The sequence below is a fragment of the Actinoplanes cyaneus genome, assembly GCF_016862095.1.
Classification (GTDB): domain Bacteria; phylum Actinomycetota; class Actinomycetes; order Mycobacteriales; family Micromonosporaceae; genus Actinoplanes; species Actinoplanes cyaneus.
The window spans coordinates 338,603-392,977 of record NZ_BOMH01000028.1 but is presented as its reverse complement, the minus strand read 5'-3'; the positions used below and the strand labels follow the sequence as shown (position 1 = coordinate 392,977).

Below are 54,375 nucleotides of genomic sequence, written 5' to 3'. Positions count from 1 at the left end.
GGAGACCCGGACCGGCCCGCGGGGTCAGGCGGGGCGTTCGGCGAGGATGTCCACCCGGGACAGGAGGGCCTGGACGAACTCGATCGGCGTCAGCACCCGGCCCAGGTCGCGCTCGACGTCGGTGATCGGGATGACGTTGAGGACCCGGACCGGTCCTTCGCCGGTCTGCAGGTAGTCGCGGGCGTTCTCGGTCAGCGGCCCGGAGAGGAAGACCGCGTGGCAGCCCGGGAACGTCGGGAAGTCCTGCCCCAGGCCGATCAGGTGACCCCAGTCCAGCGCGGCGCCGGCCAGGAACGGGTGGACCGCCAGGTTCGCCAGTTGGCGGGCGATCTCGTTCTCGGCGCGCTCGGTCAGCACACCACGCCGGGAGAACTGGAGCTCCGCCAGGCCGCCGCCGCCTGGCAACGGACGGGCGGCCATGCCGATCGTGGTGAACGTGGTCAGCCCGGTCCGGCCGGACGGACGGTAGACCAGCACGTCGATCCGGGGGAGCGGGCCGGCCGGGTCCTCGAAGAGGTAACCGCCGTCCTCCTCACCCCAGTGCTGCTGGTGTGCGAGAAAAACGTCCTTGAGAACCGCCGGTGCCGCCACAGCCGTCGACTCTATGCGATCTTGCCGTGCGCCACCGGGCGCGCGAGCCGGGGCGAGGCAAGCGCGCGGCGCGGCGGGCCGGGGGCGAGCCGGGGCCGGGCAGGAGCGCGGCCCCGGGCGTACGCGCGAATCGGTTCGTGTCTCAGACCGGGAGTTCCAGGCGGGCCGTGCCGGTGAGGGTGAGGACGACCCGGGCCGGGGTGCGCACCAGGCTGAGGACGACGTCGCCGCAGCTCGGGCAGCGGGCGACGACGCCGGGGGCCCGGGTCCAGACGCGGAGGGTGGCGACCGCGTCCGCGTGCCGGCAGCCGGCGCAGGTGAACCGGGCCGTGGTCATCTCGACCGCGAAGACCTCGGCCAGGTCACCGGCGAGCGCGTTGCCGTCGAGCTCCATCACTTGCCGCCGAAGCGCTCGGTGCGGATCTTCTTCGGGTCGTGGCCGAGGGCGACCAGGATGTCGGCGACCGTCTCGACGAACGACGTCGGGCCGCAGACGAAGACGTCCGGCGCGAAGTCGGGCGGCCAGCCGTGGCTGTTGATCGTGGCCACGTCGATCCGTTTCGGCGGTGCGGGCCAGCCGTCGGGCGCCGAGCGGGTGTAGACGAAGTGCACGTCCAGGCCGGCGTCGTCGCGGACGCGGCGTTTCAGCTCGTCGGCGAAGCACGCGTCCTCCGGCGTGCGCACCGAGTAGATGACCCGGAACGGCTGACGGGCGCGCAGCCGGCCGCGCTCGCGGATCATCGACATGAGCGGGACCACGCCGGAGCCGCCGGCCACCAGCAGCACCGGGGCCGGCTGGGCCGGGCGCCACACGAACCAGCCGCCGATCGGGCCGCGCAGCTCGATCTTGTCACCGGTCTCGACGACGTCGGTCAGGTACGGCGAGACCTCCCCGTCCTCCAGCCGCTGGATCGTGATCTCGACCGGGCCGTCACCGGGCCAGTCGGACGCGATCGAGTAGCTGCGCTGCGCGGAGTACCCGTCCTCCGCGGTCAGGCGCAGGTCGAGGTGCTGGCCGGGCAGGTGGCCGGGCCAGCCGGGAACGTCGAGGACGAGCGTGCGGGCCGACGGGGTCTCCTGGCGAACCGCGGTGACCGTCGCGGCCTGCCAGGTCAGTCGCCCTGGTAGCGCTGTTCGTGCCACGGGTCTCCGTACATGTGGTAGCCGGCCGCTTCCCAGAAGCCGGGCTCGTCCTCGTGCATCATCTCCAGGCCGTTGACCCACTTGGCCGACTTCCAGAAGTACAGATGCGGGATCAGCAGCCGCGCCGGGCCGCCGTGCTCGGGGTCGAGGGGCTCGCCGTCGAACTCGTACGCGATCCAGGCCTGCCCGTCGAGCAGGTCCTCGAGCGGCACGTTCGTCGTGTAGCCACCCTTGCTGTGGGCCATCACGTAGTCCGCCGCGGTCTCCACGTCGGCGAAGAGCGTGTCGAGCGAGACACCCTTCCACGTGGTGCCGAGCTTGGACCACTTGGTCACGCAGTGGATGTCCCTGGTGATCTCCTCGGACGGCAGGGCGGTGAACCGCGCCCAGTCCCAGGTGTGTTTCTGGCCTGCCTCGGTCGTGATGGTGAAGCTCCACCGGTCCAGCGGAATCCGCGGGGTCGGACCGGCGGAGAGCACCGGGAAGTCGTGTGTCAGGTATTGGCCGGGCGGCAGATCCGGCGCGGAGTCACGCCGCCGCCCGCCGAAGCCCCGGGAGATGATGCCCATGGGGTATGAGTAAACCGCATGTTCGCTCAGGCTTTCACCGTCTTGCTGGTGACGCCGAGCACCTTCGCGTTCGAGGAGAGCACCACCCGGTAGGCGCCGCCGCGGACCAGACCGGTGATCTTGCGGCTGCTCGTGGCGCTGTAGGTCTTCACCGTGCTCCAGCGCCTGTTCACGTACCGCTGCACGACCAGCTTCTGGCCGGTGGCGCCGGTCACCTTCACGGTCAGCGTCCGGCTCCTGGTGCGGCTGACCGAGACAACCGCCTTCACCGTGTACGTCGTGGTGGCCGACGCCGCACTGTTCGTCGCCGTGGCGGCCACCGAGAGACGGGCGCGGAACGACGCGGAGGCCACCCGGGTCAGCGTGTACGTGCCGGTCGAGCTGGTCCGCACGATGCTGCACGACCACGATCCACCGGCCACCGAGACGCACAGTGACGCGGGTTTCCCGGCCCACGGGGTCGCCTTGAACGTGGTGCTGGTCCGCGTCCCGTAGGCGACCGACCGGCCGGTCACACTCGTGCTGACGGCGACCTCGGCGACGACCACCGGGGGAGTGGTGACGGTGGGCGACGGGGTGACCGGCGGTGCTCCGGTGATCGCGGCGAGCGCGGCGGCCGCGTCGATCCGGCCGTACCCGTAATCGGTGTCCTTCCCGGCCGTGCCCAGGTCCTTCGCGGTGCTCTCCAGCGCCGACTCCACCGCGTCCGGCGTGAGGTCCGGGCGGGTGCCGAGCAGCAGCGCCGCGGCCGCTGCCACGTGCGGCGACGCCATCGAGGTGCCGTTCATCGTGGCGTACCCACTGGCGGCCAGCGCGGTCGGATAGGTGCTGAGGATGCCGCTGCCGGGCGCCGCCACGTCGACATAGCCTCCGGCGTTCGAGTACGGCGCCACCACGTCCCCGGAGTCGGTGGCGGCCACCGCGATCACGCCCGGGTCCGCCCCCGGGTAGCTGACCGGGCTGCCCTGCGCCCGCTCGTTGCCGGCCGCCGCGACGACGACGACACCCTTGCCCCTGGCGTACGCGACGGCGTTCGTCACCGCGGTCGACCGGGCGGTCCCGCCCAGCGACATGTTGATCACGTCGGCGCCGTGGTCGGCGGCCCAGACGATCGCCTCGGCGGTGTCCGAGTCGTATCCGACGCCCTTCGCGTCGAGCACCCTGACCGGCAGCACCGTGACGTCCGGCGCGATCCCGGAGACGCCGATCCCGTTGCCGGTCAGCGCCGCGATCGTGCCGGCCACGTGCGTCCCGTGCCCGTGCGGGTCGGTGTCGCCGCCGCCCGTGTCCGCGACGGCGTCGTACCCGGTGAGCACCTGACCGGCCAGGTCCGGGTGGCTCGCGTCCACGCCGGTGTCGATCACCGCGACGGTCACACCCTGACCGGTGGACCGCTGCCACGCCGCGGGCACGTTCATCGTGGTGAGATCCCACTGCCTGCCGCGGTACGGATCGGAGCCGCCCGGCGCCTCCAGGGCGTGCACCTCGCCGTCGACCTCCACCCCGAGCGCGTTCGTGGCCTGCTGCGCCTGCCGGACCAGGTGCGTCGCCGTCGCGCGGTCGGTCGCCTCCCGCACGGTGATCACCGGACGGCCGTCCGCGTCCAGGGCGGTGCCGACGACCCGGGCCGGGCGGGCCGGGGACACCTCGGCCGGCAGGATCGTCACGGGGTCGGCCGCGAGCGTGTGCCCGGCCACGGCAAACGCGGCCCGGGTCGTGGCGCCGCCGGCCCGACTCGCGGTGGCGCCGGCCGGACTAGTGGTGGCGCCGGCCCAGGTCGTGGTGACACCAGCCGGGTGGGCGGTCGCCGCGTGCGAGACCGGCTGCCAGTCCGTCGAGCCGTGCGGCAGCGCCAGCGCGCCCAGCCCGGCGATCACCGCCGCCGTCAGCGCACCCGCGACCATCCGTCCCCGCGTCGACACCCTCATCCCGTCCCCCTCGTCGCCCGGCCGCCCCGCGACCGTCCTGACTCAAAAGGTCTGTCCGATCCGGTGCGATCCGGTCGGCCGCCGGGTGCGGTTGAGGTGCCGGTGATCCGCCGTAGACTCGGGCCTATGCCGCTGACCGGTGACTATGAGCCCAGCCCCGTGGGGTGGGCACGCACCCAGGCCGAGAAGTTCGAGGCGTCCGACGGCGCCGAGGGCAACGACATGCAGGGGAGGCCGATCATCGTCCTGACCTCGCTCGGGGCGAAGAGCGGGAAGTTGCGCAAGACCCCGCTCATGCGGGTCGAGCACGAGGGCGAATACCTGGCGGTCGGCTCCCTCGGCGGTGCCCCGAAGAACCCGGTGTGGGTCTACAACCTGCGCAACAATCCGCACGTCGAGGTGCAGGACCGCGCGGAGCGGCACGACTACACGGCCCGGGAGCTCTCCGGCGCCGAGCGGGAGGTCTGGTGGGCGAGGGCGGTCGAGGCGTTTCCGAACTACGCGGAGTACCAGACCAAGACCGAACGGGTGATCCCGCTCTTCCTGCTGACGAGACTCTGACAACCGTTACCGTCCACGAGACGCCGGGGACGTACGGGGAGAAAGCAGGCGGCCGCACGCCGGACCGCCTGCCCGGACCCCGGCCGGAACTGGCCGGAGCGGGGGACGCAACCCACCCGGTGGGCGCGGATGGCGCGGAAAAAGGGGATGCCACCAGGCCATCCGGCCGCGATCATGGGATGATGCGGACCCCCCACCAGCCCCTCGACCGCGCCAACGGTACGGCGGTCCCGGCCGCCCGCACGCCCGCCGGCGCGCCCGCTCCCATGGCCGTCTCCGGTTCGGTCGACGACGGCGACCGCCTGGTGGACCTCGTCGATCTGCTCGCGCTCGACCCGTTCGTCAGCGGCCGGGAGCCGTTCGGCCGCACCACCTGGCTGGAGAACCTGCGCGCCGAGGCGCCGCTGACCGTCCCCGGCGCCCGCGTCGTGCGGGACGCGGTGGAGGACGACGGGCACGGCCGGCTCAGCGTCGGCGACGGCTGGACCCTGCACGTCATGCGCTGGAAGCAGAGCCGCCGCGCCCGGGTCACCGTCACCGCGACCAGCGGCGAGCTGGCCGAGACGATCCTCACCGCGGTGACCGCCGACGCGGTGGAGGAGCCGGAGCCGGCCGACGACAGCGTGCCGGTCGGTTTCTGGCACTTCGGGCCGCACGGCCCGCGCCGCACCCAGCGCGAGATCGGCGCCGCGCCGTGGGAGACGATCAAGCGCAACTACGCCCGCCCGGTGGGTGAGACCCTCGAACGGCTGATGGCCATCGACGGGTCCAGTGTCACCGGCCGCCTGCTGCTCCTGCACGGCGAGCCCGGCACCGGCAAGACCACCGCGCTGCGCGCCCTCGCCCAGCAGTGGCGCTCGTGGTGCCAGGTCGACTGCGTGCTCGACCCGGAACGGCTCTTCGGCGACCCGGCGTACCTGATGAGCGTCGCCCTGGGCAGCGGCGAGGAGGACGAGCCGAAGTGGCGGCTGCTCATGCTGGAGGACTGCGACGAGCTGATCAGCGGTGACGCCAAGGCGAGCGCCGGGCAGTCGCTGTCGCGCCTGCTCAACCTGACCGACGGACTGCTCGGCCAGGGCCGCAACGCGCTGATCGCCATCACCACCAACGAGGACCTGTCCTCGTTGCACCCGGCCGTGGTCCGGCCCGGGCGGTGCCTGGCCAGCATCGAGGTGGGCCGCCTGCCGTACCGGGAGGCGGCCGACTGGCTCGGCACGTCGAAGGGCATCGGGCCGGACGGCGCGACGCTCGCCGAGCTCTACGCCCTGAAGACCGGCGCCGAGCCGGTCACCGTGCCGCGCCCGCCCGCGCCCACCGGCATGTACCTCTGAGAGGTCACTCCGGGGTGTTGCCGTTGGGGCCGCCGACCTGGAAGGAGCTGCGGACCCCGGCGTAGGCCAGGTGCACGGCCAGCCCCTCCGGAACGTGCTCCAGGTTGTGGCAGTGGTCGGCCCAGATGCCCGGGTTGCCGGCCACGAACGCGATCTCGTACGTCTCCTCGTCGTTCACGTCCAGCGAGTCCGTCCACCACGGGCTGCCGGTCGCGGCGACGCCGTTGCGGCTCAGCACCACGACGTGGTGGCCGTGCAGGTGCATGGGGTGGACCTCGCCGCTGCCGTTGTGCAGGGTCATCCGGACCACGTCGCCGGTGCGCACCATGAACATCGGGACGTCGGGGAAGAGGTGGCCGTTCACCGTCCACCACATCCCCGGCCGGCCGTCGAGGAATCCGAAGCGCCTGCCGATGTCGTACCGGAAATCGCGGTTGGCTCTCGAAGGGTCGAAACCCAGAGGAGCGCTTTTGCCGTACGAGAGGAAGTCCACCGTCTCCGCGGGCAGCGGGACCGCGCCGGCGCCGGTGGTCGCGACCGCCACGCCACCGCCCGCGTCGACCCGGCCGGGGCCGTCGAGGTGCAGGTCGACGCGCGCGCCCGCGGTGACCAGGACAGCCCGATCCGCCACCGGGGGCGGCTCGCCCACGTCGTGCCCGTCGATCGCCGTGACGCGGAAGGTGGTGCCGCTGACCCAGACCCGGATCGGCCCGGCGTCCGTGTTGATCAGCCGGAGCCGGTTCGCGGTGAGCGCGGTGACGCCGGGCGTGCCGTTGATCGTGCGTCTTCCCTGGTAGGTGTGGATCATCGCGACCTGGTCCGGGGTCCTCGGCCCTCGCGGCGTGATGACCAGCGCGCCGAACAGGCCGTTCTTGACCTGCTCGTGCGAGACCTGGTGCGAGTGGTACCAGTAGGTGCCCGCGTCCCGCGCCACGAACCGGTAGACGAAGCTCTGCCCCCGCCGGACCGCGTCCTGGGTGATCCCGGCGACGCCGTCCTCGCCGTTCGGCACGTCCACCCCGTGCCAGTGCAGGGTCACCCCGTCCGGCACCGACTCGTTCACCAGCGTCACCTGGATCAGTTGTCCCTGCTCGGCGCGGATCTCCGGGCCGGGCGTCGTGCCGTTCAGCGTGTACTTCGCGCCCTCCTTGCGGGCGGTCACCGTCACCGTCACGTCCGGCGTCCCGCTCGGCCCCCGCAGATCGGCGACCGACATCCCCGCGGAGTGGTCGTGCTCGACCGGCGTGCCGCCCCCGTGGTCGGCGTACCCCATGGCGGCCATGTCGTAGGTGCCCGGGACCAGGCTGTCGTACCAGAACCAGCCGACCGGCCCGAGCACGGCGAGGGCCGCCACCACGGCGATGGCGGCCCGTCTCGACGTGCGCATCAGGCGACGGCGACGGGTACGGCCGCGGCCTTGGTGGCCTGCCGCCCGGCCATCTGCGCGAGGCCGGCGACGGCGAGCGCGTTGAGGCCGTGCAGCGCGCCCAGCCCGGGCACGCCGTAGCTGGCGAACGCGAGGACGATCTGCAGGACGACCGCGCCGAACGTCAGCGCGGCCCACTTGACCCCGCCCGGGACCCGGGCGAAGAACGAGACCACCAGCAGGGCGATGGCCAGCAGCGGGATCACCGTCATGCCGACGACGCTGTGCACGTCGTGACCCCAGTTGCGGGTGTTGTTGTCGAAGACGCCGCCGTTGTCGACGTCGTCGAGGATCAGGAACCAGGCGGCGGCGACCACCGCCAACTGGATGACGACGCCGAGTGTGATCAGACCGGACAGGCCGCGGTAAACGGAACGCATCGGGCTTTCCCCCTTCAAAACCGATGCTCTCAGCGTTCTCCGAGCGGTCAGACCAGGCAATACGCCGGGAGTCGTATCCGTGATGGCGGATGTACTCCCGCGGAGACGAAACGCTTGTCGGTGCTGCGCGGGCCGTACGACTCCAGGGTTACCGGGGCACCGAGCAGGCCGCCGATCTCGGCCGCCCAGTCGGCGGGACGGTGCAGCGCGCCGGGCCGGGCCCGGCTCAGCCAGCCGGTCAGCCGCTCCTGATATGCCAGGTCGCGGGCCGGGCCGGGGACGATCCGGTCGACCACCTCGCCGTCCACCCGGTACGAGGTGCAGATCTTCAGCTCGCCGTGCAGGGCCGGCACGTCGAGATGGGTCACGGCGAGCTCGTCGACGCCGCCGGCCACCTGCACGGCGTACCGGTGCGCGACCGCGTCGAAGTGCCCGGTCCGGAACGCGCCCTGCCACTCGCCGTGCCCGTTGTGCCGTTCCGGCAGGTCCAGCAGCGGGTTCTCGGTGACGAACGGGCCCGCGCCGTGCCGCGTCGTGTACGTGCGCACCACGCCGAGCCGCCGGAACGACGGGCAGAGCTCGGCCACGTTGTCGAACGTCGTGGTCGACCAGGTGGTGTGCGGATGCCAGCCACGCCACTCGTCGAGCAGCACCCCCTGCGCGCCCTCGAAGACGCACGGGCCCTCCGCCAGCAGCCGCATCGTCCAGCTCTCGTGGACGATCCGGACCGCGCGGCCGAACGCCGTGAACGCGTCCACCACGTCGTCGACCGGGGTGCCGCCGAAGCCGTACGCCTCCTGCACCTTCTCCAGCCGGCGCCGCAGCCGCGCCGGGTTCAGCACGTCGGCGACCCGGGGAGCGTCGGGGTTGCCCAGCGCGTACGCCATGGTCTCGCCGATGCCCATGCCGCACGAGCCGTGCCGGTCGGCGCGTTCCCGGCGCCGGTTCGCGGCCCGGTGCCACGGCGTGCTGAGCAGCGCGTCGCCGTCCACCGTGAGCAGCTCGTACGGATTCCCGAGCGCGGCCGCCTCGGCGGAGAGCGCCAGCGGGTCCACGATCATGAACCGGGTCAGGTGCGTCGGCACGCCACGCAGCGTGCCCGAGCCGAACTGGCTGAACGTGTGATGCCGGCCGTCCGCGGTGACCACGTTGTGCGCGGCCTGCGCTCCCCCGTTGAAGCGCAGCACCGCCCGGGTCGTGCGGCGCCCGCACAGCGCGTCGACGACGGTTCCCTTGCCGGCGTCCCCGTAGCCCAGATCGACGACCGCGACGTGTTCGGTCATCACAGCCGCCTGATCTGCGGCGTTCTGCTCGTGAACGGGGCCAGCGCGCCGGCGACCGAGCCGGTGGCCGACGACCCGTACGAGGCGAGATCGTCCAGACCCTCGTCGAGGTCGACGGTGTCCTCACCCAGCCCCACCGTGAGCGCGATCGTCTCGCAGACCGCGTCCAGGTCGTCGAGCTCCAGCACGTTCTGCCCGAGCAGCGCGCGCCACGTCTGGAGCACCTCGCGGTCCCCGCCGTAGCTCGCCGCGCCCGGCAGGATGAAGAACACCTCGAACTTGCGCTGCAGCTCGGCCACGATCGACTCGACCGGGATCGCCTCGGCCAGGTCGTCGCCGATCACCCGCTTGACCTCGGCCGGCTTGACCTTGCGGTACGGCAGCTCGTCCCCGATCAGGAACAGGTAGCCCTTCTTGCGCCGCTGGATCATCGAGTCCAGCACCACGTGCCGGGCCAGGAAGTACATCGCGAGCTCGTACGACTCGCGCTTCTGCCCGCCACCGCCGCCCTCGAGCACGATGCGCGACAGGTCCTCGTCCATCCGGTTGTCCGACTCGAACTGACCCACCTGCAGCGGCACCCGGTCGCAGGTGGCGTCACCGATCGCGCCGAACATGATCTGCGGGTCGGTCGCGTACCCCCTGCGGGTCAGCATGCCCAGCAGCTGCGGCAGCTTCGTCTGCAGCACCCGCGGAACGGCGCCCATCGAGCCGGTGACGTCGAACATCACCACGATCGGCGTGCTCATCGGGTGCTCGTCGCTGTCCCGGCACTCCCGCATGAAGACGCCGTCGGGGTCCAGCGACGGGTGTGCCTTGCGGGCGCCGCTGTCGCTGTAGGCGAAGGCGCTCTGCCCGCTCGCCGCACGGAAGTTCTCCGCCGCGGTGTAGACGTCGGTGGACCAGCGTCCGCTTCCCATGTCGTGCCTCCTATTTGCGGTACTGCCGGGGGATCAGTTGGTCGAATTCGGCCAGGAGCTGCCACGCGTTCTGCGGGCGCATCCGTGGCGCGTCGTACAGACAGCCGTCGGCGAACCGCCGCAACGGGTCCGGCATGGCCGGCCCGAAGAGGCGTTTCATCAGGCCGGACGCCAGATGGATGTCGGTCGCGGCGGTGACGGGCCGCGCCGTGGGGATCTCCGGCGGGTAATGCGACTCCCGCCGGGCGATGAGCGCTTTCGGTCGCCGGCCGATCGCTGTGGAGTAGCACCAGTCGACCAGGACCAGCCCGCGGACCCGCGGGTCGATCAGGACGTGCTCCTCGAACACCGCCGCGTGCACGACGCCGGCCCGGTGCGCCCAGCCCAGGCCGGCCAGCAGCCGCCGCCAGATCCAGACCAGATCGGCGGGCTCCGGCACCGGCATCTCCGCCAGGTTGCGGAAGCCCCGCTGCCGGGCGACGACATTGACGGTACGGCCGTGGTAGCCGAACGTGTCCTTGAGCTCGGGCGCGTAGGCGCGGTAGGCGGGGCGCCCGTGCGTGCGCAGGCGGCGCAGGGCGGCGGCCTCGGCGGCCATCAGATCGTTGTTGGCCGGGTCCCGGACGACCTTGACCAGCAGGTCACCGTCGTCGAAGAGGTCCGCCAGGTCGCCCTTCACCTCCGGCTCGCGAGGCTCCTTGCGGTCCCGCGGGTCGTAGCGGGCGCTCGCGTTGTAGAGCGCGTTGAGCTTGGCGAACGCCTCGTTGGCCGGCCCGCGCCGCGCCGCGTCCGCCACGTCCGGGTGGACGATCTTGGCAAGGGTCCGGTAGGCCTGGCGGTCGATGCCGACCCCCGCCTCGTCCGTCAGCTCGGCGAACGTGCTGGCCGCCGCGATCCGGGCGGCCGTCTCGTCGAACCTCTTCGCGTAACCCGGGTTCATCGGACTCTGTCCTCCCTGGTCGGCCGCAACAGAGCCGGGTGCAGCAACCGCGCGTCGCCGGCCCGGTAGAGCTTCGCCTTGGGCCCGCCGCGCTCACCGCCGCGCGCCACCGTCCCGCCCGTGCTCTCCACGAACCCCGGCACGGACAGCACCTTGCGGTGGAAGTTGCCCGCGTGCAGCTCCTCGCCCCAGACCGCGGCGTAGACCGCCCGCAGCTCGGAGACGGTGAACTCGGTGCCGACGAACGCGGTGGCGAGCGGCGTGTACTCCAGCTTGTCGCGGGCCCGCTCCAGCCCGTCGGCCAGGATCTGGTCGTGGTCGAAGGCGAGGTCCTTCGCCTCCTCGACCGGCACCCAGTAGGCCCGGGCGGCGTCACTGCCGGCGGTCGCCTCCGGAAGGTGCGGGGCGAACGCCAGGTAGGCGACCGAGACGACGCGCATCCGGGGGTCACGACCGGGATTCCCGTACGTCCCGAGCTGCTCCAGGTGCACCCGGTCCTCGACGAGCCGGACGTCGGTCTCCTCGGCCAGCTCGCGCCGGGCGGCCTCGTCGAGCGTCTCGTCGCGGACGAAACCGCCCGGGAGCGCGCGGTGGCCGGCGAAGGGCTGCTCGCCGCGCTCGATGAGCAGGACGCAGAGCTTGCCGTCCCGGATCGTCAGCGCCACGACGTCGACGGTCACGGCGACGGGCGGGTACTCCCGGGGGTCGTACTCAGCCAGGAAGCTCTCCGCGTCCGTCATGATCAGGTCCTTCTCGTTATGAGTACTTCTCGGTGTGAGTCTTACTCGATGTGAGACGAACCTAGCGTGGTCGATCCCCGCTGTCAACGCCGGACATGGAAAGAGCCCGCCACCTGGGCGGGCCCTTGCTTCGATCAGATCAATTACTTCTCGTACGTCAGGCAGTCCGCCCGGTCCGTCGAAGCGCCCACGGTAATCGCCGGGGCCTGACATTCCAGGTTGCTGTTGTACTTGCAGTCGGCCCGCTTGCAGGCGCCCACCTGAGCGGTCGCCACGCCCATGCCGCCACTGAGTCCGGACCCGATGAACGTGTCACACTCCGCGTTCAGGTCCCCGATCGTGATCGCGAACGCGGTGCATCCGTCGTGGTTGTAGCCACAGTCCGTAACCGTACAGGTCTGAACCCTCGGCATGTTCATCATCTGAGTCATCGCGCGTCCCTCCCTCGACTTTCCTCGAATGTAACCATTCTCGGAGGGGGTATACACGATTTCCTAAACGAATTCCTGGAAATCGAAATTGTTAGGCAAGCCTCTATTAGGTAAGGCGGCCCTAATGATTAAACGTCAGATCTCGTGCGGTGCTCCGGGCCGGTGGTGACACCCGCCGGCTCGCGATTCATCGGCGAACAACGAAGTTTACTGTCTTTGGTCTGACATATCGGGATCTTTCTTACTCTACGCTACTGAACTCCCACGAATAGTTACGCTTCCGGCGAGACGGCCCGCGACGGTTCATCCGGACGCCGGGGCCCAGCAATCCAGCGACGTGGTCCATGGGGACCCGTAGGAGGACCTCGCATGCGTAAGTCCAAGTCACGCTCGAAAGCCCGGCTGGCGGCGGCCGCCGGGTTGACCACGGGAGCGGTGGGTGCCGCTTTGCTCGCGGCTCCGACGGCGGCCTTTGCCGCGGTCACGGTGAGCCCTCCGGTGGTGGCCGTCGGCGGCCGGGTCACCGTCACCGACACCGACGGCGTCACGTTCGTCACGGGCTCGACCACCACGGCGAACCGGGTCATGATCCTCACCGCGCCGGGGTCCACGACCCCGGTATGTGCCGCCACGCTCCCGACGGCGTCGACCACGGTTCTGGTCGCGACCGTGGCCTCGTCGGACAACACGGCCAAGACGGTGACGTTCGATATGCCGGCCGGCGCCACCGCGGGCACCAACGGGCAGGTCAAGCGGTATGTGGCCTGCGTTTACGACACCGTCGGCGGCTCCACTGCCCGGCAGGGCGCGCAGAACGGTTACCCGGTCTATGTGGGCACGGCGCCGACGCTGAACCCGCCTCTCGGCGTGACCGGTGGTGGCAACACCGTCGGAGTCACCACGTCGACCAACGTCTTCTCCGGTGTCACCACGATCGGCGCGCAGTTCGCGACCGGTGTGGAGTGCCCGTTGACCTATGGCACCCCGGCCGCCAGCATGTCCACCACGGTCTCCAAGACCGGTGACGCCGCCGTGAACCTGACTGTGCCGGCCGGAGTGACTTCCACCGCCACCACGCCGACCGTGTACAACATGTGCTTCTACAACGGCACCGCTACCTCCGGCGCGCTGATCTCCAGCGCCCAGTACTCAGCCAGCCAGTTGTCGCTGAGCCAGGCCATGGGTCCGTGGCAGGGTGGCAACAACATCAACGTCACCTCGCCCAACCAGTTCCTGGCCGGCATCGACGATCCGGGCGTCCTCTTCACCAGCGCGGCGTGCCCGGCCGCCTACGACGACGACGCGGGGACGATCAAAGCGGTCGGTCCCGACAACATCCGCAAGCTGAGCAACACTCGCCTGGCGACCAGCGTGCCGGCGAACCTCTATGCCGACCAGACCACGATGAACGGGGCTCTGGCGGTCGGGGCCACGAGCGTCCCGTGGAACGTGTGCGTCTACAGCGGCGCGGTGGACACCGACACCCCGGCTACATCGTCCAGCCTGGTCGCGAGCAACCCGTACCGGGTCACCACGATCCAGACGGTGTCGGGCATCTCCCCGAAGGCTGGGCCGGCGCTGGGCGGCAGCCTGGTCACCGTGACCGGTACCGCCTTCCCGACCGACGGCACCCTGACCGCCACGCTGGGTGGCACGGCGCTGACCGACATCACGCCCATCAGCACCAACGCGTTCACCGCCCGCATCCCGCGGCACGCGCCGGCCAACAACGTCTCGCTGGTGGTCACCACAGCGGGTGGTTCCAGCACGATGGCCAGCGCCTTCTCCTACACCAGTTCCCTGATCGCGGCCCCGAACACGGCACCCAACAACCGGGCCGTCGAGGTGGTCGTCAAGGGCGTCGGGTTCGAGAGCGCCGGGTGGAGCGACACTCTCACCTCTGGGGCGCACATCTTCCTGGTCAAGGGAAACTACAGCTCCGTGGACATCAGCGGGACCCGCGCGAACCCGCCGATCGCCGACTGCAACAAGGTGCTGGTGCTCAGCGACATCGAACTGATCTGCAAGCTGGATCTCACCACTCGATTGGCCGCCAACGGCAACTCCCTGCTGGACAGCGTCGCACCGACCGCGCTGGGCGGCACCCCGATCTCGGCCGCTGGTAGTCGTCTGATCACGGGCGGAAGCTTCACCTCCGCGGACATCGGTAAAGCCGTCGTCGACACCGATGCCGCGCCGGTGATCCCGGCGGGAACTGTCATCACCGACGTGATGTCGAACGGGACCACAGCGGTTCTGTCGAACGCCGCAACCGGCGTGCTCACTGCCGCCGGGGTGTTCCTGGTTTCGCCTTTCAACCGGCAGGTCAGCATTGTCACCACCAGCGCTGCCTCCGGCGCGGTTACGGCGGCGGCGGGAACCTTCCTCACGACGGACCAGACCAAGTACGTCGTCGGCACGAACGTCACCACGCCGCGGACGATCGGCACCGTCAACAGCGGGACAAGTGTGACCCTGAGCGGTAACGCTTCCGCTGGTAACGGCACAGCCTCGACCACGGCCGTCATCGCCGCCACCAACATCCCGGTTCCGGAGGGCGCTTACAACCTGCAGTACGTGAGCAACGCCGCCAGCGGCGCGGTGACCTCCGACCCCGCCTACGTGAAGAGCCAGATCTCCAGCACCTCCACCTTCACCGTCGCCGCCTTCTGACGGTAAATGCCACCGATGCGGTGGCCCGGAGCCTACGCTCCGGGCCACCGCATGCCTCTTTATATCGACTTTTGGCTATTTCCTATCGGTCACCATAATGGATTGTCTGACATTTCCTATTCTTTCCTGGTTCGAGGATTTGAATACCTACGAATAGGTACGCTTCCGGCGAGACGGCCCGCGACGGTTCATCCGGACGCCGGGGCCCAGCAATCCAGCGACGTGGTCCATGGGGACCCGTAGGAGGACCTCGCATGCGTAAGTCCAAGTCACGCTCGAAAGCCCGGCTGGCGGCGGCCGCCGGGTTGACCACGGGAGCGGTGGGTGCCGCCTTGCTCGCGGCTCCGACGGCGGCGTTCGCCGCGGTCACGGTGAGCCCTCCGGTGGTGGCCGTCGGCGGCCGGGTCACCATCACCGACACCGACGGCGTCACCTTCGTCACGGGATCGACCACCGCCGCGAACCGGGTCATGATCCTCACGGCGCCCGGCACGACGACCCCGGTGTGCGCCGCCACGATCCCGGTAGCGTCGACCACGATTCTGACCGCGACCGTGGCCGAGTCGAGCAACGTCACCAAGACAGTGACGTTCGACATGCCCATCGGCGCCACCGCGGGCACCAGCGGGCAGGCCAAGCGGTACGTCGCCTGCGTTTATGACACGGTCGGCGGCACCACTGCCCGCCACGGTGCGCAGAACGGTTACTCGGTCAATGTGGGCACGGTGCCGACACTGAACCCGGCGCTCGGCCTGACCGGTGGCGGCAACACGGTCGGAGTCACGGCGTCGACCAGCATCTTCTCCGGTGTCACCACGGTCGGTGGGCAGTTCGCAACCGGTGAGTGCCCGGCGACCTACGGCACGCCGGCCGCCGGCCTGTCGACCACGGTCACCAAGACCGGTGACGCGGCCGCGAGCGTGACCGTGCCGTCCGGGGTGACCTCCACTGCGTCCACGCCGACCCCCTACAACCTGTGCTTCTACAACGGCGCCGCGGCCACCAGCTTGCTGATCTCCGGCGCCCTGTACTCCGCCAGCCAGCTGTCACTGAGCCAGACCATCGGTTCCTGGCAGGGCGGCACCAGCCTCGACATCACCTCGCCGAACCCGTTCCTGGCCGGCGTCGACGCACCGGGTGTGCTCTTCACCTCCGCCGCGTCGTGCCCAACCGACTACGACTACGACACCGGCACCTACAAGTACCCCGCTGCCGACAAGGTCAGGAAGGTCAGCAACAACCGGCTGGCCATCGCCACGCCGACGCTGTTCTACGCCGACCAGCCGACGATGACCGCGGCTGCCACGGCAGCCGGATCCTCCAGCGTCCCCTGGAACATGTGCGTCTACAACGGCACGGTGGACAACGGCGACGCCACGTCGTCCGATCTGGTCGCGAGCAACCCGTACCGGGTCACCACGATCCAGACCGCGACCGGCATTTCTCCCAAGGCCGGCCCGGCGCTCGGCGGCAGCCTGATCACGGTCACCGGCACCAACTTCCCGACCGAGCCCGGCGCCATCACCGCTTCGCTGGGTGGGTCGCCGCTGACCGACATCACGCCGATCAGCAGCACCGCCTTCACCGCCCGGACTCCGATGCACGCCCCGACCAACAACGCGGCGCTCACGGTCACCACGGCGGCCGGCTCCTACACGATGCCGACACAAGGCTTCGCGTACACCAGTGCGCTGGTCACGAACCCGAAGACCGCGCCCAACACCCGGGCTGTCGACGTGGTCGTCAACGGGGTCGGCTTCGAGAGCGCGACCTGGGGTGCGACCCTGACCACCGGAGCGCACATCTTCCTCGGCAAGGGTCCCTACAGCAACGCGGCCGTCGGCGGCGGAACGGCGCGGGCGAACCCGCCGGTCGCCGACTGCGGCAAGGTGCTGGTGCTCAGCGACACCGAGCTGGTCTGCAAGCTGGACCTGACCAAGCGGCTGAACGCCGCCGGTGACGCGGTTCTTGCCTCGGCGCCGAAGTTCGGAGCTGCGCTCACCATCGGCACCACCACCGGAAGCCGCGTGCTGACCGCGGCTGCGGCCACGTTCGACCAGACCGACGTCGGTAAGGCCGTCGTCGACACCGCTGTCCTCGCGAGCCAGAAGATCCCGGCGGGGACGACCATTCAGTCCGTGGTCAGCGACACGGAGGCGATCATGTCCAACCCCGCCTCCGGCACGGTGGCCAACAGCGCCACCATTGTGATCACCGGCACGAACTACCGGACCGCCGCGATGACGACCAGCAGCGGGGCCAATAGCCTTGCGGCCGCAGGCACCGGCAACGATGTCATCCTGACCACCGATGTGGGCAAGTGGATCAGCGGGGCGGGCATCCTGCCGGCCTCGATCGTCGCCCGGACCAGCGGGACGGTCGGAGCCCTGACGGACGTCGCGGCGGCCGCCGCGAACGCCACGGCTTCCGCCACTGTCACCACGGTCATCACCAGCGGGAACAGTGTGGTCCCGGAGGGTTCCTACAACCTGCAGTACGTGAGCAACGCCGCCCTCAACTCGGTGCACACCGATCCCGCCTACGTGCAGAGCAGTATCTCCAGCAACTCGACCTTCACCGTCGCCTCCTTCTGACGGCTGACGGAGCACCGGACGACGGTGGCCCGGAGCGTGCGCTCCGGGCCACCGCCCGTCACAGCAACAGAGACGCCGGCCGCGAAGATCACGGCCGGCGTCCGATGTGTTCCGGTACTCAGCCGAGCTTGCGCCACTCGCGGTCGATCACCGCGAGGCTCCTGCCGACGTCGGGACGGCCGCCGATCTTCGTGTCGGCCACGACGACGCTGCGCTTGGCGCTGGTCCGCCAGCACACCAGCAGGCTCGGCCGCTCCTTCGGCGTCTGCTCGTTGTAGAGCTTGAACCGCTGCGAGCATGAGGTCGGGCCGTGCTTGGTGATGCCGCCGGCCACCCAGCCGATCTCGCGCTGACCGCTCAGGTCGCCGCGCAGGGTGACGATCCGCATCGCTCCGCCCGCTTTGGCCGAGCCGACCGTCACCTCCTTCGCCTGGGCCGCGGCGGCCTGCTTGGCCGGGTCCTCCTTGGCGGGCAGCGGGTGGGTGATCTTCACGCCGTCCTTGGCGGCCGCCTTCCGGGCGGCGTCGACGCGGTCCTTCGCCGACTGCGGCAGCGACGGCTCCGGTTTGCCCTTCGCCTCCTTGTCGCCGGCGGCCGTGATCTTCCCGATCTGCTCGGCGGGAGCACTGGCGGTCGCGCCGGCGGAGGCACTGGCGGAGGGGCTCGCGAGTGGCTCCGCGCGGCCGGCCTGCTGGTTCTCCGACGAGTGGTTGCCGGCGAAGAAGGCAGCTCCGGAGATGGCGACCGCCGCTCCGGCGACCGCGACCAGGGCTTGCTTCCGGCGCCGCCCACGGCGTACGGGAATCGGGTCCTGGGTTGGTTGGTCCTGTTCTTCGTTGGCCATGTCACGTCCTTCAACGGGTCTCGACTTGGCACCCGCCCAGCGGGCATCGCCGGGCGGCTTCCGAACCCCCATGGTTCCAAAGATCGGGACATATCGGGTCGAATACAGCGGTCTCTCAGGTTCCTCCCGCGGGCGTCCGGCGGATTTTCCTTTCTGCGCAAATGCGGAGCAATCAGGTCGCTACGCTGCCTTCGAAGCGGTCCGTGACGTAGCCGCGCGGGAGGATCCCCATGATCGAGAAGGCTCGGGCCTGTCTGTCCTCGGCCGCCATGACCGCCCTGATCCTGGGAGTGGCCGCTGCCCCGGCGCAGGCCGCCGCGGCGCTGACGATGACGCTGAGCAGCGCCACCGGGCCGAGCGGTGGCGGGAACACGCTGATCGGCACGGTTCCCGCCAGCGCCGCCAACCCGATCCCGTTCGCCGCGGGCAGCGTCCCGACCGTGCAGTTCCAGTACAACGCCTGCTCGGTGAAGGCCCGGGCGGTCACGCAGATCGCCGCGACGACCAACGCCACGACCGCCGGGGTGCTGACCGTCAACCCGGACAACGTGAAGCGGATGCTCGGCACGAAGATCGCCTTCGAGGTGCCGTCCGCGTCGTACCCGGCTCAGGTCAACGGCAGCACCAGCACGATCAACACCACGGGACTGGTGCTGGCCGGGACGCAGACCAGCGCCAAGTGGAACATCTGCGTCTACGACACCCCGTCGACGGAGACCAGCAGCCTGCTCGCCCAGGCGGTCTACACGGTCGGCATCCGGCCGAGGATCACCGCGATCATCCCGTCGAGCGGTTCGGTGCTCGGCGGCCAGACGATCACGGTGACCGGCGCGGGCTTCTCCACGGCGAGCAACGCGACCACCGCGAGCATCGGCGGGACGCCGCTGACCGGCATCAAGGTGGCGGCGAACGGCAACAGCTTCGTCGCGATCACCGGGTCGCGGGCGGCCGGGACCGGTCTCCCGCTCACCGTGAACACCCCGGGCGGCCCGGTGAGCAGCACGGATCCGGACAACAACGGGCAGCCGGAGGACGATGACGACGACACCGCCGACGCCCCGATCACCTTCACCTACAGCAACGGCATCCAGGTGTCGCCGCAGACCGCGCCTGCCGGTACGAAGGTCGACCTGCTGATCAAGGGGATCGGCTTCCAGCAGCTGATCTTCGACAAGAGCGCCCAGGCGACGGCGACCTCGGCCAGCGCGCACATCTTCCTGGTCAAGGACGCGTACGTGGCGGCCAGCAACCGTGGTGTCCAGGAGTGCAAGGGCGTGCTGGTGGCCAGCAACACCGAGATGGTCTGCACGCTCGACCTCACCGCGGACCGCCTCGACCCGTCGTCCAGCGCGGTGTCGACCGGCAACAAGGTCGCCGAGGGGACGTACTCCGTCGTGGTGGTGGCCAGCGGTGCCGCCGACGCCGGGGACGCTGCCGCGCCGACCATCGTCAGCAGCGGCTCGACCTTCACCGTCGCGCCTTACTGAGACCAGGAAGAGACTTCGATGCGTACGTTCCGACGCGCGGTTCTCGCCACGATCGCGGGCACTGCCCTCGTTCTAGGATCGGGGGCGGTCCCGGCGCGGGCCGCCACCCCGTTGAGTCTGACGCTGAACACCCCGGTCGGCCTCAGCGGTGGCGGCAACAAGGTGGTCGGCTCGGTCGTCGCGACGACGGCCAACCCGGTCCCGTTCGTGGTGAACAGCGTTCCGGTGGTGCAGTTCCAGTACAACACCTGCAGCGTGCGGGCCAGGAGCGTGGCGCAGATCGCGGCCGCCGGTGGCTACCTCAGCGCCGGCGTGCTCCAGGTCAACCCGGCCGACGTCGCCCGGATCACCGGCACGAAGATCACCTTCAAGGTGCCGTCGGCGTCGTACCCGACCACTGACGCCAACGGCGTGACCAGCACGATCAACACCACCGGCCTGGTGCTGCCCGCCGGTCTGACCACCGCCAAGTGGAACGTCTGCGTCTACGACAGCGACGCCCCCACCACCAGCAACCTGCTGGCCTCGGGCACCTACACGGTGGTGGCGAAGCCCACGATCGCCGCGGTGACCCCGGCCAGCAGCCCGGCCGCCGGCGGCAAGACGATCACGGTGACCGGCACCGGCTTCACCGCGGTGACCACTGGCGTCACCGGCACGATCGGCGGCAGCCCGCTCACCAACGTCAAGGTGGCAGCGGACGGGAACAGCTTCACCGCGACCACCGGCGCGCACGCCCCGGGCACCGGCTTCGAGGTGCTGCTCAACACTCCCGGCGGGAAGGTGAGCAGCCTCGACCCGGACAACGACAACAGCACCAGCGACACCCCGATCACCTTCGACTACAGCAACGGCATCACCGTCACACCGACCACGGCGCCGGCCGCCACCACTGTCACCCTCGACATCACCGGCGCCGGCTTCACGCCGCTCGTCTTCGACGCCGGTGGCTCGCCGACGACCTCCAGCGCGCACGTTTTCCTGGTCGACGGGGCCTATGACGCCACCAGCAACCGGGAGAAGGCCGAGTGCACGGGCGCGGTCGTGGTGACCGACACCGAGATCGTCTGCACGCTGAACCTGACCGGGGTCGCCGAGGGCGCGTACATCGTCACGGTCGTCGCGAACGGCGGGATCGGCTCCGGGGCCGCGAACCCGACGATCGTCAGCAGCGGCTCGGTGTTCGTCGTCGCGCCCTACTGAGCCGTCGCGCTGCACTGAGTCGGGCACGCAACTGAGGCCTGGCACCCCACTGAACAGGCAATACGCCGTACTGTCGCATGATCGGCCTGGTGCGGAGCGGAGCCGCACCCGGACAGCAACCCCGCCGGACCGGAAGCCACAACCCACGCTGAAGAACCTGGACCACATCCCCGAGCTGGAGGTTGTGGTCGATGAAGGTTGTTCTGCGCCGGTACGCCGTCGGAGCCGTTGCCACCGCTGCCCTCGCCGGCGTGGCCGCGTTCGCCCTGCCTGCCGGGACGGCTGACTGGACGCCGGTCACCTACGGCCTCACCGAGAGCGCCGACCGGCTGCTCCCGCCCACCGTCTCGGCGGAGAAGCCGGCCCGGGTCGTCTCGACCACTGTCGGCAAGGACGGCAAGCCGGTCGTCACGGTGAAGACCGCGACCGACCGGAAGAGCGCCGCCGCGCTCGTCGAGAAGGCGCAGAAGGCGGAGAACGCGGTCGGTGTCGAGCTCGACGCGAAGGCCGTGGCGCTGGAGGCGCCGGCCGGCACCGACCTCTACCGCGGCCAGCAGTGGGATCTCACCGCGATGCGCGCGACCGACGCCTGGACGAAGTCGACCGGCGCCGGCGTGACCGTCGCGGTGGTCGACACCGGCGTGGACGGCGCCCACATCGACCTCACCGGCAAGGTGCTGACCGGCTGGGACGCGATCGCCGACAAGTCCGGCGGCAACACCGACGCGAACGGGCACGGCACCCACGTGGCCGGCACGATCGGCGCGGTCACCGGGAACACGATCGGCGTCTCCTCGGTCGCTCCCGACACCAAGATCTTGCCGGTACGGGTTCTCGGCGCGGACGGCAGCGGCTACATGTCCGACGCCGCGGAGGGCATCGTCTGGGCCGCCGACAACGGCGCTCAGGTGATCAACATGTCGATCGGCTCGACGTCGAAGGTGACCGCGGTCAGCAACGCCGTCGCGTACGCCCGCAGCAAGGGTGTCACCGTGGTCGCCGCGGCCGGCAACGAGCGGGCCAGTGGCAGCCCGACCAGCTACCCGGGCGCCGACGCCGGGGTGATCGCGGTCGCCGCGACCGACTCGGCGGACAAGGTGGCGAGCTACTCGAACGCGGGCAGCTACGTCGACGTGGCCGCGCCCGGCTCGGCCATCGTCAGCACCTACCCGTCCGCGCTGGGCCGCAGCTACGCCGGGATGAGCGGCACGTCGATGGCGTCGCCGCACGTCGCGGGGCTTGCGGCGCTGCTCAAGGCGGCGCAGCCGAGCCTGACGCCGGACCAGATCGAGCAGGCCATGGTGAAGTCCGCTGTCGATCTCGGCACGGCGGGCAAGGACAACGATTTCGGGTACGGCCGGGTGGACGCCGTGGCCGCCCTCGCGACCGTGGCGACCAGTGCGCCGACGACCGCGCCGACGGTTTCCAAGGCGCCGTCAACCGCTCCCACGTCGGCGCCGACCACCGCGCCCACCTCCAAGGCCCCGACCACCGCCCCGACCACCGCGCCCACTTCGAAGGCGCCGACCGCCGCGCCGACCTCTGCGTCGCCGTCGCCGTCGGTGTCGAAGAGCCCCGCGATCAAGGCCAAGCCGGTCATCGTCCCGAACGTCGCCTCGGCCGACCTCGCCTACAACAGCACGACGGTCACCACCTTCACCGTCACCGCGGCCGGCCAGCCCTGGGCGAAGAAGAACGCCCAGCTCTGCGTCGCCGAGACCGGCAAGACGTTCCAGTGCGTCGACGTGGTCACCTCGGCCACCGGCGTGGTCACGCTCAACCGGGTCGCCACCGGCGGCTACCAGCTGCAGCTGCGAGTGGCCGCGACCGACGCGAACGAGGCGGCGACCGGCACCGCGGCGTACACCGTGCGCAGCACCGTGAAGGCGACCCGCACCGCGAGCCGCGTCATGACGGTCAGCATCGCCTCGCCGGCCGGCCTGCCCGTCGAGGTGCAGCAGCTCGTCGCCGGCACCTGGCGCAAGGCGCTGCAGTTCACCACCTCCGGCACGACGACCACCGTGACGGTCAACGGCCTGACCAGCGGCCAGCAGTTCCGCGTGGTGGTCCCGGCCACGGCGACGGTCGCGGGCGCGATCAGCGGGACCGTCATCGGCTGAGTTCGGGTGAGGCGGGACGGGCGGCGCTCAGTCGAGCGCCGCCCATTCCTGTTCGATGATGTCGACGCTGTCCCGCGCGTCCGGTGAGCCCCGCGCGACGACCGCCATCGTGACCACACTGCGGTCGTCCGAGGTGCGCCAGCACAGCAGCAGACCGGACCGGGCCGACGCCGGGTCGTCCGCGTCGAGCCGCACCCGGTTCGTGCAGTTGACGCCGCCACCGGCCGGGAAGCCCGCGTCGCCCGCGAGCCGCAGGTCACTCTGGCCGCTCAGGTCGAAACGGGCGGCCGACACCCGTACCGTCCCGTCGCGGATCGTCTCGACCCGGCGCGTGACCATGGCGTGCGGCGCCGCGGCCACCATCGCCGACGGCGCCGCGGGCACGGCCGACGCCAGATCGGCCGGCGCGAGATCGTCCGGCGCGAGATCGTCCGGGGTGGGGGAGGGCGCACGCCTCGCGCTCTTCGCCGGATGGGTCGTCCGGGAAGCCCGGAGAGTTCCCGGTACGACCGAAACGCCCGTCCCGTCGATCCCGGGCGTCGCCGCCGTGGTCAGCGGGGCGAGGGCGGCCGGCTCGGGAAGCGTCTCCTGGCTGCTCTCCATCACCTCTGTCGTGATCAGATACGCCCCGGCCACCACGGCGAGGGCGCCGCAGGCCAGGGTGACGACCTGTTTGCGGCGCAGGCCGGGGTCCGGCGTGGTGGCGTACAGGTGGCCTTGGTCCTCGTGGCCGGTCATCTCACCGTCCTCCGGTTCGTGTCTCGATCTCATGGTTCCAAAGGTCGGGACATACCGGGGCTTTCTTCTACGTCTTCGCGCTGCTCATCGGCCCTCGGCGGGGGCGTCCAGGGCCGGCGCGGGAGTCGACTGTCGGGTATCGGTCGATGTCGTCACCCGCAGAGGGGGCGCCGGTTGACCGTGCCCGGCGGCGCGCGCATCGTTTGGTGCACGGGTGCGATGGCGGGCGGATTCGGGGGCCGTCCTTCCGTGTCCGAATCCGGAGGGGGGCCACGTGGCCGAGGAAGCGGAACACCTTCCCGCGCGGCCGTCGTGGGACTGCCGGGTCTGCGGGCGTCGGTGGCCCTGTGAGCCGGCTCGAGAAGTGCTGAGCCGCACGCACGGCCGGATGGATCTCGCCGTGCTGATGTGGAACTACCTCGAGGAAGCCGCCAGGGACATGCCGCAGGCGGCCGCGTCGGCGCTTTTCGATCGCTTCCTCCGGTGGACCCAGTGACCCCTGGTCAATGCGGTCGAAAGCGAATGCACCCCACATCTCGTTGACTAGGGTGAAGATGCCCTATTCGAGGAGATGAGTATGCTTTTGCGCCGAATTTCGACAACCGTCGGCGTCGCCGGGCTGTTGGCCCTGCCCGCCACCGCCGCCCAGGCCGAGCCGTCCGCCCAGGACGCCGCCTTCCTCAAGGCCGCTCACCAGGCGAACCTGGCCGAGATCAGTGCCGGCCGGATCGCCTGGACGACGAGCAACGACCCAACCGTGAAGACACTGGCCGCCACCCTGATGCGCGACCACATCCACCTGGACGCGGACCTCTACCAGACCGCGCGCCAACTGCGGGTCTTCCTGCCGGACGCACCCACCGAGGAGCAGCAGGCCCTGACCCGGCGGTACGAGGCGGCGGGCGCCGACACGTTCGACGAGTACTTCATCTCGACCCAGCTGGCCGCACACCGCGACAGCCTGAAACTGGTCTCCGAGCAGATCAGCGACGGCTCCGAGCAGTCCGTCAAGGAACTCGCCGCCGATGCTGAGCCCGTCATCGCCCACCACCGGGACCTGCTGCGGGACGCCGCCGAGGCGAAAGGCCTCGCCGGGTACGCCGGCACCGGCGGCCGCAACGGATGAGAGCCGCGTCGTCGTCCCGGCCGGGCCGCGCCTGGCCGGGACGCGTGCTCCCGACTCCACGTCGTCGCGACGATGACCAGCCGGCCATGACCCACGCCGATCGCGGTGGGGTTCCGGCCGGCTCTCGGTAAGTCAGCCGGTGGCGGTGGCCTGGCGGTCGGCGAAACGTTCCGCGAACGCCGTCAGATCCCGCCGCTCGATCGCCGCCGCCATCAGGTCGGGGAACGCGTCCGGCGTGCACGCGAACGCCGGCACCCCGAGCGCGGCCAGCGCCGCCGCGTTCTCGTGGTCGTAGGCCGGCGCGCCCTCGTCGGAGAGCGCCAGCAGCGCCACCACCTGCACCCCGGCCGCGGTCATCTCGGCGACCCGGCGCAGCATCTCGTCCCGCACGCCGCCCTCGTACAGGTCGCTGATCAGCACGAAGATGCTGTCCCGCGGGCGGGTGATCAGCGTCTGGCTGTAGGCGATCGCCCGGTTGATGTCCGTCCCGCCGCCGAGCTGGGTGCCGAAGAGCACGTCGACCGGGTCGCTGAGCTGCTCGGTCAGGTCTGCCACGGCGGTGTCGAAGACGACCAGCGACGTCCGCAGTGACCGCAGCGACGCCAGCACCGCCGCGAACACCCCGGAGAAGACGACCGAGGCGGCCATCGAGCCGGACTGGTCGACGCAGAGGATCACGTCCCGCTGTACGGCGGTGGTCCGCCGCCCGTACCCCACCAGTCGCTCAGGAATCACCGTGCGGTGCTCGGCCTGGTAGTGCTTCAGGTTCGCCCGGATCGTCCTGTCCCAGTCGATGTCGGCGTGCCGCGGCCGGCTGATCCGGGCGGCCCGGTTCAGCGCGCCGGACACCGCGGCCCGGGTCTGTTGCGCGATCCGGCGTTCGAGCTGCTCGACGACCGTGCGGACGACCTGCCGGGCGGCGTCCTTGGTGGCCTCCGGCATGACTCGGTTCAGTGCGAGCAGCGTGCCGACCAGGTGCACGTCCGGCTCGACGGCGGCCAGCATCTCCGGCTCCAGCAGCAGCCGGGTCAGGTCGAGTCGCTCGATCGCGTCGGCCTGCATCACCTGCACGACGGTGCTCGGAAAGTACTCCCGGATGTCGCCCAGCCAGCGCGCCACCTTCGGCGCCGACCCGCCCAGCCCGGCCGACCGCTTCACGGACGTTCCGTCGCCGTCCCCGGCGGTGTCGTAGAGCGCCGCCAGCGCCTCGTCCATCGCCCCGTCCCGCCCGCCGGCCTTGCCGAGCGACTCCTCGGCTGCCCCGCCGAGCACGAGCCGCCACCGCCGCAGCCGTTCCCGGCCCGCGTCGCCCTGCCCTGCCGTGAGGTCCGTGCGAGCCAGGGAATCGGCGGCCGGCTCCTCCTCGGGGACGGGCTCAGCCATGCGTTCTCCCCGGGCGCCCGCCCCCGCCGCGGCGGCCACCATCTTTGCCCTGACCAGGGTCATCCGCCCGGCCAACCCGGCCACCCCCTCTCGTTCGCTCGCCACGCCCGTGCCCGCCGGAAGCCTCTGCCCGCCCGCTGCCCGGCCGCCTGCCGGAGCTTTCCGCTCCGGACCGCCTGCCGAAGCTCTCCGCGCCGGACCCTCTGCCGGAGCCGTCGACGCCTCTGCCCGATCCTTCGAGGCCGGCCTTGGGGTGCGAGAAGATCCGGTCCGGCGGCGTCGCCGCCCCGGCCCGGGACCCGTCCGCCTCGTCCGGCGTGGGATGCGAGAAGGTCAGCTCCGCGGGCTGGGCCGCCACCTCGCCCGACGGCGGCGGCTCGGCGGAGTGTGAAAAGAGTTCTGAACTGCTCATGCGTCCTCCCGGATGTGGATCTCGCGCCCGAGCAGGGCGCCCAGCACGGGCAGCACCGAAACCGCCCGTTTCTCGTCGATCGCCGCGACTGCGGCCCGGGCCGCTCCCGCCCGTGGCCCGGCCACCCGCTCACCGATGGCCCGCCGCTCCCCGGCCTCGAACGTCCCGAACGTGCGCCGCAACAACGGCAGAACGTCCTCGAACGCCTCCTCCGGCACGTCCGCCAGCCACTCGTCGACCAGCGTGAGCAGCGCGTCGTCGTGCACCAGCAGCAGCCCGCCCCCGGCCAGGAAACCCTCGACCCAGGCGGCCGCGTGTGCCGGTGGGGTGCCCACTGTCAGCGGCAGCCGCAGCCGGCGGCGCACCTCAACGGTATCGAGTCGCCCCGCATCCAGCAGCAACCGGGTCAGCCGGCCGGCCGGAAGCCCGTGCAGATCCGGCCGCCGCGCCAGCGACTCGATCGTCGCCAGCCACAACTCCCGCAGCTCGTCGTCGGCGAGCAGGCTGACCGCCTGGTGCACGCCGTCGACCCCGTCGCGCAGCTGCCTCGCCGCGTCGCCGGAGAGCGACCCGGCCGCCGACGGAAGCCCGGCGCAGATCCGTTTCAGCAGGCCGGCGGCGACCGTGGCGAGGCCGGCCACGTCCGTGCGGCGGACATCCCCGTACCGTAACGTCCGGGCCAGCGCCGGGAGCGCCGCCATCAGGTGGTGGATGTCCGCGTCCAGCGCGGCCCGGGTGTCGAGCGCGGCCAGGACCTCCGGGTAGGCCTCGCCGAGCTCCGCCAGCAGGCACGTCTCCAGCAGCGCGGTCACCTCGGCGAGCGTCTTCGCGGTCCGCGCCCGCCGGATCACCCGCGCGCTCGCCGCACCGGCCACCGTCGTGCCCCACATGCTGCCCTCGACGAGCCGCACCGCGAACTCCGGCTGCCAGCGCAGCACCCACTCCTCACGGAACGTCCCTGTCCCGCGCCGCCCCGCGGCCGGCTCGCCCCACGGCACGTCGAGCGTCCGCAGTCGATGCAGCAGTCGGCTGCGCCGCAGGTCGGTGTCCTTGCGCAGGTCCAGCTTCAGCTCGCGCTCGGCTGCCTCGGGCTTGAGCCGCAGCGCCCGCTGCTGGGCGGTCAGATCCTTGGCGAGCGGGACCGCGGGCATCTCGTCCGGCACCGTGCCGAGCCGCTCGCCGACCACGAGCCGCCGGTTGATCAGCTCGGTGCGCAGCGGCTCCCCGTCGCACATCACCGCCTCGGCGGCCTCGGTCACCTCGGCGAGCCCGGCCAGTGGCCGCCCGCGCAGCGTGGCCAGGGTCTCGGCGAGCCGCGTCGCCTCGATCACGTGCGCCGACGAGGTGGGCACGCCCTCCGCGCGCAGCACGCCGGCCGCGTCCACCAGCCACCGCGGCACGACCGCGTCAGCGCTGGTGAACAGATGGTGATACCACCCCGGGGAGGTCACGCCCGCGCCGTAACCCGACCACGACGCCAGCCGTCCATACGTCCACGGGACCCAGGTGAAGGCCACCTTGCCCTTGCGCCGGCCCTTGAGCAGCGCGGTGTCCTCCTTGACCGGGACCTTGCGGGTCAGCGCCGGCACGTGCCACGCCCCGCAGACCACAGCGATGTTCTCGTGCTTGCGCCGGACCTCCCGCAGCACGGTCCGCATGTAGGCCTCCCGCAGCAGATCCTCGGGATCCTCCGCGGCGCCCTCGCGGATCGCCGTCATCGCCTCCGCGATCGCCTCGAAGACCGGCACGCCGCGGTGCTCGACCACGTCCTCCCACCAGCGCTCCGGATCGTCGTAGCCGGCCGCCGAGGCCAGCTCCCCGATCGGGTCCACCGGTCGCCGGGCCTCGTCCGTCATGCTCCCGGGAGGCGTCTCATCCGCTGTTCCCGGCACTTCGGGAGCCGGATCGGCGGGGCCCGCAGGCACTTCGGGGGCCGGCTCGGCGGGGCCCGCCGGCACGACGGCAGCCGGGTCGGCCGCGCCCACCCGGAACGCGTAGGGCAGGTCGAAGAAGCGGACCGGCACCTCGTTCTCCACCGCCCACCGGATCGCCTGCCACTCCGGTGAGAAGACCGCGAACGGCCAGAACGCCGCCCGGCCCGGATCCTCCGCCGCATAGCCGAGCAGCGCGACCGGCGGCTCCAGCCCGCCACCGGCCACCCAGCGGACCAGGTCGTCGGCCTCCGGTGGCCCCTCCACCAGCAGAATCTCCGGCTGCTGGGCCGTCAGCTCCCGCACCACCGCCCGGGCTGAGCCGGGCCCGTGATGCCGGACCCCGTAGAACCGCTCAGGCATCGCGTGCCGCCCGATAGAAATCCAGCCAGCCGGGCCGCTCCCGGACGACGGTCTCCAGGTATTCGCGCCACACCACCGCGTCGGAGACCGGATCCTTGATCACCGCGCCGGTAATGCCGGCCGCCACGTCACCGGGGTGCAGCGTCCCGTCCCCGAAGTGCGCGGCCAGCGCCATCCCGTTGGTGATCACGGAGATCGCCTCGGCGGTGGAGAGCGTCCCGGTCGGCGACTTGAGCTTGGTGCGCCCGTCCTCGGTCAGGCCGGACCGCAGCTCGCGGAAGACCGTGACCACCCGGCGGATCTCCTCCAGCGCGGCCGGCACCTCCGGCAGCTCCAGCGACCTGCCGAGCTGCGCCACCCGGCGGGCGACGATCTCCACCTCGTCGTCGGCACTGGCCGGCATCGGCAGCACCACCGTGTTGAACCGCCGCCGCAGCGCGCTGGACAGCTCGTTCACCCCGCGGTCGCGGTCGTTGGCAGTGGCGATCAGGTTGAAGCCGCGCTGCGCCTGGACCTCGGTGTTCAGCTCCGGGACGGGCAGCGTCTTCTCCGACAGGATGGTGATCAGCGCGTCCTGCACGTCGGACGGGACGCGGGTCAACTCCTCCAGCCGGGCGATCGCCCCGGTCTGCATGGCCCGCATGATCGGGCTGGGCACCAGGGCCGCGTCGGTCGGGCCCTCGGCGAGCAGGCGGGCGTAGTTCCACCCGTAGCGAATGGCTTCCTCGGCCGTGCCCGCGGTGCCCTGGACCAGCAGTTTCGAGTCGCCGGAGATGGCGGCCGCCAGGTGCTCGGAGACCCAGGTCTTGGCGGTGCCAGGCACGCCGAGCAGCAGCAGTGCCCGGTCGGTGGCCAGCGTGGACACGGCCACCTCGATCAGGCGGCGGGGCCCCACATACTTCGGGGTGATCTTGGCGCCGTCGCCCAGCAGATAGGTCACCACGGCCTGCGGCGACAGACGCCACCCGGGCGGCCGCGGCCGGTCGTCGCCGGCGGCCAGGAGGGCCAGCTCGTCGGCGTACTGATCCTCGGCGTGCGGTCGCAGAGCTGACAACTCGAACTCCTGAAGGTGGGCTGACCGATTGGTGGCTCGATCAGCAAACTACCGCTGGGGTGTGACACTTTCCGGCGCCCGCAACTCGCGCAGCATCTCCTCGCGAAACGTCAGCGTGCGGGCCAGATCGGCGACCGGCCGGACCCGGCTCGGGTCCACCTCCGGCTCGAGCTGGGCGGCGAGCCGGCCGGTGAGATCCGCATATGCCGGGGGCATGGCGAGCGCGGCCGTCCGGCACAGCTCACCGAGCTGCCAGGTGTGCCGATCGGTGCGGGCGCGATGCGCGATGGTCTCCAGGACCGTCACGCTCAGCGGCTCCGGCCACGGCCCCGGATGCAGTGCCAGCAGCCGGTGCGCCGACCCGTCCTCGGCCCGCAGCGCCTCGGCGGCCAGCCGGGCCAGCGCATCCGGCGGGAGCACCAGGTGCAGGTCCCAGCAGACCGCCTCGCGCAGCGCCCCGGCGTCCGCGGCCAGCAGCGTCGCCGCCCAGCGCGCGTCGCCCTGGGTGATGGCGGCCTTGGCCCAGCCGTGCAGCAGCGGGCCGGCCCAGTCGTTCCCCCTGGCCAGCGCCACATAACCGGAGGGCTCCAGCTCGGTCCACGAGTCCAGCGGCGCGCCGGCGACGACCTCCTCCAGCAGCCACGCGCCGGCCCCGGCGCCGTGGGCCGGGGTGGCGCCCACGCCGTCGCGCCGCAGCACCGCGTCCAGCTCGTCGGGTGGCTGCACCGCCAGCCGCGGCGGGTCGCTGAGGACCAGCCGGACCGCGGCGTGCGCCCGCTGCCGCATCCGCCGTCCGAGCGCCGCCCCGGGCAGCCGGCGCAGCAACTCGGCGGCGGCCTGCCGGACCTCCTTGCGCCGGTCGTCCAAGGCCCGCTCCAGCAGCTCCTCGTCGCCGGGGGCGAGACCGTCGGCGAACGTGGCGAGGAACCGGGCCCGGTCCTCCGAGGACTCGGCGGCCCACGTGCTCGCCACCAGCTCCCGGGCCCGGGCCGGGTCGGCGCGCCGCAGGGTGATCAGGTGACCCAGGCGTTCCGCGCTGGTGGCCGTCGCCCAGTCGACGACCGTGACCGGCGCCGCCTCGTCGAGCAGCCAGCGCCAGTCCGCCCGCTGCGCGGCCAGCCAGCCGCCGCGCCGGCCCGCGACCCGCGCGACGTCGCCACGGACCGTCGTGTTGCGCCGCGCGGCGTCCAGCAGCGCCGGCAGCACCGTCGACGGGACGACCCCGCCCCGGGCCGCCGCCGCGGACAGCCACTGGGCCAGCAGTTCCTGGTCCAGGTGGGCACCGCCGGGTGCGCCACCTCGCAGGATCCGCCCCAGCCGCACCCCGGCCTCGACAGGCAGCGGCGGCGCCGTCTCGGCCGGCGCGGCGGTGACCGGCACTTTCCTCTCGGGCTCGAAACCGGCTCGCCGGGAGGTCAGCGCGACCGCCGCCGCGTCGAGCAGGGCCACCGATGACGACGGCCGGCCGGGTCCGCCGGGGACAGCCCCGGGGCCGGCGTGGAAGGCCGCCACGTCGGTGGTCGCCTCGGGGGAGAGCGTGATGCCGGGCGACTCGGCCGGCCACCCCCAGTCCAGCTCGACCTGGGCCGCGCCGACCCGGACCGACCGCCCCGACCACGGCCGCCGAGCCGTCCCCACCAGGGCGGCCGCCAGCATCTCCGCGGGCAGCTCGGCCGCCCGGGGCGCCCCCGGATCCGGTGCCGGCGGCGCGGCCGGGACGAACTCGCCCTCCACCCACGCGGCCAGCGGGCGCAACCCACCCGGCGACCACTCGCCCGCCACCGTGGCCGGCCGGCCACCGGCGGCGGCGAGCAGCCACCACGGCTCCCGCTGCCCGGCCGCCAGGGGCAGGGCATCGCCCGAGGGGTCCACGAGGCAGCCGTCCGCCGTCGGCGTGACCTGCGCCAGGAGCATCGGCCCGTCGTACCGGAAAGGCTCGGCGGCCAGGAGCGCGGACCAGCGCGAGAGAGCCGCCCGGACCGGCCCGGCGCCGTCCGGCGAGCCGAAGGGCTCGGCGGCGCTGTCGCGGGACGCGACCAGCGCCCGCAGCGGCGCCGCACCCGGATAGAAGCAGAGGTCGCCACGGAACTCCGTGCCGGGCACCAGGTCGGTGGTCAGCGACTGCCCGGGCGCGGCGAACGACAGCACCAGCGCGAACCGTGCCGTCGACGAGCCGTGCAACCAGGTCCGCCGGGTGGTCAGCGCGCCGTCGTCGGTGTCGTGCCGGCCGAGCACCTGCCAGCGATCGGTGACCCGCGGCCCGGCCAGCACCTCCTCGGCCGGGGTGGGAAAGCCGATCCGCGAGCGGACGGTCGCGGCCGTCGCCGGGTCGAGCGCGGCGAGCCGGTCGTGCCCGGCGACCACCAGGTGCAGCATGGCCAGCTCACCGAGCAGCCGGTCGGCCCACTGCGGGCCGATCCCGGCGATCCCGCCGAGGCGCCGGACAGCGCTCGCCACGCCGGGCGCCTGCGCGTCGACCAGGCGGGCGGCCATCGGCTCGAACGCCTGGTGGCCACGCCGGCCCAGCCCGGCCAGCCCCTGCTCGACCTGGTCGTCGAGCCAGCGCCGCAGCTCCGTCATGCCGCCGGCGACCCGCTCGGCGCGCTCGCGGGCGCGTTTCGCGGCGGCGGCCGGGTCGGGCGTGCCGGCCTCCTTCGGCTTCGCCCGCGCGGCCCGCATGGCCTGCCACTTCGTCACCCACTCGGGCGCCGGATCGGCGCCGGCGCCGGTCTCGGCCCAGCGCAGCAGCAGGCCGACCGCATGTTTGCAGGGCGCCTGGAAGCTGGGGCAGGAGCACGTGAACGCCGGACCGGCCAGGTCGGCGGCGACCCGATAGCCCCGGCACAGCCCCCAGAGGATGCCGTCGAGCAGGCCGGTCGGACCGAACTGCCCGGACACCGCGCGGGCACGTTTGAGCGCGGCGGCGTCGGGGGCCAGCGACTCAGCCTGGGCGAGAGACCATCGTTCTGCGAGCACGGATCGACCCTAGGCCGCGGGTACGACGTTTTGCGGTCACCCGGAATCGCCTGTGGACAACCCCCGCCGGTGGACGACCGGCCCCCGGCCGACGGGTCGACGACTGCCCGAGGAGCACCGCGCCGAACGCCAGCACCATGCCGCTGACCTGCACAGCGGTCAGGGACTGGCCGAGCGCCGCCCAGCCGAGCGCGGTCGCGGTCACCGGCGAGAGGAGGCTCAGCAGCGACACGCGCGCGGCGGGCAGGCGCTCCAGTCCGCGGAACCACAGGGTGTAGGCCACCGCTGTCCCGATCAGCGACAGATAGCCGTACCCGATGAGGTTCCTGCCGCTCAGCGAGGCCGGAAGGCCCTCGCCGAGCAGCATGATCGGAATCAGGACCAGGCCGCCCGCGGTCAGCTGCCACCCGGTCGCGGTCAGCAGCGAGACGCCCGGCCGGCCCCACCGCTTGGTCAGCACGAGACCGACGGCCATCGACGCCGCCCCGGCCAGCCCGGCGAGGATCCCGATCGGGTCGAGGCGGGCGGCGGCGGTCAGCACCGCGAGGGCGACGCCGACGGCGCCGATCAACCCCGCGAGCACGGTACGCAGTGACGCGCGCTCGGTGAGCAGCAGCGTGGACAGCCCGGCCACCAGCAGTGGCTGCACCGCCCCGAGCACCGCCGCCATGCCGCCGGGCAGCCGGTACGCGCTCGCGAACAGCAGGGCGAAGAAGAACCCGATGTTGAGCGCCCCGAGCACCGCCGACTTCCACCACCACGCCCCGTGCGGCAGTCTCCGGGTCGCCGCGAGCAGGAGCAGCCCGGCCGGCAGCGCGCGCAGCACCCCGCTGAGCAGTGGTCTCCCGGGCGGGAGGAATTCCGTGGTGACCGCGTAGGTGGTGCCCCACACGGCCGGGGTGAGGGCCGTGACCAGCAGGACGCGCATCGCAACTCCCTCGATGGAAAGTATCTCGACATCAAGATAACTCCTATCGAGAAGTTCGTCATCAAGGAACCCGGATACCCGACAATGTCGGCATGATCGAGCAGGACGACGTCGACCGGATCCTGTCCCAGTGGGCCACCGAACGCCCCGACCTGGAGACCACCGCGATGGGCGTCTTCGGCCGCATCCAGCGCATCGCCCGGATCGCCGGTGACACCCAGGAGCGGGCGTACGCGGCGTTCGGCATCGGCCGCCCCGAGTTCGACGTCCTCGCCACGCTGCGCCGATCCGGCCGGCCGTACCAACTGTCGCCGGGCGCCCTGGCCTCCTCGATGATGCTCAGCACCGGCGGCACGACGGCCCGCCTGGACCGCCTGGAGAAAGCCGGCCTGATCGCCCGCTCACCCGACCCGTCGGACCGCCGCGCGATCCTGGTCCGCCTCACCGACCAGGGCTTCACGGTTGCCGACCAGGCCGTCACGGCCGGCCTCGACGAACAGCGGCGCCTGCTGTCCCATCTCAGCCCGAAGCAGCAGTCCCAGCTCTCCGACCTGCTCAGACAACTCCTCAGCGGTCGCTGACCGGGGGAGTGCCGTCACCGAAGGGGCGGCCGCCCAGCGACTCGCGGCCGTGCGGGGTGAGCCAGCCGCTCGGATCCGGGCCCGCCGGGACGATGCCGGTCGGGTTGATGGTGCGGTGGACCACGTAGTAGTGCTCCTTGATCTGCGCGAAGTCGATCGTGTCACCGAATCCGGGTGTCTGGAACAGGTCCCGCGCGTAGGCCCACAGCACCGGCATCTCGCTCAGCTTCGACCGGTTGCACTTGAAGTGCCCGTGATACACGGCGTCGAAGCGGGCCAGGGTGGTGAAAAGGCGTACGTCGGCCTCGGTGATGGCATCGCCGACGAGGTAGCGCTGATTCGCGAGCCGGTCGGAGAGCCAGTCCAACCGGTCGAAGAGCTGCTGGTACGCCTTCTCGTAGGCGTCCTGCGAGCTCGCGAAGCCGGCCCGGTAGACACCGTTGTTGACGTCCCGGAACACCACGGCGTTGACCTCGTCGATCTCGTCGCGCAGCTCGGCAGGGTACAACCGCGGCGCGCCGGGCCGGTGGAACGCCGTCCATTCCAGCGACAGGTCGATGGTGAGCTGCGCGAAGTCGTTGGTGACCACGGCCCCGCTCGGCACGTCCACGATCGCCGGCACGGTGATTCCCTTGTCGTACCCGGGAAATCTGGAGAGGAAAGCCTCCTGCAGACGCTCGATGCCGAGCACCGGGTCGCGCCCACCAGGATCGAGGCCGAAACTCCAGCTGCGCTCGTCGTGGGTCGGCCCGGCCACGCCCATCGACAGCACGTCCTCGAGGCCGAGCAGCCGCCGCACGATGATCGCGCGGTTCGCCCAGGGGCAGGCGCGGCTCACCACCAGGCGGTACCGGCCGGGCTCGACCGGATAGCCGTCGCGGCCGTCCGCGGTGATCCGGGTCGCGATGTAGCGCTGGTCACGGGTGTACTCACCGGAAGCCATGCGGTCATCGTGCCCGCGACGATCCACCCCGAACCACCAACTTCACGATCATTTCCCGGTACGGCGTCAGCGCGCCGAGCCTCCGATCCGGGCCCGCTGGCGGCACGCCGGAACGGTCGCCTAGTTTCTTCTCATGTACGCCGTTGTCGACCTGCAGACCACCGGCACCAAGACCAGCTGGCACGACCGCATCGTGGAGGTCGCGATCGTGCGCCTGGACGGGGCCGGCCGGGTGCTGGACGAGTGGTGCACGCTGGTCAACCCGGACCGTGACCTGGGCCCGCAGGAACTGCACGGCATCACCGGCGCGGAGGCCCGCCGCGCGCCGCTCTTCGCCGAGCTGGCCGGCCAGGTGGCGCAACGCCTCGCCGGGCAGCTCGTGGTCGCGCACAACCTCTTCTTCGACGCGGACTTCCTGAACGCCGAGTTCGGCAAGCTGGGCGTCGCCGTGCCGGTCGACGACGAGCTCGGTTTGTGCACCATGCGCCTGGCCGGGCATTACCTGCCCACCGCGTCGCGCAGCCTCACGGCGTGTCGCGCCGCCGCCGGCCTGGGCCCCCATCGGGAGTACTCCGCGCTGCACGGCGCCCGGGCCGCCGCCGAGCTCCTGGCGTACTACCTGGAGCGGGCCGGCGACCCGCCGCCCTGGGCGGAACTGCTCGACGAGGCCCGCCAGGCGAAGTGGCCGGCGCTGCCGGTGACCACGATCGCGCCGGTCCCGCGCCGCCGCCCCGAGGAGCGCGAGCCGCACTTCCTCACCCGCCTGGTGGACCGTCTGCCCCGCCAGCTGAACCCGAAGGCCGACGCATACCTGGCCCTGCTCGACGGCGTCATGCTGGACCGGCACATCTCCGCGAGCGAGGCCGACCAGCTCGTCACGATCGCCGGCCGGATCGGACTGTCCCGCGCCGACGCCGAGTTCCTGCACCACCGCTACCTGTCCGGCCTGGCCGCCGTCGCGCTCGCCGACCAGGTCCTCACCCCCGCCGAGCGCCTCGACCTCGACGGCGTCGCCGAACTCCTCGGCCTGACCAGCGCCGACGTCGATCGCGCGCTGGCCGATGCCGCCGCGATCCCGGCCGCCCAGCCCGCGCAGTGGCAGCTCAGCCCGGGCGACCAGGTGGTCTTCACCGGCCCGCTGAACCCGCCGCGCGAGCACCTCGAGGTCGACGCCCTGACCCACGGCCTGCGCACGGCCCGCAAGGTCACCAAGCAGACCCGCCTGCTTGTCGCCGCCGACCCCGACTCGCTCTCCGGCGTGGCGAAGCTGGCCCGTCAATACGGCATCCCCATCGTCACCACCACGGCGTACAAAGCCATGCTGGAAGCTCTGCTCGCCGCCTCTCGCTGAAGATCAACCCCCGATTGCTGTACGCCCCGAGCCGCCCGCCGCAAGCCCCGCCCGTCCGCGAAGCCGCCCGCGAGGTGATCCCGGGTCAAGGCAGCGGCGCGGGTCGCGGCCTCGGCTGGTCCTCATGGGCGTTATGAGGCACGAATAACGCCCATGAGGACCAGCCGGAAGCTCGCGCCGACGGCGAGGGCGGGCACAGGGCGTGGCAGCGCGGGGCGCGCGCTGTGCGATGGGTGCCGCGCGGGTCCGGCTGTGTGATCGGGGGCGCGCTGTGCGACGGGTGCGGCGCGGGGTCGGACTGCGGCGGGGCGGGCGGCGCGGGGCGGGGCGGGGCGGGCGGCCGTGGGTGGGGCTTGGTGGGCGAGGCATCCCCCCGTGTGCGACGCCTCGCCCGGATCAAGGGCCGGGCATTCCGGGCACGTCACAGCGAACCGGGTGGAATGCGCGGCGGGGCCCACTGCTGGACCTGCGCCTTTATAGCATGCGAGGAGAGCGCTTTCCGACACTCGTGATCCTTTTGGGAGCGCGCCCAGCCGGGTGAGCGATGTGGACCGCGGCGAGAAGTTCGCCCAGCCCGGGGACATCCCTTACGTTGCTCGAACGTTCGTGCTTCCACGCCGGCGGCATGATGTGTGCCGTGACTGATGCGTCGAAGGGGCTGGTCCTGGTCGTCGAGGACGAGCGGCCGATCGCCGATCTGGTCCGGCTCTATCTGAGCCGGGAGGGCTTCGGCGTGCAGGTCGAGCACGACGGCACGGCCGGGCTGGCGGCGGCCCGCCGGTTGCGCCCGGTGGCGTGCATCCTGGACATCGCGCTGCCGGGGCTGGACGGCACGGAGATCTGCCGCCGGATGCGCGCCGACGGGGACTGGACGCCGGTGATCTTCCTGACCGCCCGGGACGACGAGGTGGACCGGATTCTCGGGCTGGAGCTGGGCGGCGACGACTACGTGACGAAACCGTTCAGTCCTCGTGAGCTGGTCACCCGGGTCAAGACGTTGCTGCGGCGCGCCGCGGGGCCGCCGGAGGTCGATCGGGTGCGGACCCTGGGCCCCCTCACGCTGGACCAGGGCCGCCGCACCGCAGCGGTCCACCAGCAGCCGCTGACGCTCACCGCCACCGAGTTCGACCTGCTGGCGCACCTGCTGGGGCGTCCCGGCCGGGTGTTCACCCGCGAGGAGCTGCTCGCCGCGGTCTGGGGCTACGCGTCGCACGCCGGGACCCGTACCGTCGATGTGCATGTCGCCCAGGTCCGTGCGAAACTCGGCGGCGCGGCGAGCCTGATCCGCACGGTCCGCGGGGTGGGGTACACGGCCGATGCGTGACTTCTTCCGCACGCTGACCGGCCGTGCGGTCCTGGTCACCGTCGCCACCTCGGTCATCTCGGTGATCATCACGGCGCTGGTGGCGGTCCCGGTCGCGGTCCGTTGGGTGAACACGCAGGTGCGCGCGGAGCTCGTGGAGAAGTCGGCGCTCGCGGTCGAGCTGCTCACCGACGAGCGCCCGGCCGCGCGGGAGAAGATCGCCCGGCGACTGCGCCAGGACCAGATCGAGATCTACCTGATCCGGCGCGGCGTCCCTGATCATCAGGGCCTGCCGGAGCGGGTGGCCGAGCAGGTCGCGGGTGGTGCGCTGGTCGACACGCGGGGGCGCGTCGGCGACCGTTCGTCGTTCATCGCCGGGCGTCCGCTGCGCGGCGTCGACGCCGGCGTGGTGCTGACCCGCCCGGCCTCGACCGGCCTCGCGCTGCGGCTGCTCGGCAGTGTCTGGTGGGCGCTGCTCGCGGGCCTGGTCGGCGGGATCCTGGCCGGCGCGCTGCTGGCCCGGTTCGTCACCCGGCCGATCGAGCTGGCAGCGGCGGCGGCCGGGCGGCTCGCCGGCGGAGATCGCTCGGTGCGGATCGCCCGGCACGGCCCGGCCGAGGCGGTTCGCCTGGCCGAGGCGGTGAATCAACTGGCCGCGGCCCTGCAGACGAGCGAGGGCCGCGAGCGCGACTTCCTCCTGTCGGTCTCCCATGAGTTGCGTACGCCGCTGGCCACCATCCGTGGCTACGCCGAGGCGCTCGCCGACGGGGTGGTCGGGGCGGACGGCGCGGAGCAGGCCGGCGCCACCATGGTCGCCGAGGCGGACCGTCTCGACCGGCTCATCTCCGACCTGCTCGTCCTCTCCCGGCTGGAGGCCGCGGATCTGCCGCTGGACGTCGTCACGGTGGACCTGGTGGAGCTCGTACGGGACGCGGGTGACGCCTGGTCGGCGCGGTGCGCGGCGGACGGCCCGGCCCTCGTGGTCGAGGTGCCGGACGCCCCGGTCACGGTGCGGACCGACCCGGGCCGGATCCGTCAGGTGCTCGACGGGCTGTGCGAGAACGCGCTGCGCGTGGTGCCGGCCGGCGCGCCGCTGGTCCTCGCGGTGCGCGCGGAGAGTTCCGGCGGTGTGGTCGAGGTGCGTGACGGCGGGCCCGGGTTCACCGACGACGACCTGGCCGTCGCGTTCGAGCGGGGCGCGCTGAACCGCCGGTACCGGGGCATCCGGAAGGTGGGCAGCGGGCTCGGGCTGGCGCTCGCGGCGCGCCTGGTCGGGCGGCTGGGCGGCCGGATCGAGGCCGGGCACGCCCCGGAGGGTGGCGCGATGTTCCGCGTGGAGCTGCCCTACGAAACCCGCACGGACGGTTGAGGGAATGGGTCGCGCGCCCGCACGTTCCAAGGCGACGAGGGCCGCGCTTCCTTACCGGACTCGAACAATCGGCTGACGTTCGCCGATCCGGGCGGCCCCATTGTCGTACCCATGAATCGAAGCGGGAAAGCTCTCATCGTCGCCGCGGCCCTGACCGCCGCCCTGGCCGGATGCGGCGCAGCCGCGACGGAGTCCCCGTCGTCGCCCGGCGACGTCGCCACCGAGGCCGTCGCCCTGCAGGCCGTCGGGTTCACCACCGACGACGTGGACGCCTCGCCGTCACCCGCGGCGAAGGACAAGGGCGACGTCCGGCCGCGGGTGGTCCGCAAGCTGCTGCGCAGGAACGCCCTGCACGGCGAGGTCACCGTGCAGGCCAAGGACGCGACGAAGACCGTCGTGGTGCAGCGCGGCAAGATCACCGCGGTCGACGACAAGGGGCTGACCGTGGAGTCCACCGACGGCTTCAAGCTCACCTGGGCCTACGGCGATCCGCTGCGGATCGTGCAGCAGCGCAAGGCCGTGGACCGGACCGCGCTGAAGACCGGCGCCGAGATCGGCATCGGCGGCGTGCAGAACGGCGAGGCGACCGCGGCCCGGCTGATCGTCGTCAAGAAGTAGTCACTGCAGGAAGTCGGCGAACGGCGAGAGCAGCAGTTTCCCCAGGCCGGTGGCGGTCCGGTCGAGCCGGCGGCGTTCCGCGTCGAGCGCGATCAGGTCGTGCCGGATCGCCCAGATCTTCTGCGCGTTGCGCCAGGCGACATTGCGGGTGTACTCCACCATCTCGCCCTGCCACCAGTCGTCCAGGTCGCCGTTCATCGTGTCGATGAGCAGCTGCCAGCGGTCCAGGTAGCCCCGGCGCAGGCCCGGGATCTCCTCCGCGAAGATGTCGTTGACCTGCAGGTAGTCGTGGTGCTGGTCGCTGCCGTCGATCGGGTCCGAGCCGAGGTGGTCGAACGTGGTGACCAGCGCGAACGGCAGGTCGAAGTTGATGTGCGCGTTGACGCCGGCGACCGCGGACGGCAGCGGGCGGGGGTCGGGCCCGGGGATCCGGTGGAACAGGCCGGCCCACACGCCGGGGCAGGCCGGGCTGCCCTCGGTCCAGTAGCGCAGGGCGTCGAAGTACCGCGCGGCGAACTCCACGTCCAGCCGGGACAGGAACGCCGGGTCCTTGAACTTGCCCGCGTAGAGCCTGTCCAGCACATTCTCGGTGATGGTCAGGTAGAGCCCGTTGAAGTCGGCGAGCGGGTTGCCGTTCAGCAGCGGTGGAACCTTGCAGAGAACGTCCTGCAGAGCGCCGAGCTGGGCGACGACGGCGGGCACGTCGTCCGGATGCTCCTGCAGGATCGCGGACATCTCGGATTGCACTGGTCCCCAGATGGGCCGGGTCATCGGATCCTCCACGAACTTGCCGGTGTGCGGAGGGCCCCCAGCACCGCCCGGCGGCTGTCGGCCACCGGGCGGTGCTCCCCCGTGCCCACAGCTTGTCACCGGCCGTGGGCGAGGGGATCGGTAGAACGACGTATTCCGTGTACGTATGTAACGGCGGGATAACGACTGCCTGGTCAGGCGGCTGTCAAGAAGACCCGGCTGGCCTGGACCCGCGTACGTACCTGAAGTTTGTCGAAGATGTGCCCGAGATGCACGCCGACCGTGCGCTCACTGATGAACAGCAGCTCACCGATCTCCCGGTTGGTCAGCCCCTCGGCGACCGCGGCCAGCACCTCACGCTCCCGCCCCGTGAGAACGGCCAGCTCGTCGCCGGGATCCGGCTCCGGCGGGGCCATCGGCACGGTGTCCGCGTCCTCGGCCAGGGCGACCCGGAACCGCTGGGCGACGCCCTTGATCTCGTTCGCCAGCGGACGTGCGCCCATGGCGACCGCCGTCACGTAGGCCTGGCGCAGGCCGGCGACCGCTGTGGTGCGCCGCGCCCGGCGAGCCAGCGCGACCTCGGCGTGCCGCAACCGGGAGTAGGCGGCCGGGTAGGGCTGCTGGCGGCGGTCCCAGATGGCGGCCGCTCGCGCCCAGGGCTCCGGATCCTGCCGGTTCTCGATCCGGCTCAGCTCGGCCGCGCAGAGGTAGAAGTACCCGTCGAGGACGGCGCGGACCTCCGGCGCGGCGGCGTTCGCCCCCGCCTCCAGGCGCGTGACCACGGTCTTCAGCCGGCGCAGCGCACCCGGGTCGACCGGCGCGCCGTCCGTGTGCGCCTCCGCCTCGGCGCGCAGCCCGTGCCAGGCCAGCACGCCGAGCAGCACCAGGTCGTCCGAGCGGGTCTCGGTCAGGCCGCGCTGCACCGCGGCCCGCGCGGCGGCGTGCTCCTTCTGCCACATCGCCAGCCCGGAGCGCAGCGTGAGCATCGGCAGCACGTGCCGCGCCCCGCCGCCGGCCAGCAGCGTCGCCACCGCGTCCAGGTCGCGGCGGGCGTTGTCGAGCTCCCCGAAGCCGACCCAGAGCCGGCTGCGGGCGAGCAGCAGCTCCACCGCGTCGGCGCCGGACGGGCGGTGCCGCATCGCCTCCTCCAGCACCGCGTCCGCCTCGGCCCACTGACCGATCCGGAACAGTCCGTTGCCGGCGATCGCCAGCAGGCGCGTCTGATATGTCCGGCCGACGCCGAGCGAGGCGAGCCGGTCGGCGCCCCGGCGGGCGACCAGCACGCCCTCCTCGATGCTGTTCAGCGGGCCGGTGAGCAGCTCGGCCAGGTGCAGGTACGCCACACCGAGGTCCTCCGGGTGGCCGGACCGCTCGGCGATCTCCACGGCATGCCGGATGACCGCCAGGCCGGCGTCCGGATCCTCCCGGAAGGCGGCGCTGAACCCCAGCGCGGCGCTCGCCCGGACCAGGTCGGCGGTCGAGCCGTTGATCGCGGCCAGCTCCAGCGCGTCCCGCGCGTGCTGGTTGGCGTCCGCATACCGCCCCAGGTGCAGGAGCCGCTCGGCGAGGAAGGCGGCGGCGGTGGCGCGCAGCTGCGGGGTGCAGTCGGCCGACCGCAGGGCCAGCTCGTACTCCCGCTCGGCGGTCTCCGAGCGGCCGGCCGCGGCCAGGTAGCGCGCCCGGCGCAGGTGCAGCTCGCACTCGGTCGGCGCGTCCTTGCGGCCGGCCAGCTCCTCGAGCCGGGCCAGGGCGAGCAGGTGCTCGCCGCACTGGTGCGCCGACTCGGCGGCGTGCCGGAGCAGCTCGGTGCGATCGTCGGCGTCCTCGCTGGTCAGTCGCAGGGCGAGAGTCCAGTGCCGGTGGGCCTCGGCGAAGCCGTACAACCCCTCGGCGGAGCGGGCCGCGGCGATCACCGACGGCAGCGCCCGGGCCGGCAGACCGGCCCGCTGCCAGTGGTGGGCCAGGCGGGCGTGGTCCGCCTCGTTCGGGCACGCCTCCAGCGCCTCGGCGTAACGCCGGTGCAGCGCGGTCGCCTCGGCCGGCAGCACCTCCTGCTCCAGCACCTCGGCGACCAGGCGGTGCCGCAGCCGGTAGCCCTCGCCGTCGCCGATGACGAACCGGTACGCCACGGCGGCGCGGATGGCCTCCAGCAGCTCGTCCTCGGGGAGGCGGACCACCCGCGACAGCACCGCGTGCTCGACCGGCTCGACGCCGGCGGCCAGCGCGTTGACCACGGCATGCGCGTTCGGCGGGAGCTCGTCGATGCGGGTCAGGAAGATCTCCCGCAGCGTGTCGGAGAGCTCCACCCGGCCGTCGCGCAGGTCCCGCGCCAGCTCCTCGACCACGAACGGGTTGCCGCCGCTGCGCTTGTAGACGCGCTCGGCGTCCTCGCCGGCCACCTCGCCGTCGACGATCGCGCCGACCAGCTCGCGGGTCTGCTCCTGGTCCAGCGGGGCGAGATCCACGACCCGGACGGACCGCAGGCGGCGCAGCTCGGCGAGCACCCGGCGCAGCGGGTGGGTGCCGTGCAGGGCCTCGGCGCGGATCGCGGCGAGCACCGACACGCGCACGTCGCCCAGCCCGGCCAGCAGGTAGAGCAGCAGCTGGCGGGTGCTCCGGTCGGCCCACTGGAGATCGTCGAGCACGAGCAGCAGCCGCTGGTCGCCGGCGATTGCGCGCAGGTCGCGCGAGACCCGGTCGAGCAGCGCGCCGGCGTCGCCGGCGGCGGTGGCCGGCGCGCTGTCGTGCCGGCGCAGCGCCTGCAGCACCGGGTGCAGCGGCGACGCGTCTCCGATGTCGAGACAGGTGCCGACGAGCACCGCGAAGTCCCTGTCGCGCAACGCGTCGGCGGTCTCCCGCAGCAGCCGGCTCTTGCCGACCCCGCTCTCCCCGGTCAGGAACACCGCGGCTGTCCCACCAGGACCGACGTTGCGCAGGTCCGACTGAATCTCGGCCAGCGTGCCGGTGCGCCCGACAAGCGGCCCATCGTCCCCCTGGCTGGCCATGTCCGGCAGCCTAATGCGAAAGGACGTACCACGTTGTCGTCGGTTCGGACTGTTCTGCGTCACAAAAATGACCAGTGTTGATGCTCTCGGAGATACGTCGTTCTGCGGATCCGCCCGTCCCGCCCGGCTGGCACCGTTCTCCCGGTCAACGCAGTGCTCTGGGGGGAGCGTCAGACATGACCACCATCACCATCGACACCATTCAGGAGCGGCGCCAGACCGTGACCGTGCTGTTCATCGACATCGTCGGTTTCACCGCGCTGGTGGACCGGCTGGACTGCGCGGAGGTACGGGCGCTGCAGCGGGACTACTTCTCGGCCGTCGCCGGGGTGGTCCGCGGGTGCGGGGGCATCGTCGAGAAGTACGTCGGCGATGCGGTGATGGCGGTCTTCGGCGCCGGCGAGGACGGCTTCGAGCCGGAGGCGGCCGCCTCTGCCGTGCGCGCGGGCCTGTCGGTCCAGGAGGCGTTGAGGGGGCGTCTCCTGGCCGGCAGGCACCGGGTGCGGACCCGGGCCGGGCTCGCCACCGGGGAGGTGATCGTGGATCCGCTGATGACCTTCGACGGCGGGTACGGGATGATCAGCGGCAGTGTCGTGGCGACCGCGGCCCGGTTGCAGGCCTACGCCCCGCACGACACGGTGGTGGTGTGCTCGGCGACCCGGGAGGTCACCGACGAGCTGATCGCCTACCAGGAGATGCCACCGGTGTCCGTGCCGGGCAAGTCGTACCCGCTCGACCTGTGGCGCGCGTTGCAGCCGCAGTTCGCGCGGTCGGCGCCGATCTGCGGTGGCCCCGGTGGCGCGACAGGCCTCGTCGGGGCTCACTAGCGGAATTTTGTAACCTTTTACCCGAATTTTCGATCTGACAGGCCATGACCTGGCTCGCCTGGGACAGAAGTGTCGGAGGGGCCGGGTAGGCTCGCGCCGTTCTGACCACTGACGGGCGACCGGGAGACCCACACTCGTGACCGCACAGCCAGAGACCTTGTACGGGGCTGACGACCTCACGCACCTGGAAGGGCTGGACGCTGTCCGGAAACGCCCAGGGATGTACATCGGGTCCACCGACAGCCGGGGCATCAACCACCTGGCCAACGAGATCATCGACAACTGCACGGACGAGGGGGTCGCCGGCCACGCCACCCAGATCGCCGTCACGTTGCACACCGACGGCTCGGTCCAGGTCGACGACGACGGCCGGGGCATCCCGACCGACGTGCACGCCAAGAGCGGCCTGAGCGGCGTCGAGCTGGTGCTGACCCGGCTGCACGCCGGCGGCAAGTTCGGCGGTTCGGGTTACAAGGCGTCCGGCGGCCTGCACGGCGTCGGCGCCTCCGCGGTGAACGCGCTCTCGCTGCGCTACGACGTCACCGTCAAGCGCGACGGCAAGGTGCACGAGATCTCGTTCCAGCGTGGCGTGCCCGGGGTCTTCGACGGTCACGGGCCCGACGCGCCGTTCACCCCGCAGCCCGGCCTGCGGGTCGTGCGCCGGATGAAGCGCGGCGAGCCCACCGGCACCTCCACGCGGTACTGGTATGACGCCCGCTACTTCGAGAGCGGCGCGCGGCTCGACGTCGAGGCCGTCCGCGGCAAGCTGCGCAACACCGCGTTCCTCGTGGCCGGGGTGCAGTTCACGCTCTTCGACGCGACCGCCGAGGAGCCGGCCACCGAGACGTTCCACTTCCCGAACGGGCTCACCGACATGGTGGAGTTCCTGACCCCGGCCTCGGACAAGCCGGTCTCCGGGATCCTGCTGATCAACGGCGAGGGGACGTACAAGGAGAACGCCGCCGACGCCAACGGTGTCATGCAGTCGAACGTGGTCCGCGAGGCCCAGGTGGAGATCGCCTTCCGCTGGGGCACCGGCTACGAGCGCACCGTCGAGTGCTTCACCAACACGATCCGCAACGTGCACGGTGGCACCCACCGCAAGGGCTTCGAGCGGGCCCTCACACGCGCGCTGACCGAGGCCATCCGGAACGCCCGCGGGCTGCTCAAGCCCAAGGAGGAGCCGCCCGTCCTGGACGACTTCCTGGAGGGCATGACCGCGGTCATCCACGTCCGGGTCCCGGAGCCGCAGTTCACCTCGCAGACCAAGGACGAGCTGTCGACGGCCGGCATCACCCGCGTGACGCAGAGCCTCGTCGAGACGTACCTCAAGGGCTGGATCGACGATCGGCGCACGAAGACCGAGGCTCGCACGGTCCTGCAGAAGGTGGTGGACGCGGCTCGCGTCCGGCTGACCCAGAAACAGCAGAAGGACGCGGCCCGCCGCAAGACCGCCCTCGAAGGCGCCTCGATGCCGCCCAAGCTGGTCGACTGCCGTACCACCGGCATCTCCCGCAGCGAGCTCTACATCGTCGAGGGTGACAGCGCGCTCGGCACCGCCCGGATGGCCCGCTCCTCGGAGTACCAGGCGCTGCTGCCGATCCGCGGCAAGATCCTCAACGTGCAGAAGGCCAGCCTGCAGCAGGTGCTGGACAACGCCGAGTGCTCGGCCATCGTGCAGGTGCTCGGCGCCGGCTCCGGCCGGACCTTCGACATCGGCTCGATGCGGTACGGGCGGGTCATGCTGATGGCCGACGCGGACGTCGACGGCTCGCACATCCGGACCCTGCTGATCACGCTCTTCGCCAAGTACATGCGGCCGGTGATCGAGCACGGCCGGCTCTTCGCCGCGATGCCGCCCCTGCACAAGCTGACCACCAAGGGTCGCAACGCCGAGACCTTCTTCACCTACACCCAGCAGGAGATGGAGGCCACCCTCGGCAGGCTGCAGCGGGAGGGCCGGTCGCTGGCCCCGGTGAGCCGGTTCAAGGGTCTCGGCGAGATGGACGCCGACGAGCTGTGGGACACCACGATGAACCCCGCCACCCGGACCGTCCGGCGCATCACGCTGGACGACGCCGAGCGGGCCGAGGCCACTCTCGAGCTGCTGATGGGTGAGCGGGTCGAGCCCCGGAAGAACTGGTTGATCGAGGCTGCCGGCCGGATCGACCAGGAGACGATCGACGCCTGAGAGGTTCGCTACCAATGGCACGCCGCAAAACCGAGAACCGCGTCGACCTGTCCGCGTTCGACCAGCCGGGCGCCAACGTCATCGACAACCCGCTGACCACCGAGGTCGAGGACTCCTACCTGGAGTATGCGTACTCGGTGATCCACTCCCGGGCGCTGCCGGACGCGCGGGACGGTCTCAAACCGGTGCACCGGCGCATCCTCTGGTCGATGTCCGAGCAGGGTCACCGGCCCGACCGGGCGTACGTGAAGAGTGCCCGCGTCGTCGGTGACGTGATGGGCAAGTACCACCCGCACGGTGACGTGGCGATCTACGACGCCCTGGTCCGGCTCGCGCAGGACTTCTCGCTCAACACGCCGCTGATCGACGGCCACGGCAACTTCGGCTCGCCGGACGACGGGCCCGCTGCCGCGCGGTACACCGAGGCGCGCATGTCCCGCGAGGCGATGCTGCTGGTCGGCGAGCTGGGCGAGGGCACCGTCGACTTCAAGCCGACCTACGACGGCTCCGACCTCGAGCCCAAGGTGCTGCCGGCCGCCTTCCCGAACCTACTGGTCAACGGCACGTCCGGGATCGCGGTCGGGATGGCGACCAACATGATCCCGCACAACCTCGCCGAGGTGGTCGCGGCCGCCCGGCACCTGATCACGAACCCCGAGGCCGACCTCGACGAGCTGATGCGCTTCGTCCCGGGGCCGGACCTGCCGACCGGTGGTCAGCTGCTCGGCCTCGACGAGGTGCGGCGGGCGTACGAGACGGGCCGTGGCGTGGTGCGCCTGCGCGCCCGCGCGCAGACCGGCCCGCTCGAGGGTGGACGCGGGCGGCAGGCGATCACCGTGACCGAGCTGCCGTACGGGATCGGCACCGAGAAGATCATCGAGGCGATCACCGACGAGGTGAAGGGCAAGCTCATCACCTCCGGCCCGAAGCGGGGGCAGCGGCAGGCCGCGCGACTGACCGGCATCGCCGACGTCAAGGACCTCACCGACCGTGAGCACGGCACCCGCCTGGTGATCGAGTGCAAGGTCGGCGTCAACCCGCAGGCGCTGCTGGCGGACCTCTACCGGCTGACCCCGCTGGAGAGCTCGTTCGGCATCAACAACCTCGTGCTCGTCGACGGGCAGCCGCGCACGCTGGGGCTCAAGGCGCTGCTGGAGGTCTTCGTCCAGCATCGGTACGACGTCGTCACCCGGCGCACCGAGTTCCGGCGCAGCAAGCGGCAGGACCGGCTGCACCTGGTCGACGGCCTGCTCATCGCCCTGATCGACATCGACCGGGTGGTCGCGATCATCCGGGCCAGCGACGACGCGGCGGCCGCCAAGGCGTCCCTGATGAGCGAGTTCGGGCTCAGCGACATCCAGGCGACGTACATCCTGGACACCCCGCTGCGCCGGCTCACCCGCTTCGACCGGATCGAGCTGGAGACCGAGCAGGAACGGCTGCGCAACGAGATCGCCGAGCTGAGCCGGATCCTCGACAACTCCGACGTGCTCAAGCAGGTCGTCTCCGACGAACTGGCCGAGGTGACCGCCGAGTTCGGCCGGCCCCGGCACACCACGCTGATCGACGGCGACCTCAAGGAGGTGCTCGCCGCCTCCGTGCCGGCCGGCCCTCTCGAAGTGGCCGACGACCCGTGCCAGATCATCCTCTCCGCCACCGGGCTGATCGCCCGCACGGCCGCGGAGAGCGAGGAGTCGACCGAGGCGCGCAAACGCAGCGGCCGGGTCAAGCACGACGCGGTCCGCGCGATCATCCACGCCACCGCCCGCGGGCGGATCCTACTGGTGACCAACCGCGGACGGGCGTTCAAGACCGACGTGCTGCCGCTGCCGGTGCTGCCCGAGTCGTCCGGCACGGTCTCGCTGCGCGGCGGCATGTCCGCGTCCGAGCTGGTCCCGCTGGAGAAGGGGGAGAAGGTGGTCGGGCTAGCGCCGCTGGCCGCCGGCGACTCCCCGGGCCTGGCGATCGGCACGCGGCACGGCGTGGTCAAGGTCTGCGCGCCGGAGTGGCCGGTCCGCTCCGACGAGTTCGAGGTGATCACCCTCAAGGAGGGTGACGAGGTGCTCGAGGCGACCTGGCTCACCGACGGCGCGGAGTCGCTGGTGTTCGTCACCTCGGATGCCAGCCTGCTGCGGTTCCCGGCGAAACTGGTGCGGCCGCAGGGTCTCAAGGGCGGCGGCATGGCCGGGGTGAACCTGACCGCCGGGGCGTCGGTGATCTCGTTCAACGTGGTGAACACGGCGGACTCGTCGCACGGCGAGCCGATGGTGGTGACGTCCACGGGCACGCAGGTGAAGGTGTCGCCGTTCGCGTCCTATCCCGCCAAGGGCAGGGCGACCGGCGGGGTGCGGGTGCAGCGGTTCCTCAAGGGCGAGACCGAGCTGGTGGTGGCCTGGGTGGGTCCGCGGCCGGTCGGCGCCAGCAGCACCGGCGATCCGGTGGAGCTGCCGGAGCCGGATGTGCGCCGGGACGGGTCCGGGGCCGCGGTGATCATGGGACCGCAGCTGATCGGGCACCACATCGAGCGCGACTGACGCTCAGCGCTTCCGCACTGCCCGCCGGGGTCGTCTCCGGCGGGCAGTTCCGCGTTCCGGCTGGTGCTCACGGTTCTCCCCGAGCTCATGAGGAGCCGTCAGTGCCAGCCGACTGGTTTCAGCTGGCGCTGAGGGTTGGTTTGGCGCCGGGAGGGAGCCGTCAGTGCCAGCCGGCTGGTTCGAGCTGGCGTTGACGGTTGGTTTGGCGCCTGGTGGGAGCCGTTAGTGCCAGCCGGCTGGTTCGAGCTGGCGTTGACGGTTGGTTTGGCGCCTGAGGGGAGCCGTCAGTGCCAGCCGGCGCGTGCGCCCCGGTCACCAGGTCGGGCGGATGCGGCCGGGGACGGCCAGCCGGGACAGGGCCGTGCGGACGGCGGACAACTGAGCCGGCCCCAGCGCGTCGGCCCAGGGTTGCAGCACCGCGATGGCTGCCTCGTCGGCGGCGCGGGTGCAGGCCCAGCCCCGTTCGGTGAGGGTCAGCAGGCGGGCGCGGGCATCCGACGGGTGCGGCCGGCGTTCCACGTAGCCCTTGCGGACCAGTTCGTCGGCCATCTGGCTGGCGGCCTGCTTGGTGACGCCCAGGTGCTCGGCGAGCTCGACGACGGTGGCGCCGTCGGGGGCGAGCCTGACGAAGGCGAAACCGTGGGCCGGGCGCAGGTCGGTGAAGCCGCCCGCCCGTACGCGCTCGTTGATGCCGTCGACCAGGGCTGATGCGGCGCCCAGGAGCAGCACCGGCAGGTCCAGAAGATCACGTCGCACAGAAACAGTTTGACATGGAGGTCAAGCTGCTTGACTATTTAGTCAAGCAGCTTGACCAATCTGGAGGGAAGTGGGATGGGAATCCACCGTCACGACCAGGCCGTTCTGCATCACCTGCACGGCTCGGTCTTCCATTCGTACGTGTCACCCGCGGCCGGCAGCGAGGAGCTGTGCGCCTGGCGGCTGCAGATCGCCGGCGGAACCGCGGGTGTCCGGCACCGGGTCGGCAAGGAGGAGGTGTTGCTTCTGCTCAGCGGCCGGGTCAAGGTCTACCTCGACGGAGTTGTCGACGAGCTCGGCCCGGGCGACGTGCTGCGGGTCCCGGCCGGCGCCGAGTTCGGCATCGACAGCGACGAGGGCGCCGAGGCCTGGGTGACCACCAGCGTCGGCCTGCGGGCGACCCTGCCGGACGGCTCGGAGATCAGCCCGCCCTGGGTCCGCTGAGAAGCGGCGGACGGTGCCGGGTGCGTCCCCGGCACCGCCCGGCGGTCAGCGGGCGGCGACCCGCAACGCCGCGATGGCGTCCACCCCGGACGCCGGGAGCGGCCCCGCCGCCTCCGCCGCCAGGCACTCGTCGAGCTCGGCCCGGTTCTTCACACCGAGCACCACGGTCGAGACGCCGGGCACGGACAGGGCGTACCGGTGCGCGAGCGTGGCCGGCGACGTGCCCCACTCCGCGGCCAGTTTCCGGAACGGCTCGGCCCGGGCGAAGTCGGCGGCGACCGGGGCGCCCGGCTCCGTCGTACGGTCGATCGTGGACGTCAACGCCCCGGCGGCCACCGCGCGGATGCCCATGACCTGCACCTGACCGGCGTTCGCGGCGCGGACGATGTCGTCGCTGCGCGGACCGACCCCCGGGAAGTACCAGTCCGCCTGCAGGTCGAGAGCGTTCACGACCACCTGCGCCGCGTCCGGTCGCGGTGTGTCACCGAGAGCGGCGATCACGCTGTCCGGGTGGCCGATCGCGGTGATGCCCCAGGCGCGGATCAGCCCCTCGTCCCGCAGGCGCACGAACTCCGCGGCGGCCTCGTGGTACTCGTTCCAGCCGATCGTCTCGCGCGCCGGCGTCGCGGCGCGGATCTGGCTGTGCAGCACGAAGAGGTCGAGGTGGTCGCGACCCAGCCGGCCCAGGCTGGCGGTGAGGCTGCGCCGGATGCGCTGCGCGAAGTCACGCTCGTCGTCGTCCGGCAGCCCCACCTTCGACGTGATCAATACGTCCTTCCGGGCTGTCCGGAGTGCCTCGCCGGCCACCCGCTCCGACTCGAAGTCGATGCCGTAGCCCGGCGCCAGGTCCAGCATCGTGATGCCGGCGTCGAGTGCGGCGTGCACGGTGGCCACCGCCTCGCGCCTGTCGGTCGTGCCCCAGACGCCGCCGATGCCGCCGCCGCCCAGGGTGAGTGCGCTGATCTGCCCGAGTCGTCCGAAGTTCCGTAGCTCCATGACCAGGACGCTAGGACCTGGAGCGCACTCCAGCTCAAGCCCGAATCCGCCAGGGCCGCCGAACCCGCCGGATCACCGAACCTGGGATCGCCGAACCCGGATCGCCGAGGGCCGCCGCGCAACGCGGCGGCCCGACGACCTCGGCCAAGGGAAGCAGACGCCTCATCGGCCACTGAAGACCGGAAGATCACTTCGACGGCGGCGGGACCTCACACTTGATCTTCGGGTTGACGCCGAGCCAGTTCAGCGGACCGGCGATCGTCGTGACGATCACCGTTCCGGCCTTCGCGCAACTCGCGTCGCCGGTGTCCTTGAAGTAGCCGCGCTCGAAGGCGGCGACCAGACCGAGCAAAAGCCAGATGACGATGATGACCGCGCCTGCGCGCATCGAGAGCCTCCTAAGCCGGGGGTACCGGGATGCGCGGCAGGTACCCGATCCGATCAGTTCTCTAAACTGCGGCCCGGTCATGGCGATGAGGCGCAACGTGCCGTCACCTTCGCTGGGAAACCTGGTCGAGCAGCTCGTCGTGGACACGTACGCGTCGCACGCCGGCCTGGCGGATCGCGCCCGGGCGCTGATCACGGCCGCCGAACAGGCCGGTGACCGGCGCAGCGCCGACCTGGCCCGGCTGATCCAGGCCGAGCTGGACAACCGGAACGGCCGGGTGCCGGAGGCGGTGCAGACGGCTCGCACCCTGCTGGGCACCAGCAACGACCGGCTGGTGCGGGCCAAGGCGCACGCGATCATCGCCGGCGGCGTGTGGCGGATCGGGGACAGCGCGACAGCGGTCGGGCACTCGCTCCGATCGGTCCGGATGCTGCAGCCCGGCGACCCGGCGACGATCCGCGCGGACCACGCGATCATCCTGGCCGTGCTGGTGAACGATCAGGGCCTGCACGAGCTGGAGACCGCCGAGTTCGCGGCCGCGCAGCGTGAGGCGGAGGCGTCCGGCTTTCCCGAGCTGGAGATCGCGAATCTCAACAACTGGGCCTGGTGCGCCTACCAGAGCGGCGACCTGGACGCCGCCGCGGTGATGGTCGAGCGGATGCGCTCCCGGGCGGAGACGGCCGGCCGGCAGCTCAACTGCTCGTGCGCGGACACCGTCGCCCGGGTGCTGCTGGAGACCGGCCGCCCCGAGGAGGCCGGGACGGTGGTCCTCGACGCGATCGCGAACGCGCCGGCCACCGACTCGGACGCGGTCCCGGCGGCATTGCTCACCCTGGCCGAGATCGAACGCCGGCGCGGCGACGCCGACGGCGCGGTGCGAACCCTGCTGCGCTGCCGGGAGCTCGCCGCCGAGCGGGATCGGCCCGAGTCGGAGGCGGAGGCGCTGCGCGCGCTGGCGGCCTGTCATGCCGGCGCCGGGGACTTCGAGACGGCATACCGCAGGATGTGCGAATTCCATGAGGCGTGGGAGGCTCTGCGGACGCGGCAGAGCGCGGTCGCGGCCAAGTTCGCCCACGCGCAGTTCGCCGTCGAGCAGGCGTGGGACGTCGCCGAACGCGATCCGCTGACCGGCCTCGGCAACCGCCGCCGCTGCGAGATCGAGCTGACCGCGGCGCTCGCCGACGGCGGGCCGGTCAGCGTCGCGCTCGTCGACCTGGACCACTTCAAGCAGGTCAACGACACGTACTCGCACGCGACCGGGGACGAGGTGCTGCGCCGGTTGGCGAGCCTGCTCGACGCCGTGCCCGGGTTCGCCGGCCGGCTCGGCGGCGAGGAGTTCCTGCTGGTCCTCCGGGCCGGCGCGACCGAGGCCGCGTCCCACTGCGCGACGCTGTGCGCCGGCATCGAGGGCCACGACTGGCCGGCGGTCGCCGCCGGGCTCAAGGTCACCACCAGCATCGGCGTGACCGAGATCCGCCCCGGCGAGGACCGCAAGGACGCGCTGATGCGCGCCGACGATCTGCTCTATGCCGCGAAACGATCCGGCCGGAACCAGGTCAAAACCGATCAGAACCATTCCGCAGTACGCACGTGAAACGCCCGTGGCCGGCCCGGAAGAGTCCCGTGGCCGGCCGCCCCCGCCGTCACCGACAGGCCCGCATCAACATCCCCAGTGCCCCGATCCACAACACCCGGGACCACGCGAGCCCGCCGCCGCTCCAGCCCCAGCCGCGCCCCACCCTCCCGGCTGGTTCTCATGGGCGTTATCCGTCCCGGATAACGCCCATGAGAACCAGCCGAACAGCGCGACCCGCGTTGCCTACCGTGAGCACCAGCCGCGTCGCGTGGGTTTCGCACGGGCGCGGGCCGGGGCACGGGCGGCTCACGGCGTACGGCTAGATCGGCTTTCGGGCCTGGAGGGTGTAGGTGTGCGGCAGGCGCTCGGGGCGATCGGCGAGCTGCCACTCACCGTTGCCGATCTCGCGCATGCGGCCGGGCAGCGCGTTCCACGGCACGCTCTGATGCTCGACCAGGCCGGTCAGGGTCAGGCCGGCGGAGAGGACCGCGGTGACGATCTCGCCGAGGCCGTGGTTCCACTCGTGCGTGACCGTGTGGGTGAACTGGTGATCGGTGTCGACGTAGGTGCCCGGCTCGTCGAACACCATCGGCGCCTCCTGCTCGAAGTACGGCTCGGACAACGCGATCACGTCGTCGGTGCGCTCGTATTCGAGGGACCAGAGGACC

The 54,375-nt window shown here is 71.8% G+C and carries 45 protein-coding genes (1 of these 45 running past the window's edge); 19 read left to right on the top strand and 26 right to left on the bottom strand.

The window, feature by feature from the left end; translation table 11 throughout:
- Window positions 1-24: 24 nt before the first annotated feature.
- From Acy02nite_RS19665 to Acy02nite_RS19645, 5 genes are all read right to left on the bottom strand, one after another.
- Complete coding sequence (locus Acy02nite_RS19665; RefSeq protein ID WP_203742523.1) at window positions 25-591, bottom strand: suppressor of fused domain protein; 567 nt, start codon at window positions 589-591, stop codon at window positions 25-27.
- 142 nt (window positions 592-733) lie between these two features.
- Window positions 734-985 (bottom strand): DUF6510 family protein, encoded by a 252-nt coding sequence (locus Acy02nite_RS19660; RefSeq protein WP_203742522.1) that lies wholly within the window; start codon window positions 983-985, stop codon window positions 734-736.
- Window positions 985-1,734, bottom strand: a complete 750-nt coding sequence (locus tag Acy02nite_RS19655; protein WP_239175005.1) for a ferredoxin reductase — start codon at window positions 1,732-1,734, stop codon at window positions 985-987. The genes Acy02nite_RS19660 and Acy02nite_RS19655 overlap by 1 nt, the downstream gene beginning before the upstream one ends.
- The gene (locus Acy02nite_RS19650; RefSeq protein WP_203742521.1) at window positions 1,704-2,303 is read right to left on the bottom strand and encodes a sulfite oxidase-like oxidoreductase; all 600 of its coding nucleotides are present in this window, start codon (window positions 2,301-2,303) and stop codon (window positions 1,704-1,706) included. The genes Acy02nite_RS19655 and Acy02nite_RS19650 overlap by 31 nt, the downstream gene beginning before the upstream one ends.
- Before the next feature lie 26 nt (window positions 2,304-2,329).
- Window positions 2,330-4,231 carry a S8 family peptidase gene (locus Acy02nite_RS19645; protein ID WP_239175004.1) on the bottom strand — a complete coding sequence of 634 codons (1,902 nt, stop codon included), beginning with the start codon at window positions 4,229-4,231 and terminating at the stop codon, window positions 2,330-2,332.
- Window positions 4,232-4,357: 126 nt separating this feature from the next.
- On the opposite strand from Acy02nite_RS19645, the gene Acy02nite_RS19640 reads away from it, so the two are divergent.
- Both Acy02nite_RS19640 and Acy02nite_RS19635 read left to right on the top strand, forming a co-directional pair.
- Complete coding sequence (locus Acy02nite_RS19640) at window positions 4,358-4,792, top strand: nitroreductase family deazaflavin-dependent oxidoreductase (RefSeq protein WP_203742519.1); 435 nt, start codon at window positions 4,358-4,360, stop codon at window positions 4,790-4,792.
- 182 nt (window positions 4,793-4,974) lie between these two features.
- The gene (locus tag Acy02nite_RS19635; protein WP_203742517.1) at window positions 4,975-6,123 is read left to right on the top strand and encodes a DUF5925 domain-containing protein; all 1,149 of its coding nucleotides are present in this window, start codon (window positions 4,975-4,977) and stop codon (window positions 6,121-6,123) included.
- Window positions 6,124-6,127: 4 nt separating this feature from the next.
- Here the strand turns inward: Acy02nite_RS19635 and Acy02nite_RS19630 are convergent, their stop codons facing one another.
- The 7 genes from Acy02nite_RS19630 to Acy02nite_RS19600 all read right to left on the bottom strand — a co-directional run bounded on the left by Acy02nite_RS19630 (window position 6,128) and on the right by Acy02nite_RS19600 (window position 12,243).
- On the bottom strand, window positions 6,128-7,510 hold the full coding sequence (locus Acy02nite_RS19630) for a multicopper oxidase family protein (RefSeq protein WP_203742515.1): 1,383 nt from the start codon (window positions 7,508-7,510) through the stop codon (window positions 6,128-6,130).
- Entirely contained in the window at window positions 7,510-7,929 is a 420-nt protein-coding gene (locus Acy02nite_RS19625) for a DUF6220 domain-containing protein (RefSeq protein ID WP_203742513.1), read from the bottom strand. The genes Acy02nite_RS19630 and Acy02nite_RS19625 overlap by 1 nt, the downstream gene beginning before the upstream one ends.
- A 47-nt stretch (window positions 7,930-7,976) precedes the next feature.
- Window positions 7,977-9,212 (bottom strand): adenylosuccinate synthetase, encoded by a 1,236-nt coding sequence (locus Acy02nite_RS19620; RefSeq protein ID WP_203742511.1) that lies wholly within the window; start codon window positions 9,210-9,212, stop codon window positions 7,977-7,979.
- Window positions 9,212-10,132 carry a hypothetical protein gene (locus Acy02nite_RS19615; protein ID WP_203742509.1) on the bottom strand — a complete coding sequence of 307 codons (921 nt, stop codon included), beginning with the start codon at window positions 10,130-10,132 and terminating at the stop codon, window positions 9,212-9,214. The genes Acy02nite_RS19620 and Acy02nite_RS19615 overlap by 1 nt, the downstream gene beginning before the upstream one ends.
- A 10-nt stretch (window positions 10,133-10,142) precedes the next feature.
- Window positions 10,143-11,072: a hypothetical protein gene (locus Acy02nite_RS19610; RefSeq protein ID WP_203742507.1), complete on the bottom strand. Its 930-nt coding sequence runs from the start codon at window positions 11,070-11,072 to the stop codon at window positions 10,143-10,145.
- Window positions 11,069-11,812: an NUDIX hydrolase gene (locus tag Acy02nite_RS19605; protein ID WP_203742505.1), complete on the bottom strand. Its 744-nt coding sequence runs from the start codon at window positions 11,810-11,812 to the stop codon at window positions 11,069-11,071. Before Acy02nite_RS19605 ends, Acy02nite_RS19610 begins: the two co-directional genes overlap by 4 nt.
- A gap of 143 nt (window positions 11,813-11,955) precedes the next feature.
- Window positions 11,956-12,243 (bottom strand): DUF1540 domain-containing protein, encoded by a 288-nt coding sequence (locus Acy02nite_RS19600; protein WP_203742502.1) that lies wholly within the window; start codon window positions 12,241-12,243, stop codon window positions 11,956-11,958.
- Between the two features lie 369 nt (window positions 12,244-12,612).
- On the opposite strand from Acy02nite_RS19600, the gene Acy02nite_RS19595 reads away from it, so the two are divergent.
- Entirely contained in the window at window positions 12,613-14,916 is a 2,304-nt protein-coding gene (locus Acy02nite_RS19595) for an IPT/TIG domain-containing protein (protein WP_203742500.1), read from the top strand.
- A 254-nt stretch (window positions 14,917-15,170) separates the two neighbouring features.
- Window positions 15,171-17,510, top strand: a complete 2,340-nt coding sequence (locus Acy02nite_RS19590) for an IPT/TIG domain-containing protein (protein WP_203742498.1) — start codon at window positions 15,171-15,173, stop codon at window positions 17,508-17,510.
- 118 nt (window positions 17,511-17,628) lie between these two features.
- Here the strand turns inward: Acy02nite_RS19590 and Acy02nite_RS19585 are convergent, their stop codons facing one another.
- Window positions 17,629-18,354 (bottom strand): hypothetical protein, encoded by a 726-nt coding sequence (locus Acy02nite_RS19585; RefSeq protein WP_203742497.1) that lies wholly within the window; start codon window positions 18,352-18,354, stop codon window positions 17,629-17,631.
- Between the two features lie 230 nt (window positions 18,355-18,584).
- Here Acy02nite_RS19585 and Acy02nite_RS19580 point away from each other — a divergent pair, with 230 nt between their 5' ends.
- From Acy02nite_RS19580 to Acy02nite_RS19570, 3 genes are all read left to right on the top strand, one after another.
- Window positions 18,585-19,841, top strand: a complete 1,257-nt coding sequence (locus Acy02nite_RS19580; RefSeq protein ID WP_203742496.1) for an IPT/TIG domain-containing protein — start codon at window positions 18,585-18,587, stop codon at window positions 19,839-19,841.
- An 18-nt stretch (window positions 19,842-19,859) separates the two neighbouring features.
- Window positions 19,860-21,044 (top strand): IPT/TIG domain-containing protein, encoded by a 1,185-nt coding sequence (locus Acy02nite_RS19575; RefSeq protein ID WP_203742495.1) that lies wholly within the window; start codon window positions 19,860-19,862, stop codon window positions 21,042-21,044.
- A gap of 191 nt (window positions 21,045-21,235) precedes the next feature.
- Window positions 21,236-23,164, top strand: coding sequence for a S8 family serine peptidase (locus tag Acy02nite_RS19570; RefSeq protein WP_203742494.1), 1,929 nt, complete (start codon window positions 21,236-21,238; stop codon window positions 23,162-23,164).
- A gap of 27 nt (window positions 23,165-23,191) precedes the next feature.
- On the opposite strand, the gene Acy02nite_RS19565 is transcribed toward Acy02nite_RS19570, so the two are convergent.
- Complete coding sequence (locus Acy02nite_RS19565; RefSeq protein WP_203742493.1) at window positions 23,192-23,935, bottom strand: hypothetical protein; 744 nt, start codon at window positions 23,933-23,935, stop codon at window positions 23,192-23,194.
- A gap of 241 nt (window positions 23,936-24,176) precedes the next feature.
- Here Acy02nite_RS19565 and Acy02nite_RS19560 point away from each other — a divergent pair, with 241 nt between their 5' ends.
- Together Acy02nite_RS19560 and Acy02nite_RS19555 are read left to right on the top strand one after the other, a co-directional pair.
- The gene (locus Acy02nite_RS19560) at window positions 24,177-24,398 is read left to right on the top strand and encodes a hypothetical protein (protein ID WP_203742492.1); all 222 of its coding nucleotides are present in this window, start codon (window positions 24,177-24,179) and stop codon (window positions 24,396-24,398) included.
- Window positions 24,399-24,479: 81 nt separating this feature from the next.
- Window positions 24,480-25,028 (top strand): DUF4142 domain-containing protein, encoded by a 549-nt coding sequence (locus Acy02nite_RS19555; RefSeq protein WP_203742491.1) that lies wholly within the window; start codon window positions 24,480-24,482, stop codon window positions 25,026-25,028.
- A 132-nt stretch (window positions 25,029-25,160) separates the two neighbouring features.
- Here the strand turns inward: Acy02nite_RS19555 and Acy02nite_RS19550 are convergent, their stop codons facing one another.
- The 5 genes from Acy02nite_RS19550 to Acy02nite_RS19530 form a co-directional block, all read right to left on the bottom strand.
- The gene (locus Acy02nite_RS19550) at window positions 25,161-26,411 is read right to left on the bottom strand and encodes a VWA domain-containing protein (protein WP_203742489.1); all 1,251 of its coding nucleotides are present in this window, start codon (window positions 26,409-26,411) and stop codon (window positions 25,161-25,163) included.
- 408 nt (window positions 26,412-26,819) lie between these two features.
- A complete protein-coding gene (locus Acy02nite_RS19545; protein WP_203742487.1) occupies window positions 26,820-29,117 on the bottom strand; it encodes a DUF5682 family protein in 2,298 nt (765 codons plus the stop codon).
- Entirely contained in the window at window positions 29,110-30,171 is a 1,062-nt protein-coding gene (locus tag Acy02nite_RS19540) for an ATP-binding protein (RefSeq protein ID WP_203742485.1), read from the bottom strand. Before Acy02nite_RS19540 ends, Acy02nite_RS19545 begins: the two co-directional genes overlap by 8 nt.
- Window positions 30,172-30,219: 48 nt before the next feature.
- Complete coding sequence (locus Acy02nite_RS19535) at window positions 30,220-33,147, bottom strand: SWIM zinc finger family protein (protein ID WP_203742483.1); 2,928 nt, start codon at window positions 33,145-33,147, stop codon at window positions 30,220-30,222.
- A complete protein-coding gene (locus Acy02nite_RS19530) occupies window positions 33,113-34,075 on the bottom strand; it encodes an EamA family transporter (protein ID WP_203742482.1) in 963 nt (320 codons plus the stop codon). The genes Acy02nite_RS19535 and Acy02nite_RS19530 overlap by 35 nt, the downstream gene beginning before the upstream one ends.
- 92 nt (window positions 34,076-34,167) lie before the next feature.
- Between Acy02nite_RS19530 and Acy02nite_RS19525 the strand changes: the two genes are divergently transcribed.
- On the top strand, window positions 34,168-34,656 hold the full coding sequence (locus Acy02nite_RS19525) for a MarR family winged helix-turn-helix transcriptional regulator (RefSeq protein ID WP_203742479.1): 489 nt from the start codon (window positions 34,168-34,170) through the stop codon (window positions 34,654-34,656).
- Here Acy02nite_RS19525 and Acy02nite_RS19520 read toward each other — a convergent pair.
- Window positions 34,643-35,599: a glutathione S-transferase family protein gene (locus Acy02nite_RS19520; protein WP_203742477.1), complete on the bottom strand. Its 957-nt coding sequence runs from the start codon at window positions 35,597-35,599 to the stop codon at window positions 34,643-34,645. The two genes, Acy02nite_RS19525 and Acy02nite_RS19520, sit on opposite strands and share 14 nt — an antisense overlap.
- Window positions 35,600-35,732: 133 nt before the next feature.
- Here Acy02nite_RS19520 and Acy02nite_RS19515 point away from each other — a divergent pair, with 133 nt between their 5' ends.
- From Acy02nite_RS19515 to Acy02nite_RS19500, 4 genes are all read left to right on the top strand, one after another.
- Window positions 35,733-36,950 carry an exonuclease domain-containing protein gene (locus Acy02nite_RS19515; RefSeq protein ID WP_203742475.1) on the top strand — a complete coding sequence of 406 codons (1,218 nt, stop codon included), beginning with the start codon at window positions 35,733-35,735 and terminating at the stop codon, window positions 36,948-36,950.
- A 628-nt stretch (window positions 36,951-37,578) separates the two neighbouring features.
- Window positions 37,579-38,274, top strand: a complete 696-nt coding sequence (locus Acy02nite_RS19510; RefSeq protein ID WP_203742582.1) for a response regulator transcription factor — start codon at window positions 37,579-37,581, stop codon at window positions 38,272-38,274.
- Complete coding sequence (locus tag Acy02nite_RS19505; RefSeq protein ID WP_203742473.1) at window positions 38,267-39,622, top strand: sensor histidine kinase; 1,356 nt, start codon at window positions 38,267-38,269, stop codon at window positions 39,620-39,622. The genes Acy02nite_RS19510 and Acy02nite_RS19505 overlap by 8 nt, the downstream gene beginning before the upstream one ends.
- A gap of 111 nt (window positions 39,623-39,733) precedes the next feature.
- Window positions 39,734-40,240 (top strand): hypothetical protein, encoded by a 507-nt coding sequence (locus Acy02nite_RS19500; protein WP_203742471.1) that lies wholly within the window; start codon window positions 39,734-39,736, stop codon window positions 40,238-40,240.
- Here Acy02nite_RS19500 and Acy02nite_RS19495 read toward each other — a convergent pair whose 3' ends face one another.
- Window positions 40,241-41,011 carry a DUF5995 family protein gene (locus tag Acy02nite_RS19495; RefSeq protein ID WP_203742469.1) on the bottom strand — a complete coding sequence of 257 codons (771 nt, stop codon included), beginning with the start codon at window positions 41,009-41,011 and terminating at the stop codon, window positions 40,241-40,243. It abuts the gene before it with no gap.
- A gap of 173 nt (window positions 41,012-41,184) precedes the next feature.
- Window positions 41,185-43,995: a helix-turn-helix transcriptional regulator gene (locus tag Acy02nite_RS19490; RefSeq protein WP_203742467.1), complete on the bottom strand. Its 2,811-nt coding sequence runs from the start codon at window positions 43,993-43,995 to the stop codon at window positions 41,185-41,187.
- A 176-nt stretch (window positions 43,996-44,171) separates the two neighbouring features.
- Between Acy02nite_RS19490 and Acy02nite_RS19485 the strand changes: the two genes are divergently transcribed.
- The 3 genes from Acy02nite_RS19485 (at window position 44,172) to Acy02nite_RS19475 (ending at window position 49,547) form a co-directional block, all read left to right on the top strand.
- On the top strand, window positions 44,172-44,822 hold the full coding sequence (locus Acy02nite_RS19485; protein ID WP_203742464.1) for an adenylate/guanylate cyclase domain-containing protein: 651 nt from the start codon (window positions 44,172-44,174) through the stop codon (window positions 44,820-44,822).
- Between the two features lie 136 nt (window positions 44,823-44,958).
- Window positions 44,959-47,013: a DNA gyrase/topoisomerase IV subunit B gene (locus tag Acy02nite_RS19480; RefSeq protein WP_203742462.1), complete on the top strand. Its 2,055-nt coding sequence runs from the start codon at window positions 44,959-44,961 to the stop codon at window positions 47,011-47,013.
- A 14-nt stretch (window positions 47,014-47,027) separates the two neighbouring features.
- Complete coding sequence (locus Acy02nite_RS19475) at window positions 47,028-49,547, top strand: DNA gyrase/topoisomerase IV subunit A (RefSeq protein WP_203742460.1); 2,520 nt, start codon at window positions 47,028-47,030, stop codon at window positions 49,545-49,547.
- A 312-nt stretch (window positions 49,548-49,859) separates the two neighbouring features.
- Here Acy02nite_RS19475 and Acy02nite_RS19470 read toward each other — a convergent pair whose 3' ends face one another.
- Window positions 49,860-50,303 (bottom strand): MarR family winged helix-turn-helix transcriptional regulator, encoded by a 444-nt coding sequence (locus tag Acy02nite_RS19470; protein WP_239175003.1) that lies wholly within the window; start codon window positions 50,301-50,303, stop codon window positions 49,860-49,862.
- Between the two features lie 75 nt (window positions 50,304-50,378).
- On the opposite strand from Acy02nite_RS19470, the gene Acy02nite_RS19465 reads away from it, so the two are divergent.
- Complete coding sequence (locus Acy02nite_RS19465) at window positions 50,379-50,747, top strand: cupin domain-containing protein (protein ID WP_203742458.1); 369 nt, start codon at window positions 50,379-50,381, stop codon at window positions 50,745-50,747.
- 45 nt (window positions 50,748-50,792) lie between these two features.
- Here the strand turns inward: Acy02nite_RS19465 and Acy02nite_RS19460 are convergent, their stop codons facing one another.
- Complete coding sequence (locus Acy02nite_RS19460; protein WP_203742456.1) at window positions 50,793-51,743, bottom strand: aldo/keto reductase; 951 nt, start codon at window positions 51,741-51,743, stop codon at window positions 50,793-50,795.
- 187 nt (window positions 51,744-51,930) lie between these two features.
- Entirely contained in the window at window positions 51,931-52,131 is a 201-nt protein-coding gene (locus tag Acy02nite_RS19455; RefSeq protein WP_203742454.1) for a hypothetical protein, read from the bottom strand.
- A 97-nt stretch (window positions 52,132-52,228) separates the two neighbouring features.
- On the opposite strand from Acy02nite_RS19455, the gene Acy02nite_RS19450 reads away from it, so the two are divergent.
- The gene (locus Acy02nite_RS19450) at window positions 52,229-53,725 is read left to right on the top strand and encodes a GGDEF domain-containing protein (protein WP_203742452.1); all 1,497 of its coding nucleotides are present in this window, start codon (window positions 52,229-52,231) and stop codon (window positions 53,723-53,725) included.
- 301 nt (window positions 53,726-54,026) lie between these two features.
- Here Acy02nite_RS19450 and Acy02nite_RS19445 read toward each other — a convergent pair whose 3' ends face one another.
- Window positions 54,027-54,375, bottom strand: partial view of a class I SAM-dependent methyltransferase gene (locus Acy02nite_RS19445; RefSeq protein WP_203742450.1) — the final stretch only. Its footprint extends 476 nt past the window's final position; only the last 349 of its 825 coding nucleotides appear in the window; its start codon lies off the right edge, out of view; its stop codon occupies window positions 54,027-54,029.

Bases quoted from the DNA above. Each gene is read 5' to 3' on its own strand.
- Acy02nite_RS19660 (WP_203742522.1), bottom strand. From the start codon at position 985: ATGGAGCTCGACGGCAACGCGCTCGCCGGTGACCTGGCCGAGGTCTTC.
- Acy02nite_RS19650 (WP_203742521.1), bottom strand. From the start codon at position 2,303: ATGGGCATCATCTCCCGGGGCTTCGGCGGGCGGCGGCGTGACTCCGCG.
- Acy02nite_RS19645 (WP_239175004.1), bottom strand. From the start codon at position 4,231: ATGAGGGTGTCGACGCGGGGACGGATGGTCGCGGGTGCGCTGACGGCG.
- Acy02nite_RS19640 (WP_203742519.1), top strand. From the start codon at position 4,358: ATGCCGCTGACCGGTGACTATGAGCCCAGCCCCGTGGGGTGGGCACGC.
- Acy02nite_RS19635 (WP_203742517.1), top strand. From the start codon at position 4,975: ATGCGGACCCCCCACCAGCCCCTCGACCGCGCCAACGGTACGGCGGTC.
- Acy02nite_RS19630 (WP_203742515.1), bottom strand. From the start codon at position 7,510: ATGCGCACGTCGAGACGGGCCGCCATCGCCGTGGTGGCGGCCCTCGCC.
- Acy02nite_RS19625 (WP_203742513.1), bottom strand. From the start codon at position 7,929: ATGCGTTCCGTTTACCGCGGCCTGTCCGGTCTGATCACACTCGGCGTC.
- Acy02nite_RS19620 (WP_203742511.1), bottom strand. From the start codon at position 9,212: ATGACCGAACACGTCGCGGTCGTCGATCTGGGCTACGGGGACGCCGGC.
- Acy02nite_RS19615 (WP_203742509.1), bottom strand. From the start codon at position 10,132: ATGGGAAGCGGACGCTGGTCCACCGACGTCTACACCGCGGCGGAGAAC.
- Acy02nite_RS19610 (WP_203742507.1), bottom strand. From the start codon at position 11,072: ATGAACCCGGGTTACGCGAAGAGGTTCGACGAGACGGCCGCCCGGATC.
- Acy02nite_RS19605 (WP_203742505.1), bottom strand. From the start codon at position 11,812: ATGACGGACGCGGAGAGCTTCCTGGCTGAGTACGACCCCCGGGAGTAC.
- Acy02nite_RS19600 (WP_203742502.1), bottom strand. From the start codon at position 12,243: ATGACTCAGATGATGAACATGCCGAGGGTTCAGACCTGTACGGTTACG.
- Acy02nite_RS19595 (WP_203742500.1), top strand. From the start codon at position 12,613: ATGCGTAAGTCCAAGTCACGCTCGAAAGCCCGGCTGGCGGCGGCCGCC.
- Acy02nite_RS19590 (WP_203742498.1), top strand. From the start codon at position 15,171: ATGCGTAAGTCCAAGTCACGCTCGAAAGCCCGGCTGGCGGCGGCCGCC.
- Acy02nite_RS19585 (WP_203742497.1), bottom strand. From the start codon at position 18,354: ATGGCCAACGAAGAACAGGACCAACCAACCCAGGACCCGATTCCCGTA.
- Acy02nite_RS19580 (WP_203742496.1), top strand. From the start codon at position 18,585: ATGATCGAGAAGGCTCGGGCCTGTCTGTCCTCGGCCGCCATGACCGCC.
- Acy02nite_RS19575 (WP_203742495.1), top strand. From the start codon at position 19,860: ATGCGTACGTTCCGACGCGCGGTTCTCGCCACGATCGCGGGCACTGCC.
- Acy02nite_RS19570 (WP_203742494.1), top strand. From the start codon at position 21,236: ATGAAGGTTGTTCTGCGCCGGTACGCCGTCGGAGCCGTTGCCACCGCT.
- Acy02nite_RS19565 (WP_203742493.1), bottom strand. From the start codon at position 23,935: ATGAGATCGAGACACGAACCGGAGGACGGTGAGATGACCGGCCACGAG.
- Acy02nite_RS19555 (WP_203742491.1), top strand. From the start codon at position 24,480: ATGCTTTTGCGCCGAATTTCGACAACCGTCGGCGTCGCCGGGCTGTTG.
- Acy02nite_RS19550 (WP_203742489.1), bottom strand. From the start codon at position 26,411: ATGGCTGAGCCCGTCCCCGAGGAGGAGCCGGCCGCCGATTCCCTGGCT.
- Acy02nite_RS19545 (WP_203742487.1), bottom strand. From the start codon at position 29,117: ATGCCTGAGCGGTTCTACGGGGTCCGGCATCACGGGCCCGGCTCAGCC.
- Acy02nite_RS19530 (WP_203742482.1), bottom strand. From the start codon at position 34,075: ATGCGCGTCCTGCTGGTCACGGCCCTCACCCCGGCCGTGTGGGGCACC.
- Acy02nite_RS19525 (WP_203742479.1), top strand. From the start codon at position 34,168: ATGATCGAGCAGGACGACGTCGACCGGATCCTGTCCCAGTGGGCCACC.
- Acy02nite_RS19520 (WP_203742477.1), bottom strand. From the start codon at position 35,599: ATGGCTTCCGGTGAGTACACCCGTGACCAGCGCTACATCGCGACCCGG.
- Acy02nite_RS19515 (WP_203742475.1), top strand. From the start codon at position 35,733: ATGTACGCCGTTGTCGACCTGCAGACCACCGGCACCAAGACCAGCTGG.
- Acy02nite_RS19510 (WP_203742582.1), top strand. From the start codon at position 37,579: ATGTGTGCCGTGACTGATGCGTCGAAGGGGCTGGTCCTGGTCGTCGAG.
- Acy02nite_RS19505 (WP_203742473.1), top strand. From the start codon at position 38,267: ATGCGTGACTTCTTCCGCACGCTGACCGGCCGTGCGGTCCTGGTCACC.
- Acy02nite_RS19500 (WP_203742471.1), top strand. From the start codon at position 39,734: ATGAATCGAAGCGGGAAAGCTCTCATCGTCGCCGCGGCCCTGACCGCC.
- Acy02nite_RS19495 (WP_203742469.1), bottom strand. From the start codon at position 41,011: ATGACCCGGCCCATCTGGGGACCAGTGCAATCCGAGATGTCCGCGATC.
- Acy02nite_RS19490 (WP_203742467.1), bottom strand. From the start codon at position 43,995: ATGGCCAGCCAGGGGGACGATGGGCCGCTTGTCGGGCGCACCGGCACG.
- Acy02nite_RS19485 (WP_203742464.1), top strand. From the start codon at position 44,172: ATGACCACCATCACCATCGACACCATTCAGGAGCGGCGCCAGACCGTG.
- Acy02nite_RS19475 (WP_203742460.1), top strand. From the start codon at position 47,028: ATGGCACGCCGCAAAACCGAGAACCGCGTCGACCTGTCCGCGTTCGAC.
- Acy02nite_RS19465 (WP_203742458.1), top strand. From the start codon at position 50,379: ATGGGAATCCACCGTCACGACCAGGCCGTTCTGCATCACCTGCACGGC.
- Acy02nite_RS19460 (WP_203742456.1), bottom strand. From the start codon at position 51,743: ATGGAGCTACGGAACTTCGGACGACTCGGGCAGATCAGCGCACTCACC.
- Acy02nite_RS19455 (WP_203742454.1), bottom strand. From the start codon at position 52,131: ATGCGCGCAGGCGCGGTCATCATCGTCATCTGGCTTTTGCTCGGTCTG.